Here is a 51,907-nt window from a genome sequence, read left to right as displayed (position 1 = left end):
CAACGCCCTTTGGGCGGCGGCCCTGGCGGCGTCCCAGGCGGCGGCCCAGGCGGCGGCCCAGGCGGCGGCCCTGGCGGCGTCCCAGGCGGCGTCCCAGGCGGCGGCCCTGGCGGCGTCCCAGGCGGCGGCCCTGGCGGCGTCCCTGGCGGCGTCCCAGGCGGCGGCCCTGGCGGCGTCCCAGGCGGCGGCCCAGGCGGCGGCCCTGGCGGCGGCCCTGGCGGCGGCCGCACAACGCGCAGCGTTGTCGAGTGCAGACCTCGCAAGGTCAAGACCTTGCTGGTCTGTGATCGGGGCCATCGCACGCAGGGCCACTGCGTGCTCGGCGAGGTCGGGCGAGAGCTCCAGCCACTGTGGCAGGTGGACGCGGATTGCCCAGTCCAGTGCCATCCAACTGCGCTTCAGGCTCAGCGCCTCGCCGCGATTCGTGCCGGGCAGCAGCGGGATGTACTGCTTGAGCTGGGCGCGCTCTTCGTTGGACCGCATGCCGTCGTTCCAGCTACGGCCGAACTGCGCCAGGACGGGATCAACGCATGCGGGGTGGTCGCTGAAGGGCTCGCCCGCGAAGAGGCTGACCACCTCCAGCAGGCAATGCCCCTGGGACGCGTCGATGTGTTCGCCGCTGTCGAGGCTCAGCTCGGCGAGTTGTTCGGCGGTGAGTGTGGGCTTGATCGGTTCAGTCGTCATGATGGCTTGGTGGTGGTTAGTCGTCCTCGCGCTCGCCGGCGGCGAGGCGCTTGTGATCGAACTGGGGCGGGTGGTGAAGGCGCGTCGTCAGGGCCGGCGCCGGCGGCGGAGAGGGGGCTGCGGGCGGCAAGGGCTGACCCCGTTCGAGGGCCAGCGCGCGGCCGCGCAGCGAGGCGTAGATCGCGTAGTGGCGGCGCAGCTCGGCCAGCGGTGGCCAGTCGGGGCGGCGCGAGTCTGCGTACAGCTGCTCGATGGCATCTGCGGACACGTCGGCGTGAGCGGTCGTGGTGGCCATGGCTGCACCTCCGGTCAGGCGAGGGCTGGATCGGTCAGGTGCTGGGCGTCGGGCCCGCAGCCGCCGCCCCAGGCGCGGACGATCGCCACGGGCTGCGATGCGCCGCGGTCGAGCAGCTCGGGGTGGCGGCAGTAGCGCTCAATGCCGTGGTCGGCACCGTGCGTGCAGCGATAGCAGGCGCGGAAGGCCTGCGGCAGCTCCGCGTGCTGCAGCCAGGCCAGCGGTGCGCGCATAGCGCGTGGCGCCGCGTCGAGCATGTTGAGCTGGGCGGCGTTCATGCCCGCAGCTCCAGCTTTGCCAGCGCGTAGAGACGCTCGTTCAGCTTCGTGGTGACCTTGGCGAGCTGCTGCTTCTCGTCGTGCATGCGGCCGCGCAGGACGGGCGAGCTGCTGAAGTGCTGCTGATGAACGGCGGCTGCGGCCTGGTCGAGCGCGATGCCGTGCCGCAGCTCGCGGTGGCGCTCGGAGAGCCGCAGGATCTCCAGCTCCAGCCACGCGCGGCGCAGGTGGAAGCAGATGGCGGAGATCGCGCTCATGCTGCGGCCGGCACGAAGTACTGGCGGCCGCGGCCGAAGAGCTGGATCGGCTTGCCGCCGAGGCTCTGGTCGCCGCAGAGCCGGACGAACCTCCGCTGTGCAAACCAGCTGACGGCGCGGTGCTGATCGGTCGCCGCCTGTCCGGTGCTGAACTGGCTGACGTCGATCTTCACGAACAGCGATCGGCCGTGCTTCAGCGTGAGCATGTCGGTCGTGCTGTACATGTGGCTGCGCTCGATTTCGCGGAAGCCCAGCTCCAGGAGCGCCTGGTGCAGCGCGTCGTCATTGCGCTGGCCCATAGCGGTCTGAACCCGGATGGTCTTGCCGTCGTCGTACGTGGTGATGTGGCGCTGATTGAGCTTGATGCCCTTGGCTGCCAGCGGTGCGATGAACGCGTCGAGCTGGGTGAGCTTCGTGCCGAGCTTGCGGATCTCGGCGAGTCGCGAGCGGTGCTCGTGGTCGGCGCGGGCGACCGCGAGTTCAGCGAGGGTGCGCGGCTCGCGGCCGGCGAACTTCAGGTGGCTCTGCCAGTCTTCGACCAAGCGGCCGGCGCCTGGCTGGATCGGGGTCTGAGTTGCAGCGTGCATGGTCGCCTCCGTTTGGTGAAGGCGATTATCGGCAAACCGATTTTTGTGTCAATCGGTTTGCCGATATTTATGCGGGAATCACCGAACCTCTGCGCCTGATGCCCTTCCTAGAATTCGGAAAAAGGGAGGTGACATGCGCGCGTTTGGCTATCTGTTCTTCACGCTGGGTCTGTTGGGGATCCTGGCGTCATGCACGCTTGGAGTGGTGATGGGCCAAGCCGGTACGTGGGGATTCGGTGCAGTCGTCATCGGTCTGCTCATGATCATTGCAGGCCGCAAACCTCCACACGACCCCGAGGCACCCACGGCGAAGACGCATGTGCGCTGTCCCGATTGTCGAGAACTGGTTCGGATGGACGCGTCACGTTGCAAGCATTGCCAGGTTGCGCTAGTTCCAGTCGAACCGACGCAAGCCAAATGGTCAATCTTCGACAACCTTCCCTTGCTCGCGCTGGTCAGCCTCGTGTTGATGATCGTGCTGGAATGGTTGCGCAGCCGAATCTGAGGTGGCGAGGGTCGAAAGAGGTCGAATCGCACGACTCAACGCTCGTGATGCGGTCGATGGTCAGATTACCGTCAGGCAAGGGCTAGCGTCGCTTAGGGAACGAATAAATTCGAGCGGGGGCGACTATCGCTGGGCAGACTTTGCTGAGGGTCCGCGACTCATCATCTGCAGCAGCAGGTCGACGTACATAGCGGAGCCGCCCTCAAGAGCGAATCCATTGAGAAGAGCGCCGACTGGTGCCCGTCGTTCAGGCGCTAGGCTGGCAAGCATTTGCCCCAATCTAATCAGCGTGGCCGCGTCGGTGGACTGCTGAGCCGCGATGTGAGTGACGGGGGCTGGCGGGAGCGCGTAGCGGATCATTTCGCCCTCTCCGCTGGATAACCAAGTCGCGTCAACCTTGCATGCAGCGGCGAGCTGCGTTGTGTACGCGGACCCATGGCCGTCGCTCTCCAGCTCGGACAGCGTGCCTTGACCAATGCCGACGGCTGCAGCCAGAGTCTTTTGAGTCATCTTCGCGTGAGCGCGCGCGGCCTTTAGCCGCTTTCCGAATTCGGTCGCCATATCGGCAGGCTACGGCATTCCGATATTGGAAATCCGATTGACCGAAAATCGGTATGCCGATATTCTGCCGACCCTATGGACTATCAACAGCTCGTCGCGGAGTTGACGACGGTGGGCATGACGCAGGCGCAGATCGCGCGGGCGTGCGCCTGCGGGCAGAGCACTATCAGCGACATTCGAAAGGGCAAGACACCGGATCCTCGGGCGAGCACAGCGCTTGCGCTGATAAAGCTGGCTCGCAGGAATGGGGTTCGGGTCGCGATTGACGATCTGGTCGATGTGCATGCCGGAGAGTCTCCAGGCTCGTCACTGTCAGGGCAAAGCACCGACGCCGCCCCCGTGCTTAGGGAGGTGAGCCATGGCGCGTAGCGCAGCTCAAGTCAACGTTGCCCTGCTGAAGGCACTCGGCGTCGAAGACCTCACGAACGTGTTCGGCGCGACGTTGCGGATGGAGCCGCTCGCCTATCCAGTGCTCACGGTCGAACGCCGAATCCTGGATGGGGGCGATGTTGTGGTGCGCCTGGAGCGTCTGCGCCTCGGGGTCATCGATGACGATTCCCAGCGGCCCGCGCCGGAGTCGGCGCATGGATAAGACGCGGGCATTGCAGCGCGCCGTGCGGCGCTACCCGCTGGGCACGAAGGCACTTGCCGCGGCGCTCGACATGAAGGCGCCGACGCTGAACCACAAGGCCAGTCCCACGTACTTGACGCAGTGGTTCAGCCCCGAGGAGGCCATCGAGCTGCAGCTGGTCACCGGCGACCACGGCGGCCTGCAGGTCGAGGCTGCTGCGCTGGGCTACACGCTGCAGCGGCGCCGAGGCGCAGCCAAGGTCAGCGCCTCGCCGGCCAGTGCGCTGAGCACTGCCGTCGGCGAGTTCGGTGGCCTGCTGACCTGCGTGACGAAGGCGCTGGAAGACGACGACATCAACGGTCGCGAGATGGCTGAGGTCGACAGCGAGATCGCCGATCTCCAGGAGGCTCTGCAGGTGCTGCGCGAGCGCATCGCAGAGCGGCACGAAGGCGGCAAGCCGGCGCACCTGCGCAAGGTGGCTCGCCCCAAAGTGGCGAGGGTCAAGTGATGACTCTCGCCACGAATCAAGAGTAGCTGTCCCCGGGTTGGCGCCGCGGGTCGGCGTCAGCCCCATTCTTAGATCAAGTATTCATAGGGGTTGGGTATGAAGGTGATGCTGCAGGCGGCGCTGCCGCGCATTGAGGTGCAGCCGTGAGGCCCGTCGGCGAGATCCGCCAGGCGCTCACGCGGAAGATGCGCGAGCTGGGCAAACCGGTGACGGCGCGCGTGCTGGCCGCGCTGGCCTGCGTGGGCTTCGAGGCCACGCGGCGCACGCTGGGCAACCTGATCCGCGACGGCCTGGTGCGCAAGAGCCCGAAGTCCGCACGCGTGCCGGGCGTGAAGCGGCCGGTGCCGCTCTACGAGCTGCGGATGCCGGAGCAGCTGCCGCTGTTCGCCGAGGCGCTGGCATGAGCGGCGCCTATCTTGGACCCGAGCGTGCGCCGCTCGGGGGCCGTGACACGACGGAACGGCTTGGCGTCGACGACATGGCGACGCTCTGCGAGGAGCAGTCGCGCGAAGCGGCGCTGCGGGAGCAGCAGCTGCGGGCGGAACGAACGCCGCGCAGCCGGCCCGGTGTCTGCACGAACTGTGGCGAGGCGTGCATGCCGCACGTCGTGTACTGCGATGCGGACTGCCGCGCCGATCACCAGAGCCGCGAAAACGCGGCGCGCCGACAGGGGCTTCGCTGATGCCGTCACGCGAGCAGCAGCTGCGCGATCGCGCGCGCCTTGTCCAGAGCCTGGCGCGCATGCCGCAGGCGATGCGGGACCGGCAGCAGTGGCTGCTGTGGCGCTTGATCCCGAAGCCGAAGGGCAAGCCGGCGAAGGTGCCGTTCTACATGTCGGGCGAGCCCCGCGGCTGGCCGAACGGGAAGCCCGCGGACGGCAAGCCCACCGAGACGCAGCCGCAGGTAGAGCAGGGCGACGAGCTGGACCGGGCGGCCCTGGTGACGTTCGGCGAGGTGATGGAGGCCATCGAGCGGAACCTCTACTGGGCCGGCATCGGCTTCGCGTTCCTGCCAGGTGACGGCCTGGTCGGCGTGGACATCGACGGCGCGATCGATGCGGAGAGCGGCGAGGTCAGCGAGATCTGCGCGAAGGTGCTGGCGATGTGCCCGGGCTACGCGGAGCGCAGCGTCTCCGGCACCGGCGTGCACATCATCATGGCCGGCGAGCTGGAGAGCTTCAAGTCCGACGCGATCGGCCTGGAGGTGTACTGCAGCCGGCAGTTCTTCACGTGCACGGGCCAGCATTGGGGCGACTCGGCCGATGAGCCGGTCGCCATCGACGTCGAGGCGATGGCGACGATGCGCACCTGGTGCGAGGAGGCGAACGAGCGCAGCCGCGACGAGAAGCGGGCGTTGCGCGAGGCCGAGCAACTGCGCCAGGCGGCGGCCGACGGGCAGCCGGTGAAGCCGAAGGCCAGCCCGAAGCCTCGGGCGCGGGCGGTGCAGACGGGCGACGCCGGCGACGACTTCAGGCGAATCAACGATGAGGCGCTGACCTGCCTCGATCGCTGGGTGCCCGTCGTCTTCCCGGGCATCAAGCCATGGCGCGATGGCTACCGGATCACCTCGAAAGAGCTGGGCCGCGACCTGCAGGAAGACCTGCAGCTGCTGCCGGCCGGCATCATGGACTTCGGCGAGGAGACCGGGAAGTCGCCCGTAGACGTGGTGATGGAGCGGCGTGGCCTGTCTGCACACGAGGCGCTGCTGTGGCTGGCGTCGTGCATTGGCCAGCCGATCGAGGAGAAGCGCAGACGCAGCGATGCGCCCGCTCCGGCTCGCCGGCCCGAGCCGCCCGACGAAGGCGAGCCTGCGGCTGGACCGGCGCCGCGAGGTAGATCCCCTCTCCCCCCTGCAGGCGCGGCCACCGCGCCTGCGGACACGGGAGGGCAGGAGGACGAAGAAGAAGACGATCCAGCGCCCGCCAGGGGAAAGGGGAGCGCGAAGGCGCGGCCGAAGAAGCTGCCGCCGCACCTGCTTGAGAACCTGAAGGTGCTGCGCGAGCGGTTCGCCTACCAGTACGGCTCGGAGATGGCCTGGGACCTGGAGCGGCGCGAGGCGATCAAGATCGCGCACCTGCGCTACACCTTCGGCAAGGACGCGGTGAACGTGTGGATGGCGTCGCCGGACCGGCGTGTGATCTACCTGGAAGACATCGTCTTTGAGCCCGGGCAGGAGCTGCCGGAGGATCAGCTGAACCTCTTCGCCGGCCTGCCGGTGGAGCCGGTCGAGGGCGACTGCGCGGTGATGGTCGAGCTGCTGACGCACCTGTGCAGCACGAGCCGGGCGCGGGCGACGGGCAGCGTGCCCGAGCTGGGCGTCGAGGAGATCGTCGATTGGGTGCTGAGCTGGTGCGCGCTGCCGCTGCAGCGCATCGGCTCGAAGATGGACACCGCGCTGGTGTTCCATGGCCCGCAGGGCACGGGCAAGAACCTGTTCTTCGACGTGCTGCGCGACCTGTACGGCGCCTACGGCGTGATGGTCGGCCAGACCGAACTGGAGGACAAGTACAACACCTGGCTGTCGCGGCGGATGCTGATCGTCGGCGACGAGGTGGTGAGCCGGCAGGAGATGTACCACGTCAAGAACCGCTTGAAGTGGATCATCACGCAGGAGACCAAGATCCCGATCCGGGCCATGCATATGGACACGCGCTGGGAGAGCAACCACGCGAACCTGGTGTTCCTGTCGAACGAGAGCCAGCCGCTGGCCCTGGAACAGGGTGATCGGCGATTCCTGGTGATCTACACGCCAACGGCCGAGGACGGCGATCTGTATGCACGCGTCCGCGCGTTCCTGAAGGATGGCGGCGCGGCGAAGTTCCTGCACTTCCTGATGCATTACCCGCTCGACGGCTTCAGCCGGCACACGAAGCCGCCGCTGACCGAGGCGAAGGCCTCGCTGATCGAGCGGGGCCTGAAGCCCGGCGAGCGGTTCATGCACGAGTGGATCGCCGGCTACCTGGATCTGCCCATGGGCGTGTGCAGCGTCGAGCAGCTGTACCGCGGCTTCCGCCGCTGGGCCGACTCGACGGGCGAGCGCTTCTGGCCGAAGCAGGCCGAGTTCACGCTGGATGCCGAGCGCTTCGTCGGCGAGCGCATCGAGCGCGACGACGATGGCCGGCGGCTTGACCCGCTGCTGTCGAAGAAGGTGGTCCAGATACCGAACGAGGGCGGCGGCCGCACGTGCGCCCGCATCTGGATTCCGCGAGGGTGCGAGAACCGCGAGCCCGACCTGGTGACGGGACGGATGGTGACCGAGGGCGCGTGGGCTGCGAGCTGCATCGACGCCTTCGAGCAGCGCCTTCGTCGGTTCATGCACCGCGGGCGGTTCGCCGATGGTGCGCCGGAGCCTCCCGATGGGAACTAGCTGTTGCTCGTGTTCCTCACGCCGTTTCGTCGCAAAGGCGCGCCGTTACGCGTGTTGCGCCGTTTCGCGGCCTTCCCCCGTGCGCACGCATGCGTGCCGGCTCGATCGACCGATGGCCTCTTGCTCTTCGTTTTCTCACATGCGAGGCAGGCCCCTCGAAACAGCGCAACACGCGTAACGGCGCGCCTTTGCGGCGCAACACCTCACGTAACTCACGCAACACCTTCACCTTCAAAAGGAAAGAGATGGGGAAAGATGAAAGGATTGAGCGGCTGCTGATCGAATGGGCGCAGTGGCTGCAGGTCGGTGACGGATCAGGGTTCAGCACCATGAGCGTGCTGCACCCCGACTGGAGCCCGCCAAGCCCGGGCCTGACGCCCACGATGAAGACCGGGGTGCACAGCTCGGCCAGGCGCACGCATCGCGCCGTGTCTGCACTGAGCGTGCGCATGGGGAACACGCTGGTCGTGCACTACTGCCTGCGCCTGTCTCTTGCCGACCAGGCCGAGCGTCTGCAGTGCTCGGCGAGCACCGTCACCCAGCGCGTCGCGCGGGCACACCTGCTGCTGCGGCCTGCCTTGCTGACCCACGGTGACGGCACCAGCGCTCGCCCGCAAAAAGGAGTTTGACGCGTTATTGTTTGGTGCTACATTTCAGGCAAATTCGGCGCTCTGTCACTCAGCGCCACATCGAACGCCCGGCCATCGCGCTGGGCGTTCGCGCTTCTGCGCTCCCTTCCATGCCATCCACCTCGCCTCGGCCTTGCACCGTCTGCAAGGCCCTCGTCTCTGACGGGTCGAGCCGCTGCATGGATCACAAGGTGAAGCCGGGCAGCTTCGCCGACAGCCGCCGTGGCTCACGGCATGAGCGAGGCTACGGCACTGCCTGGGACAAGCTGCGCCGTCAGATCCTGCGCCGCGATGCCGGCCTGTGCCAGCCCTGCCTGCGCAACGGTGTCACCACGCCCAGCTGCCGCACCGTCGACCACGTGCTCGCGAAGGCCGCTGGCGGGACCGATGAGCCGTCGAACCTGCAGACCATCTGCACCGACTGCCACGCCTCGAAGACGGCCGCTGAGGCCGTCCAGGCGCGCGCTGGCGGCCTTCCCGTGGCCCCGGCGCCCGAGGCCCAGACCCCCGGGGGGGCTCGAAAGTCTGGGGCGTCGAGTCTCCGGACCGATCGTCTAGTCGAATTTTCGCGTGCGGGATATCAGGGAGGGGGGGTACCCCCTGCCGGCACGAAGGGCGGTTGCTGATGGGGCGCAAAGCGCTCCCCGCCAACGTGCACCTGCTGCGGGGCAACCCCAGCAAGCTGTCCGCTGCGGACCTTACCGATGGCCTACAGCCCGAGGTCGAGATTCCCGGCTGCCCGAAGCACCTGCTGCCCGAGGCTCGCAAGGAATGGCGGCGCATCGCGCCCGAGTTGGAGCGCTACGGACTCATCTCGAAGCTGGATCGGTCAGCGCTTGCGCTGTACTGCCAGGCCTGGGCGCGCCTAGTGTGGTCCGAAGAGCAGCTCGCGCGCGCCATGGGCATTGCCGAGACTCGGCGGGCCGAGGCCGAAGCCCGAGGGGAGGAGTGGAAGGGCGGCGACGGCATGACGATCCCGACGCCCGGCGGGCACATGACGTACTCGCCGCACTGGGTGATCGCGAACAAGGCCGCCCAGCAGGTGCAGACCTTCCTCGCCGAGTTCGGTCTGAGCCCCGCCACGCGCGGCAAGGTGTCGACCAGCGCCGTGCGGCAGCGCGAGCTGTTCACCGAGGGTGAGCCCGAGGGTGATGCCCGCGCCGGCTATGGGGGCCTCTGAGCGATGAAGGACTTCGTCGCCCTCGCGAACCAGTACGCCGCCGACGTCGTCGCTGGCAAGATCCCGGCGTGCCGCTACACGGTGCTCGCTTGCCAGCGTCAAATCAACGACCTCGGCCGTCAGCTGCTGGATCCGTCGTTCCCCTACGTGTTCAATCCGGAGCTGACTGACTCGAAGGGCAAGACGTACTTTCCCGCCGTGCGCATCTGCGTGTTCGCCGAGCTGCAGCCGCACATCAAGGGCGACTGGGCGGCGCAGGGGATGCGCATCCGCCTGGAGGGCTGGCAGTGCTTCTTCCTCACCACGCTGTTCGGCTGGGTGCACCGGGAGACTGGCAAGCGCCGCTTCCGCAGTGCCGACCTGGTCGTGCCGCGGAAGAACGCGAAGAGCACCATCGCCGCGGTGATCGGCCTCTATATGCTGGCCGTGGACGGCGAGCACGGCGCCGAGGTGTACAGCGGCGCCACCTCGCGCGACCAGGCGCAGGAAGTGTTCCGTCCCGCGCGCCTGATGGCCAGCGGCAATGCCGGTGCCGAGTTCCGCGCCCGCTTCGGCGTCGCCGTCAACGCGTCGAACATCAGCGTTCTGACGACGAACAGCAAGTTCGAGCCGATCATCGGCAAGCCCGGCGACGGTGCGTCGCCCAGCTGCGCGATCGTGGACGAATACCACGAGCACAACACCGCCGAGCTGTACGACACGATGAAGACGGGCATGGGCGCACGCTCCCAGCCGCTGCTGCTGATGATCACCACGGCCGGTCCGAACGTGGGCGGGCCATGCTACGTGCACCAGGTCAGCCTGCAGCGCATCCTCGAAGGCGTCATCATCGACGAGCGCCGCTTCGGCGTCATCTACGGTATCGACCCGGAAGACGACTGGACGGACCTGCGTTCGCTGATCAAGGCGAACCCGAACTACGGCATCAGCGTCGATGCGGACTTCCTGAAGGCCCAGCTGCAGGACGCGCTGAACGATCCGCGCAAGCAGTCGGTCTTCAAGACCAAGCACCTGAACATCTGGGTGAACGCCGCCAGCCCCTGGCTCAACCTGCAGAACTTCCAGCGCTGCGGGGACGCCTCGCTGTCGATCGAGCAGTTCCTGAATGACCCAGCCTGGATGGGGCTCGACCTGGCCAGCAAGATCGACATCGCCAGCAAGGCCCTCATCTTCAAGCGCGAGATCGACGGCGAGATGCACTACTACCTGTTCACGCGGAACTACCTGCCGGCTGCTGCCGTCGAGAAGCCGGAGAACGAGCACTACCGAGGCTGGGCCGAGACCGGGCACCTGGTGAAGACGCCGGGAAACATGATCGACCTCAACCAGATCAAGGAAGACGCGATGGAGGATGCCGAGCGCATCCTTGTCGCCGAGATCGCCATGGACCCCTGGGGCTCGCGCGAGATCGCGCCGGCGCTGCAGGCCGACGGCTTCACCGTCGTTGATCTGCCGATGAACGTGCGCAACCTCAGCGAGCCGATGAAGCTGATCCAGGCGCTGGTTGACTCCGGGCGCTTTCACCACGACGACAACCCGGCCACCGTCTGGATGTTCAGCAACGTCGAGGTCTTCCCGGATCGCAACGAGAACATCTTCCCGCGCAAGTCCAGCGCCGAGAAGAAGATCGACGCGGCCGTGGCCACCATCATCGCCGTCGCCCGGGCGATGGCTGGCGTCGTGGCCGAGACCAAGAGCTTCTGGGAGACCGCCGAATGAAGCGCATCGCGCAAGCCCTGGCCCCGCATGTCGTCGACGTGCTCATGCTCGCCGGCGCCGGCCTCGTCTCCTACGGCGCCTGGCTGATCTACGCGCCCGCCGGCTACATCAGCTGCGGCGTGCTGCTGCTGGCGGGCGGCGTGCTCGCTGCGCGGAGGGATGCCTGATGGGCTTCATCGTCGGCGCGCTGTTCCCGCGCAAGGCCGCCGATGACGGCTCGCTGAAGCTATTCCGGGAGATCTTCGGTGGCCGGCTCAGCAAGGCCGGCGAGGCTGTGACGTGGAAATCCGCGCTGCGCTGCGCCACAGCATTGGCTTGCGCGCGCGTGATCGCCCACGGCCTGGCGCAGGTCCCGCTCAAGCTCTTCGAGGAGCGGGCAGACGGCAGCAAGCACCCGGCGCGCGAGCATGCGCTGTATCGCGTCCTGTATCGCAAGCCCAATCCCTGGCAGACCTCGTTCGAGTTCCGGGAGACCATCGGGCTGCACTTGGCGCTGGCCGGCCGTGCCTACTGCTTCAAGACGATCGTCAGCGGCGTCATCCGCGAGCTGATCCCGCTCGAGCCCGGCAGCGTGACGACACGCCTCGCGCCCGATGGCATCGACGTGATCTACACCGTCGTCGGGCACGATGGCAAGACGCGCGAATTCAGTTCGGGCCTGATCTGGCACATCAAGGGCGCCAGCTGGAACGGCTGGGAGGCCCTCGATCCGCTCGACCTGGCGCGTGAGTCCATTGGCCTGTCGATTGCAACCGAGGCGTCTCACGCAGGCCTGCATAGGAATGGCGTCCGCCCGACCGGCGTGTATTCGGTCGAAGGCACGCTGAACCCGCAGCAGTACAAGGACCTGCGCCAGTTCCTGGCCGAGAACTACGCTGGCGAGAAGAACGGCGGCTTGCCGATGATCGTGGATCGCGCAGCCAAGTGGCTGTCCACCGCGATGACGGGAGTGGATGCCCAGCACCTGGAGACGCGCCGCTATCAGGTCGAGGAAGTCTGCCGGAGCATGGGCGTGATGCCGCTCATGGTCTATTCGGGCGACAAGACTCAGGCCTTTGCCAGCGTCGAGGCGCTTTTCCAGGCGCACGTGACATTCACGATGGCGGCCTGGTGGGAACGCCTGGAGCAGAGCATCGACTGCAACGTGCTGACCGAGAAGGATGCGGAGCAGGGCATCTATGCCAAGTTCATCGGCAGCGGCCTGCTGCGCGGCTCCACGAAGGATCGCGGCGACTACTTCTCGAAGGCCCTCGGCGCCGGCGGATCGCCGGCCTGGATGACCCAGGACGAAGTCCGGGGCCTCGAAGAACTCAACCCCATGGGTGGCGACGCCGCCAAGCTGCCTGTGGCCAGCAATCTCCCCAAGCCTCCGGCGCCGGGGCCGAACCCCGATCCCAACGACGACCCTGCAGGAGCCTCCGCATGATCATCAATCCGCAGTGCACACGTCTGCACAAGCTTCCCGAGCGCAAGAGCGCTGCGGCGGTGGACCGTATCGAGTGCGGTCTGATCGAACTGAAGTTCGCCGGCACCGACGCGAACGAGATGCTCTTCGAGGGCTACGGTGCCGTGTTCGGCAACGTCGACAGCCAGGGCGACGTCATCGCCAAGGGCGCCTTCAAGAATGCCATCCGCGAGGCCAAGGCCTCCGGTCAGTGGCCGGCCATGCTGCAGCAGCACGGCGGCTGGCAGATGTCTGCAGACGACATGATGCCCATCGGCGTGTGGACGGACATGAGCGAAGACGACACCGGTCTGCTGCTCAAGGGCAAGCTCGCCCCCACCGTCCGTGGCATCGAGATGTACACGCTGATGAAGATGCAGCCGCGGCCTGCCATCAACGGCCTGAGCATCGGCTACGTGCCGGTGAAATGGCAGATGCAGACGAAACCCGACCAGCCGCGGCGCACCCTGCAGGAGGTGAAGCTGATCGAGATTTCGCCGGTCACCTTCCCGTCGAATCCCAAGGCGCGCATCCAGGCCGCCAAGCACGTTTCCGGAATTCGGCTCGCTGAACAGGCCTTGCGTGACGCAGGGTTCAGCAGCCGCGAAGCCAAGGCCATCGTGTCCAAAGGCTTCAACTCGCAACCGCGCCAGCGTGACGCTGGTGGACTGGGCGAAATCGCCGCCGCACTGCGGCAGAACCTCGCTGACCTCGCCTGAGGCGACGAGCAATCCACCCATCATCGGAGCATTCACATCATGAAGCGAACCCTGTCCCTCGCCGCCTTTGCGGTGATCTGCGCGCTGGCCGCCGTGTCGGCCCACGCAATGCCTGACCCCACCCCGTACATGACGGCCGCGTTCCATGCCCTGACCCAGGACCCGACCGGCCTGATCCTGGCCGCCGGCATGCCTACCGTGCTGCGCAAGCAGAAGCTGAGCCAAGCCCTCGGCAAGATCGAGCGCAAGGACAGCAGCGGTGGCGGCGATGACGACGACGCGGCGCCGGCCATCATCGAGATCAAGAAGCTGATCGAAGACCAGGGCAAGGCCTGGAAGGCGTTCAAGGAAACGAACGACGCCATCGTGAAGGCCAAGGCCGACGGCAAGGCGGTCAGCGATCTCGAAGCCAAGATGGCCAAGCTGACCGAGGACCTCGACAAGATGGCCGAGGTGAAGAAGCAGTTCGACGACCTGATGCTGAAGCTGGCTCGCCCCGGCGGCATGGGCGGTGACGGCAAGGCGCAGGAGGCGCTGGAGGCCGAGTGCAAGACCTGGAACGCCATGCTCCGCGCCGACTTCCAGTCCAAGGGCAAGCCCATTCCCGGCGAGGTCTCGATCGAGCAGTACACGCAGTACAAGGGTGCCTTCTTCGAACTGATCCGCCATGGCGATATCGAGCGCCTGACGCCCGACCAGCGCAAGGCCATGTCCGCCGGCTCCGATCCGGACGGCGGCTACCTGATGCCGGCGCCGACCGTCGGCCGCATGGTCAAGAAGATCTACGAACTGTCGATCATGCGGCAGATCGCGACGGTGGTCCCGCTGAGCGGCGACTCGCTGGAAGGCATCATCGACAACGGCGAGACCGATGCCGGCTGGGTGTCCGAGATGGGCTCGCGCAACGACACGAACACGCCCCAAGTCGGCAAGTACAAGATCGAGGCGGGCGAGATGTACGCGCAGCCCAAGGTCACTCAAAAGCTGATCGACGACGCCGCGACCGACATCGAGGCGTGGCTGGCGGACAAGACGGCGAACAAGTTCGCTCGCGTCGAAGGGCAGGCCTTCTGGACGGGCGACGGCATCGAGAAGCCGCGCGGCCTGGCGACCTACCCGACCGCGGCCACGGGTGACGATACCCGCGCCTGGGGCACCTTCGAGCACATCAAGACCGGCGCCGACGGCGACTTCGGCGCCGGCAAGTTCGATCCGATCCAGGACATCCAGGGCGCGCTGAAAGACGCCTACCTGCAGAACGCCCGCTGGGTGATGCGCCGCGAGGTCCGCACCAAGGCCCGCAAGCTGAAGGAATCGTCGACCGACCGTTACCTGTGGGAGCCGTCCCTGCAGATCGGCCAGCCCGAGCGTCTGAACGGCTACCCCGTCGCGGTCGACCAGTTCATGCCCGCCCTGGCCGCCGGCTCGCTGTCGCTGGCCTTCGGCGACTTCGCCGAGGCCTACACCATCGTCGACCGCATGGGTGTGCGCACGCTGCGCGACCCGTTCACCGCCAAGCCCTACGTGCGCTTCTATTCGACGAAGCGCACCGGCGGTGGCGCGGTGAACTATGAGGCGGTCAAGTTCCTCAAGTTCATGGCCTGAGCCTCCGGGCTCACTTAGCGACGGCCGGCACAACAGCCGGCCGTCGCGCTTCCAACACCTGAAAGGACACCGTCATGAAAGATCTGATGAACCGGATCCACCCGCTCAAGGTGATCACGCCCGTCGTTGTGACCGACAACACTGCCCAGGTCGGCACCATCATCGACCGCCAGGGCTACTCGTCGCTGACCTACCTCATCGTCACCGGCACGCTGGCCGACGCCGATGCGACTTTCACCGTGCTGCTGGAAGAGGGCGACCAGGCCAACCTCTCCGACGCGGCGCCGGTCGACGACGCCTTCCTTCTCGGCACCGAGGCGCTGGCCAGCTTCAACTTCGCCGACGACGCCGAGACCCGCAAGCTCGGTTACGTCGGCGGCAAGCGCTACACGCGGCTGACCATCACGCCCTCCGGCAACACCGGCAACGCGCCGATCGCGGCCATCGCGGTGCTCGGAAGCGCGGCGCTCGTGCCCACCCCGAACCCGCCGGTCTGACGGGAAATCGAAGAAGAGCAGGGCGCCGGGTGACCGGCGCCCTTTGTCTTGGCCAGCCTACCAGCGAGTCCAGCATGAAAGTCCAGATTCTCCGTAAGCCCGATTTCGGGGCCGCCGATCTTCCGGTCGGTACCGTCATCGACCTGCCGCCTCTCATGGCCAAAGATCTTGTCGGGACGGGGGAAGCAGTTGAGGCGCCGCGTTCCACCGCGACGAAGGCGCTGCTGGTGGGCGACCCATCCATGGTGTCAGGGGCTGGGAAAGGACTGCGCACGGTCATCCTCGGCGACAGCCTGGCCGGGTTCAACAACCTGAGCGTGAACATCAGCTCGATCGTCCTCGCCGATGGGGTCCTCACCGTCACCACGGCGACCGTGCACAACATGCGGGACGGTCAGACGTGCAACATCAGCGGGACGAGCAACAACTCGTTCCACGGGCGCCTGCTGCCAATCACGTACGTGAGCGCCGTGGTCTTCACCTGCCCGGCACCGCCTGGGGCGGCAGGCACGGCAACCGGTGGCGTGGTGCTCTGCCAGAACGTGCTCAATGGTGTGGGTACCTGGGTCCAGACGAATGCGCGTCTGGGTGCATCCATGCGGTTCGTCGCCAACCTCGGCGTCGGCGGCCAGCGCACCGATGAAATCCTCGCACGCGTCAATGAGGCTTGGGCGCTCAACCCCGACATCCTCTGGTTCATCGGCGGTACCAACGACAACATTCAAGATCGTGCCTATCTGGCAACGGTGGCTGACATCGAGTCGGTCGTGAAGCAGGCCACCGATCGCGGTGTCATGGTCGTCATCCAGACGCTGCCGCCGTTTGCGAGCGGCGGCCCGTACTACACGGCTGCGCGAAATGCCAACCTGCTGAACATCAACTCGTTCATCCGACGGCTGGCCACGCGATATCGCAATGTCTACGTCCTCGACGCTTACGCTGCACTGATCCAGCCGGCCGATGTCAACGGCTATGGTGCCTCGGCTTACTACCAGACAGCGCCGGCCGACTCGGTGCATTGGAACGCGCGCGGCGCGTCGCGCATCGGCAAGAAGGGGGCGGCGTTGCTCGGGTCGGTCATTCCTATGATCGACAACCACGTCACCAGCGCGACGGACAACTACGGCGCCAACTCTGGCAATCGCGATCTCTTCGACTACGCGCCGTGGACGAACTCCGGCTCCACGCCAACGGCGCCTGCGACAGGAACACTACCTACCGGCTGGGCTATGGACGCGCCGACGGGCACCTGGACTGTCCCGCCCGCGGTGTCGTGCGTGGCACGCTCCGATGGACTCGGCTACGACATCGTCGTCACCGGCACGCCAGGGGGAGCAGGGTGTGCCTTCACCATCCGCACAAGCGCAGCCTCGCAGAACGCGCGCCTGCCGCTCTTCGTGGGCAAGAAGTATCGATGGCTGGCGGAGGTGACGGCGGTCAATGCCCTGTCCTCTGGCATCCGTCAACTTTCCGCGCTCGCCAATATGGCCGTAGGCAGCGCATCAGGGACCATCGCGTCGGCTTTCTCGCCGCCCAATCAGCTCGGGTCGCTCGCCTACGACACGGACGAGTCTGTGACCCTGATGCTTCCAACGCCCGAGTTTGTGATCCCCACCGGCGCGGTGGCGAACAGCGGCTTCGGGGTGACGTGCGTGATGGACGCACTGTCAGCCACGGCGGTCACCGTCAAGGTCGGCAGCGTGCGCACGCAGCCGATGGATGACCAGTAATTCCATCCCCTGCCGGTAGCCATGGTGAAACGTTGTGATCGAGACAAGTCGTTCGAGGACAACCTCGCAGAGTCCTACGCGTGCTTCAAGGTACTCATACCTGTAGCGCTGATAGGCGTTGCAGTGCTCACGGCGCTGGCCTTGTGGCGAACCTGGCACTAACGCGCCGTCCTCAATTTCCAACCTGCCGGTACACACCGAAGCCATCACCATGCTCACCACCATTCGGCTCGAAGGCGTCGAACCCGTCTCCCTCGACGAAGCCAAGGCCGCCGCGCGTGTCGACGGCAACGACCTGGACGGGTTCATCCAGGGCGCGATCGGCACCGCCCGGGAGTGTGCCGAGCACATCACCGGCCGCACCTATCGCCAGCAGGTTCAGCGGCAGAGCTTCGCCGACTGGCCGGCCAGCACAGAGGTTCTCCGCGTTTTCGGTGCCACCGCCGTCAGCGTTCAGTACTGGGATGGCACGCAGTTCGTGCAGCTCGATGATGCGGACGTCGCCTTCTTCGAGGCCGGCATCGGCGGCGCCGGAACCAGCATCGCGCCCGCGCTGGGCTCCAGCTGGCCCGCACTCGGCTCTGTTGCCGGTGGCCCTCGCGTTCGCGTCGACGTCACCAGCGGCCCGACCGGTGATGAAGACGCCATTCGCGTGCCTGAGTCCGTGAAAACGTACATCAAGGCTCAGGTCGCCGCCTGGCTGAAGAATCCCGAGGCCATCGCCGGCGGCACGCTGGTCGAGAACCCGCTCCTCGCCACGCTGCTCGATCGCGAGTGCCTCTGGGTGTAATCGATGGCCACGCGCATCTACTCCGCTGGGCAACTGAACCAGCGTGTGCAGTTCCAGGTCCGCGCTGAAGGCGCGAACGAACTCGATGAACCCACTGGCGGCTGGATCAACGACGGCGATCCCGTCTGGGCCAGCATGCAGCCGCTTCGCGGCAGCGAGCGCCTGCAGGCCGCCGCGATCCAGCAGACCATGGACACCGTGATCGCCGTCCGCTACAGCAGTGCGCGCCCGGCAGAGGCCATCATCGCCCGCGGTCTGCGCCTCATCTGGCTGCGGCCTGGCACCCCGTTCGATATCGGATCGGCCATCGCCGTCGACGGCGGTCTGGACTGGATCGAGATCCTTGCTACCTCGGGCATGCGCGATGGCCGGTGACATCGAGGTCCGCATCAGCGGTCTGGACGAACTGAAGGCACAGCTCCGCGCGCTGCCCGACAAGCTGCGCCGCCAGGCCTTGCGTAACGCGCTCGCGGCCGGTGGCCGCCTGGTGCGGGATGCCATCAAGGCCCGCGCGCCCGTGCTGCGCAGCCCGCACCGCTACCGCAAGGCTGGCACGCTGCGCGATGCGATCCGCGTCCGCACAAGCAAGCAGGCTCGCCAGGCCGGCGACGTTGGTGTGTTCGTCAACGTCAAGCCGCTCAAGGGCCGCGCGATCGCCAAGTTCAAGCAGGCCAGCGGCCTCACCGGCGCGCAGAACCCGGACGATCCGTACTACTGGCAGTGGCAGGAGTTTGGCCGCAAGGGCAGGGCAGCCAGTGGCGCCCCGCCGAAGCGCCGCGGTCTGGTCGGCGGCGTGCTCCGCACGCTTCGCGGCCGCCGCGCGCAGCGGGCCGTGAGCCCCTTGCCGGCCCTCGGCTTCCTGAGGGCCGGAGCCCAGATGCTAGGCGACGCGCTGCGCAAGATCGAGCAAGTGCTCGGCCCGCAAGTGCAACGAATCCTTGATCGCCAGGCGGAGGAATGAGTCGATGAGCAGCTATGAAACTGTCAAAGACGCGCTGAAGGCCGATGCCGGTCTGGTTGCGCTCGTGAGCGACGGCATCTATGCGGACTTCGCTCCGCCCGGTGCGGCGTTGCCCTACGTGGTCTATGCGCGCACCGACCTCGACATCGAGCGGGGCCTCGACAACTCGATCCAGCTCCGCATGGATACCTTCCACGTGCTCAGTTGGGGTGCGACGCGTGTGCAGGCCGTCAACGTCGCTGAACAGGCGCTCGGCGCGCTGGACGCGGCCGGCCTCGCGCCGGAGAAAGGCGAGCCCGACGACGTCGACCCGTCCAACTTCGATCGCGTCGTCGCCTGGCGTGTGCTCGTCACCTACTGATCCTGCCCACCGCTTCCATCACGGCCCGCCTTGCGCGGGCTTTCTTTTGTCTCACTGAAAGGACTGAATCATGGGAACTCCCATCGTCGGCCGCAATGTCAAGGTCGAGGTCAGCAAGACCGAAGGCGCTGCCAAGACCATCGCCGAAGTGACGAACGCGAAGCCGGCGGTCGCCAGTTGCGTCGGCCACGGCCTAGCCGCCAAGAGCTGCGGCTACTTCCGCAACGTCGTCGGCATGGTGAAGCTGGAGGGTCAGGCCGTGCGCATCGCGTCGGTCACCACGGACAGCTTCACGATCGAGGGGCTGGACACGACCACGTGGGGTGATTTCACGGCCGGTGAGTTCGTGCCCATCACCGCCTGGTCGACGCTGGCCGAGGCCACCAGCTACCAGATCCCGGACGGCACCGCCGACCAGCTCGACACCACGACGCTGCTCGACGACGACAAGCAGACGAAGAACGGCCAGGCGAACGCCCGCACCGTCACCTACGCCGTGATTGCCCAGCAGACCAACAGCGAAGCCGGCGACATCGTCGAAGCTGCCGCCGCGAACCAGGCCTACCTGGTGCAGCGCATCACCTTCAATGAGACCGGCGCCACGCGCATCTTCCGCGGCCAGCCCAGCGAGCCCGGTGAAAACGTCGCCAAGAGCGCAGTGGGCACCGGCAGCATCACCAGCAACGTCAAGGGCCGCATCCTGAAGGGGGCGCCCTGATGAAGCCGGACGTCCTGATCAAGCAGCTGCAGGCGCAGCGCGAGACCTGGTGCGAGCTGGAGCCGGCCGAAGGCGGCCGGCCGGCGCTGCGCGTGCTCATCCGCCGGCCTTCGGAAACCGAGCTGCCGAAGCTCTATGGCGGCGTGTCCATCGCGGCGGTGCAGGCCTGCGTCGTCGGCTGGGAAGGGATGAGCACCGAGCGCCTGCTCGGTGCCGCGGTCGGCTCGGCGGACGCGCTTGCCTTCGACGCGGCGCTCTGGGCTGAGATCGCCAGCGACCGGGCCGCCTGGTCGGAGGCATGTGCCGCTCACCTGGTCGGCCAGATCACCGCGCATCTGGATGCGAAGGCAAAGCTGCAGGGAAATTCAAAGCCCTCCTCGACGCAGGCGCAGGCGTAGAGATCGAGGGCGAAGCCCCACCCATCGCGTCCACCGACGAGAACATCGCCATCAAGGTCTGGAACATGCTCGCGACCGACTACGGATCGATCGACTGGAGCGGCTTGCCGCTCGCCGTCGCGATCTATGGCGTCGTGGACATCGAGGGCCTGGTGATGCGTCTGCAGCTGATCAAGTCCCACAAGCCCCCGGAGGCCTGACATGCCATTGGCAGTACTGTCCATCGACATCGAAGCCCGGCTCGCCAAGCTGCAGCAGGACCTCGACCAGGCCGGCCGCCTGGCGGAGAAGAATGCTCAGCAGATCCGGGCGAGCTATACGCGCGTGGCGAGCGTCGTGGCCGGCCTTGGCGGAATGATCGCCGGTGCATTCGCCGGCTTCAGCATCGTTGAGTTCGTCAAGCACAACGCCGAGGCGATCGACGCCTTGAACGACGTGAAGGACGCGACTGGCTCCAGCATCGAGAACATCAGCGCTCTGGAACAGGTTGCCCTGAAGACGGGTGGCAGCCTGGAGGATGTGTCGACAACCCTGATCAAGTTCAACAAGGTCTTGAGCGAGGGGAATGCGAACGGGCCGATGACCCAGACGCTCAAGAGCATCGGTCTGAACGCCGAAGACCTGAAGCGACTAGACCCGGCAGAGGCTGTCCGCCAGGTTGCCATTGCGCTGAGCCGATATGCTGATGACGGCAACAAGGCGCGCCTGATCCAGGAATTGTTCGGCAAGAGCACCAAGGAAGTCGCGCACTTCCTGCACGACCTCGCCGAGGCGGGCGAGCTGAACTCCAAAATCACGACCGAGCAGGCTGATCAGGCGGAGAAGTTCAACAAGCAGCTGTTCGAGCTCAAGACGAACTCGGAGAACTCCGCTCGGGCTATCACATCGAGTCTGATCCCGGCCCTGAACTCCCTCTTCGACGGGTACAAGAAGGGCGGCGCCAAGGGTGCTGTCAATGCCTTCGGCGCGCTGTTCGGTCTCGATGACGCCTACTACGAGATTCGCAACAACATCAAGCCGCTGCAAGCGGCCCTGGAATCGGCGCAGAAGGACTATGCGACCTTCACTGAAGCCATCGCCAAGGATCCGTACAACAGGGCCTATCAGCAGCGCCTGCAGGAGTCGGCGGCCGGCATCGAGGAGTACACCCAGAAACTGGAAGTCGCCCGTGCGAAGTTCCTGAAGCTCACGGACGGGTCTGCCGGGGCGGGCCGTGGATCGATCAACCCGGACAACGTCGAAATGCGGCCCTCGGCGCCTGATGTTCCGGCGAAGCCGGACGCCGCTGCGCTGCAGGAGCAGAAGCGCTATGAGGATCTGAACAAGAAGATCCGCGAGCGGCTTGATCTTGCCAAGCAGGAGCTTTCTACCGGCGAGAAAGTGACCGAGGCGGACAAGCTCCGCATCGACGTCGAATCGGAGCTGGCCAGCGTCAAGCTGAGCGATGCGCACAAGGCAGCGATCAGGGACATCCTGGCACGCACCGTCGCCACGGTGAAGCTCACCGAGCGGCAGCGCGAGGCCATCAAGATGACGACGGAGGAGTCTCGGGCGGTCGCCAACTACTCCCAGTCGCTCGACGATCAGAACCGCGCCCTGCGCGAGCAGCTCGAAGAGATCGGGCTGACGGCGCTGAAGCTCGAAGAGCTGCGCATCACCCGCCTGCAGGACACCCTGGCGAGGAAGCAGGAGCAAGCGGCCACGCTGGAGCAGATGGGCGCCGACGGCGATCTGCTCACGCAGATGCAGATGAACATCGACGCGCTGAAGGAACAGATCCGCTTACGCAAAGAGGTGAGCACCAAGACCAATGCGCCGATCTACGATCCCTATGCCGGTGCGTCGAAGGCGCTGGATGACTACCTGGAGAAGTCAGGCCGTGCCGGCGAAGCCGCGGGCCAGGCCATCACCAGCACGCTGTCTTCGATCGAGGATGGATTGACGGGCGTCTTGATGGGCACGAAGGGCTCGGCACACCAGTTCGTGGAGAACATCCGGGCCGAGCTGCTGCGCCTGGTGGTCGTCAAGCCCTTCATCGATTCACTGGCGGCCTCGATCCGGGGCCTGTTCGGTGGCGGCGATGCAGCCCAAGGAAAGAACGTCGTCGGCCTGTTCGCAAGCTTGTTCGGCGCAACCAACAGTTCCGGCGCGACTGCCTCGGACCTCTTCTCCTCGTTCAGCAGTGCGAATCCGTACTGGGCGAAGGGTGGTGCCTTCGGCGCGGATGGCGTCATCGCCAAGTTCGCCAAGGGCGACATCTTCAACCGTCCAACGGCCTTCGCCTACGGCGCCGGCAACCTCGGCATCATGGGTGAGGCGGGGCCCGAGGCGGTCATGCCGCTGAAGCGCGGCCCTGACGGTCGGCTCGGCGTCAGCGCCGGGCAGGCGGGCGGCAAGATCAACATCATCAACCAGACCACGGGTCGCATCGACAACGTGCGCGAGGTCCAGATGTCGCCGACCGAGCGGGCGCTGATCCTGGAAGAAGCGACTGACCGGGCGAAGGCCAGCTTCACTGCGGATCTCTACGATCCGAACAGCGCGGCCTCCCGGGCGATGAAGAAGAACTTCAAGTCGGAACGGAACCGCTGATGACCACGCCTTCGATGCCCAGGGGCATGCGTCCCCTGGTGGCCGGCTATGGGTTCGGCGCGCCCGGCGGTGCCATGGCCACGCAGGTGGCCGGCGGCTCCTCCCGCTACGGGCTTGAGTTCGATCGCGGCACGCAGCGCCTGACCGTGACGCTGCTGCTGGATCGCGTGCAGTTTTCGGTCTGGACGGCCTTTCACCTGCAGGTGATCAAGAAGGGCACGATCTCGTTCCTGATGCCGCTGGACACGGGCTTCGGCGACGCGCTGCACTTGGTCAACATCGTGCCAGAGACCTACAGCGTCACGCGCGTGGACGCGCTGACGGCCAGCGTCGCCTTCTCCGTCGAGACCGAGAGTCAGGCCTACCTGCTGGACGAAGACGAAGCGCAGAGCCTGGTCGACATGTACGAGATCTACACCAGCGACCTGCAGCCGATGTTCCGCCGGCTCGCCATCTTCGCCAACAGCGACACAAACGTCCTGGACTTCTGATGAGCCTGGATCTCGAAACGCGCCTGCGTAAGTTCTACGCCAGCGCACCGCAGCGCATCCACGAGGTGCCGACGCTGGAGATCTCGCACTCTCAGATGAGCAAGACCTACTACCTCTGGCGCGAGACGCGGCCGGCCACGGCCTGGACCGAGACCGGCCTGCTGATCACGCTGCAGCCGGCGAACTTCGAGGTGAAACTGGCCGGGCAGGGTGGCAACCTCGATCAGCAGTTCACGATCAACCTCGACCTGACCGACGTGCAGGACGAGTTCCGCGAGCAACTGGACCGGATCGACCTGGACAGCGAGGAGCGCGTTCGATCGGTCTTCCGCGTTTACCTGAGCGATGACCTGACCGCCCCACAGGCCGCGCAGAGGCTCCAGCTCGAAAGCGTGAACTACCAGATCGGCTCTGCCACCTTCTCCGCGGCCTCGCCACGCCTGAACCTCACCCGCACCGGCGAGCTGTACACGCCGCGCGACATCCCCATGCTCCGGGGCTTCCTCTGATGGACATCAACGCCTACCTGCCGCGCCAGTATGGCACTCCGCCATGCTGGGATCTCGTCACAGACGTCTGGAAAGCCGAGCGCGGCCTCGGCGTCACCAGGTACAAGACGGTCAACGCCAAAATCCGCAGCATCGCCGCCGCTTTCCGTCTGGCCCTGCACAAAGGTCCGGAAGGCCTTACGCCGATCGCGGAGCCGCAGGATCTGTGCATCGTTCTGCTGGGCAAGAGCGAGCAGGTTGGTCTGCATCACTGCGGCATCTATTGGCAAGGCAGCGTGCTGCACGCGCTGACCGAAGGCAACCTGTATCAGGACATGGCGTCGATCCGTGACGCCTACGCCCTGATCGAGTTCTGGGACCAGGTCGACGCATGACAACCATCCGCCTCTACGCGCACCCGATCGCCGGCGCCGAGCAGGTCTTCGAAGCGCCCAGCATCGGCGAGTGGCTGCTGAGTCATTACGGCGATGCGCCACAGGTTGGTGTGCAGGTCTTCGAGGGCGAGCCGTCGGCAGACACCGAGATCACCGGCGACGTCGCCGCGTTGCTGGCCAATGCCGCGCCCGAGTATGTGGTGCTGCAGAGCCCGGGCGGCCCGTACCTGCCGGCCATCCAGATCATCCTGACGGTGATCAGCGTGGCGACGGCGCTGATGGCCCAGCCATCGGCCATGCCTCCGAACGTCAATCGGACCCAGCAGAGTCCCAACAACGCGCTGGGAGTCCGCGAGAACCAGCAACGCGTTGGACAGCGCAAGGAAGACATCTACGGCACCGTCTTGTCGATCCCGTCCATGATGATGCCGACGTACAACAAGTACATCCAGAACCGGAAGTACGAGTACGGCTACTACTGCGTGAGCCGCGGCTACTGTGAACTCAGCCAGGTGCAGGACGGTCAGTCGCTGATCAAAGCGATCAGCAATGCCAGCGCCGCTGTGTACTGGCCCTTCACCAGCCCGAACAGCGGCGACGCGCCGCACCTGCAGATCGGCCCGGCCATCATCGACAAGGTGCTGACGGTGGCGCGCTCCAACGAGGTGGACGGCCTGATCCTCAAGCCACTGAACCAACTGCAACTCGCGCGCGGCGAGACCTACACCTTCACGCCCGATCCGGGCGGCGACGTCATCACGCAGCAGACGAAGAAGCCGAACATCAATGCCATCGTCGACCCGGGCGACGAGATCATCATCACGATGGCTGATGTCCCGGTCATCTCGACCGCCATCGTGCAGGCCTTCGGCGGCAAGTTCAATGCGACCGGTGTCGGTGGTGAAGGTTGGGAGGATCCGTTCGCCGATTTGCGCGTCGGTGACTCGATCGCCGTGGCGTCGACCGATGACCCGACGAACGACGGCACGTACACCGTCGCGGCCATCGACAACTTGGGTCACCTGACCACGACGCCCGCTCCGGTGGATCGCGGCAGCCCTGCAGAGACCACGTTCACGGTGACCCGGAACTACTCCGGCTCACGGACCGTGATCGGCGTGGCCGACGGATTCATGATCTTGAGCGGCGCGGTCTTCCTGTCCGAGATCGTTGCGGCGGCCACCATCGACGACTTGGCCGACGCGCCGGCGCCGGGCCAGCCGGTGACCGAATACACCGACTGGGTGACGTTGCGCGCAGCCAACCGCACCGAGGTCTGGGTCAACATCGTCGCTCAGAGCGGCCTGTACAAGGATGACGGCGGCCTGTCGGCCGAGACGGTGGACTTCGAGATCTCGATCGAGCGGCTGGATCTGGGCACCTTCGCTCCCACCGGCACCGTCGAGATCATCACCGCCAACCTCAGCGGGTCGGTCTCGGAAGAGCGGGCAGACACGATCGAGCACGCCACGGCATGGACCGGCCCGGCTCGCGTGCGGATGCGCCGCACCAGTCAGCACGACTATGACTTCCAGGGCCGCGTGCAGGATGAGATCGCCTGGGCAGACCTCTACAGCATCACGCCCGAGTCCAAGCCGCACTTCGGCAACCTGACGACGATCCACACGATCACCGAGGCCAACAGCCGCAGCACCGCTGTGAAGACGCGGCAGCTCAACGCGCTGGCCTCGCGCCTGCTGCCCACCTTCAACGGCACCGACTTCAGCGGCGCATTCGACGCGACCGGCCGCTTGGTCAGTGGCACCATCAGCGCTACGTCTCGTCTGGTCGACATCATCGCCGCTGTCGCGCTGGACCCGAAGATCGGCGCCCGTGACCTGGACACCGATCTGGACATGGCGCAGATCTATTCCGTGCAGCAACAACTCGACGCCTGGCACCCGGAAGTCGGCCAGTTCAACTACACCTTCGACAGCGACAACATTGCCTTCGAAGAGACCGTTGAGACGATCGCCAATGCTGGCTTCTGCACCGGTTACCGCCAGAACGGAAGGATTCGCCTCGCGCTGGATCGTCAGCAGAGCGCGAGCACGGCGCTGTTCACGCACCGGAACAAGCAGCCAAACTCCGAGACCATGACGCGCAAGTTCGTGGCCGATGGCGACTATGACGGCATAGAGTTCCAGTACTCCGACCCCGACACGCAACAGACCGAGACCATCAAGCTGCCGCTGGATGGCAGCGCCCGCTCGCCGAAGAAGTTCGAGATCGCCGGCATCCGAAGCTTTGCCCAGGCCTGGTTCCGCGCGAACCGCGAGTTCTTCAAGCTCAAGGGCCAGCGCCTGAGCATCGAGACCAAGACCACGCTGGATGCCCGCGCGCTGCTGCCGAACGCCCGCATCGACATCGTCGACAACACCCGCTTCAAGGCCTATGACGGCGAGGTGATCTCTCAGCAAGGCCTGACCCTGACGCTGAGCCAGCGCGTCGCCTTCGAGGACGGCGAGCCGCACAGCATCGTGTTGATGAAGCGTGATGGCACCCTGGACAGCATCTCGGTGCGCGCCGGCGCCAAGGCGAATCAGGTCATCCTCGCGCGCCCGCCCGCCGAGGCCATCGTGACCGTCCCCGGCCCGGATGGCATCCGCACCATCTTCTCCTTCGCCAGCGATTCCAGACGTCTGGCCATGGCCTGGCTCGTGTCCGAGATCGACCTCGCGGACAACCAGTACCCGACCGTGCGCGCCGTGAACTACAGCGACACCTACTACCAGATGGATCGCCAGCCCGTGCCTGAGTCGGCTGGCGTCATCAACAGCTAGCACCTCCCCACCGAACGTTCCACATCCCTTGCGGGAGGCCTGCGCCTGCCCAGAAAGATCAACATGCCCGCCATCACCATTCAAGACCTGGAAAACGCCAAGTTGGACACCGACCTCATCGCCGAGGTCGCGACGTCATCTCAAATGACCGTCGTTGATCGGCTCGGGCAGACGAAGCAAACGATGGCAGGCGCTGTCGCATCGCTAGCCGCATACACATCACGCGGTGACTGGGTGACCGGTCAGACCTATGCCCTGAAGGACCTCTCCAAGCAGAGCGGTACTTGGTACATGTGCTTGGTTGGACATGTCGCAGGCACTTTCGCGACCGACCTTGCGAACGGCAAGTGGCAGATCTATCAGGGCTTGACAGCTGGCGATATGACGGCGGGGACGCTCAGTCCCTCCGTTGCAACCCAGACGTCTGGAGGCGGAGGTGGCAAGGCCTACTCGCTGATGAGCTACCTGTCCAACAAGCTGATCCAGGTGCATGCCTGGTATGCCTTCTTGGCGAACGACATCATCGAGTACTCGGGTGGGGCGCCGATCTACGGCCATGCCAGCTTCAACGACAACGTCACGATTCAGGGCGCGGTCGACTCCGACCATCACATCAGCTTCCAGAGCCGACCGCATTACAGCGCGACGGCGACGCTCAACGAACTGAATGGTTTCGACAGCCTCATCGAGTCGACGGCCGGAACGATCACAAGTGCTGCCGGCGTGAAGGTCGGCAATCCGTTGGGCACGGGCACGATCACTTCGATGTATGGCGTGCGTGTGGGGTACCTGACGCGAGGCGCGCAGGACAACTACGGTGTCTACGTCGCTGGTGCCGCATCTGGGTCCGGCAAGAACTACGCTTTCTACTCGGCTGGCGAGGGGGTCAGCTCGCACTTTGGTGGCGGCATCGTCCTGGGGTTCGGCACGACGGGGTATGCCACGCTGCGCTATGACCCGGACCTCGGTCACGTCTTGATGTACGCACCGCCCGGTAAGGAGACCAAGTTCTCGGGCGATGCCGGTCACTACAAGATCAGGCTTGGGCCGCCCGACTCCGACGATACCGACGCGACGATCGAGAACGCCTCCGACGGCTTTTTCAAACTAACGCCGCGACCGACCTACGCGATCAAGGCGATGGCCGGAGATTTCCATGTTGCCGAGGCTGGGAAGGGCTTGGTGTTGACCAATGCAAGCGGAACCGTCACACGACGGGTTCGGTTGAACGATGCCGGAACGGCACTGGTCATCGAGCCCCTGTGATCGGCCGGCTCTGCCTCAATAGACCCACTGCCTGTGCTCATTCCCCGCCGGCGGGCCTTTCCTTGGAGCTTCGATGCCTGAACCAATTTCCTCCGGTGCGATGACGATCGTCGCCGGATCTGTCGCCCTGCCGGCGTTGACCGCGTTCGGCGTCCCGCTGGGCCTGCGAGCCGACGTGCTCACGGCGGGCTTCGCCGGCGCGCTCGTGGCGATCGCGCTGCTCAACGCGGTCCCGGCCTCCGGCGACACTTGGCAAGCGATGGTCTGGACGGCCGGCCGCCGAATGATGGTCGCCTGCGCGGGCAGTCTCACCGCTGGATACCTTGCGCCGCTGGTCCTGCTGATTGCGACCTTGCCGGACTCGGTGCTACTGGGCTGCGCGTTCATCACCGGCGGGGGCGCGCAGCAGTTTCTGCGCGGCTTCATCAGGCGGTTCGCGCCAGGGGCGGAGGTGGCTTCGTGATCGCCGCGTCGCTGCTCTACACGCTGGGCGGCCTGGTCGTGCTGGCCGAGGCCCTCAACAAGCTGGAACGGGTCAACCCGCTGGCCACCAGCATGGCGCCGCGCGAGCGCTGCACCGAGACCCTCAAGGCCCTTGCATGGGTGCTGCTGGGCCTTGGCGCCGCCGGCGCCGTTTTCACGCCGCTGCTGGGCCTGGAGCCCCCGACCTGGCAGGACGTCTTCATCGTGGTCGGCTTCGCCGTCCTCATCGTCCGTACCCGCGTCAAGGAGGGCTGACATGCTCATTGTTCAAACACTCATCGCGGCCGGCCTCGGCCCGACCCTGGCCCGCGACTTCGCCGAGCCGCTGCACGTGGCCTGCGATCGCTTCCAGATCTCGACGCCGATCCGCCAGGCGGCCTTCGTCAGCCAGGCCATGCACGAGTCCGCCCGCTTCACGCGACTCGAAGAAGACCTGTTCTACACGACGCCCGAGCGCATCCGCCAGATCTGGCCGACGCGCGTCAGCACGATGGCCGACGCGGCCACCTTGATCCGCAACCCGCAGGGCCTGGCGAACCGGGTCTATGCCAACCGCAATGGCAATGCCGACGAAGGCAGCGGCGACGGCTGGACGTACCGCGGCCGCGGCATCTTCCAGCTCACCGGCCGCGCGAACTATCTGGCCGCCGGCGACGCGCTCGGCGCGCCGCTCAAAGAGCAGCCCGACCTGGTGGCCAGGCCCGTCTATGCCACGCTGACGGCGGCCTGGTACTGGGCCTCCCTGGGCTGCAATGCCGCGGCCGACGCCGGCGACGTGGAGGCCATCACCCGCAAGATCAACGGCCCGGCGATGGTCGGCCTGGCCGAGCGTCGCCAGTTGTTCGAGCAGGCGCGGAAGGCCTTCGCATGAACCCCTACGCGCTCCTCGCCGCCGGCGGCGTCTGGATCGGCTCGATCGCGGCCGCCGGCTGGTGGGCCTACGGCGCCGGGCGTGACGCCGAGCTGGCCACCCAAGCCCGCGAAGACCGCGCCGCCGTGGTCGCCACCGATGCGGCCGCCAGCGCCGCCGCCAATGCCATCAGCCACATCGAGGTCAAGAATGTCCAGATTCGCCAGCCGCTCGAAACCATCGTTCGCACCGAGACCGTCTTTCGTGACTGCCGCTCTGGTCCTGACGCTCTGCGGTTGCTCAACAGCACCCCCGGCATCGCCGCCGCGGCCTCAGCCGCTGACGACGGCCAGCTGCCCGCCTCTGGCCCCGCTCACTGACGACAGCTTCGGCGCCTGGGTCCTGTGGGCCCAGTACGCCGCTGGCCAGTACGGCAAGTGCCGCGCGGCCGCGCTCGCACAGTAGCAGTTTCGGGCCGGCAACGGCGGTCGCTGGCCGGGCGGTGATCAGCGTAAGCCGTCACGCCAGCGTTTCCCGTGCGCGCTAACGCACGCCGGCCCACCCCCGCATGGCGACCTGGCGCTTCTTCCAGGACAACCCAAACCAAGGAGTTCACCATGAGCTATTCATTCGAAGTTCGCGCCGCGAACAAGGCACTCGCAAAGCTGGGCGTGTCTGCCGAGCTGGACAAGGTTGCTGCCGGCCAGCCGAGCCATGCCCGCGATCGCGTGCAGGCCCAGGCGGCCGCCGACACCTTCATCGAACTGCTCGACGAAGACGAGGGCCGCGACGTGAAAGTCGTGATGAGCGGCTCGCTGTCGGGCAACTGGGAGGGCAACAACATCACCAGCTGCAGCGGCGCCAATGTGTCGGTGACGGTCAACCTGGCTCAGCGGCAATAACGCGCAAAGCAGCCTGCAGCTCCGCAGGCTCCCCGATCGGGAGATCGGTAGGCCCAGGGTGGCCACGCGCGCGATGCGCGCCCCCTGGGTCGATTTGCTGCGTCGGGACGACGCAGACCGGCTGGGCCACCAAGAATCGACACCACCAAGCCTGATCCAGTAACCGGCCGTTGATGCGCTGGTCGCCGAAGAGCACCAGGTTCCGGTGGTCGAGGTGGGCGATCTTGACCTTCTGCAGGTCTTCCACCAGGCCGAAGGGCCGCAGAAAGGCTCCCGCCGGCGCGCGGTCGAAGCTATGCCAGGCGAAGTACCTGGACACGGTCAGCTCGCCATGGAAGCGCGGCTGTAGCCGCCAGGCCTCCCGCGGCAGCTTCTTGCCGTCGACGTAGAGTTCGATCAGATCCACCAACATACTGTTTGTTTATACAGCATCAGGCGAGAAAATAGACGACAAGACCAGGCGTAGCTTTTGGCGTCACTTTTCGCGAAAGTGCCGGTTCTCTCATAGTGGGACGTCGGTCTACCATTGAACTACACCCGCGATGCGGCGGATTCTAGCCTTGGCTACAGTGCGGGGATGAGCACCTCACCCTCGCGCCCACCCTCCGTCCTCCACATGGCCTGGCGCCAGCTCCTGCGGGACTGGAGGGCGGGTGAGTTGCGATTGCTGATGCTGGCGGTCAGCCTGGCCGTCGCGGCGTTGTGTGCGGTGAGCTTCCTGTCGGACCGGATGGACCAGGGGCTGCGACGCGATGCCGCGGCGCTGCTGGGCGGCGATGCGCTGGTGGCCAGCGACCAGCCGACGCCGCAGGCGATCGCGGAGCTGGCCACGCGGCTGGGGCTCACGCAGATGCGCAGTGTCACCTTCCCGAGCATGGCGCGGGCGCCCGAGGCGCAGGGCGGGGCGAGCCGGCTGGTGATGCTGAAGGCGGTGGACGCGGCCTATCCGCTGCGCGGAAAGATGCTGCTGGCCGATGGCCGCACGGTCGGCGCGCCCAAGCCCGGTGAGATATGGGTCGACGCGGCCGTGCTCGATGGCCTGGGCCTGAAAGCTGGCGATCCGCTGCTGCTGGGCGACGCCACGCTGCGCGTCGGCGGCGTGATCGCCACCGAGCCCGATCGCGGTGCCGGCTTCGCCAGCTTCGCGCCGCGCGTGATGCTCAACAACGCCGACCTGGCCGCCACCGCGTTGGTCCAGCCGGCCAGCCGCGTGACCTACCGGCTGGCCGTGGCCGCCGCGCCGGGCCGGGCCGCGCAGGCGAGCCAGTTCGTCACCGAGGCCAAGGCGCTGATGGATGCCGAACACGTGCGTGGCGTGCGGCTCGAATCGCTGGAGACCGGCCGGCCTGAAATGCGCCAGACGCTGGACCGCGCGACCAAGTTCCTGCGCCTGGTGGCCATGCTGTCGGCGCTGCTGGCGGCGGTGGCGGTGGCGCTGTCGGCGCGTGACTTCGCCGCGCGCCATCTCGATGCCTGCGCGATGCTGCGCGTGCTCGGCCAGCCGCAGCGGCGCATCGCCTGGGCCTACAGCCTGGAGTTCGGCACCGCCGGCATCACGGCCAGCCTGATCGGCGTGCTGCTGGGCCTGGCGCTGCACCTCGTCTTCCTGCAATTGCTGGCGGGCCTGGTCACGGTCGACCTGCCGGCGCCGAGCCTCTGGCCGGCGCTGCTGGGACTGGCGCTGGGCCTGAGCCTGCTGCTGGGCTTCGGCCTGCCGCCGGTGCTGCAGCTGGCCGCCGTGCCGCCGCTGCGGGTGATCCGGCGCGACATCGGTGGGCTGAAGGCCGGCTCGCTGCTGGTGCTGGGCCTGGGCGTGATCGGCTTCGCGCTGATCCTGCTGGCGCTGGCCGGTGACGTGGCGCTGGGCCTGATCGCCTCGGCCGGCTTCGCCGCGGCGCTGGCCGTGTTCGCGCTGCTGGCCTGGCTGGCCGTGCTGGTGCTGCGCCGGCTGGTGCCGCAGGCCGGCGCCCCGCGCTGGCTGCTGCTGGCGACGCGGCAACTGGCCTCGCGGCCGATCTTCGCCGTCGTGCAGGTCGCCTCGCTGGCCGTGGGTCTGCTGGCGCTGGCGCTGCTGGTGCTGCTGCGCACCGACCTGATCGACAGCTGGCGCAATGCCACGCCGGCCAACGCGCCGAACCGCTTCGTCATCAACATCCAGCCGGACCAGGGCGAGGCCTTCCGTGCGAAGCTCGATGCCGCCGGCGTGAAGGGCTACGACTGGTACCCGATGATCCGCGGCCGGCTGGTGGCGATCAACGGTGCGGAGGTGAAGCCCTCGCAGTACGAGGACCGCGCCCGCCAGCTGATCGACCGTGAGTTCAACCTGAGCCACAGCCGCACGATGCCCGAGCACAACCTGCTCGCCGGCGGCAAATGGACCGAGGAAGACCCGAACGGCATCAGCGTGGAGGAGGGCCTCGCGAACACGCTGAAGCTCAAGCTCGGCGACAGCCTGCGCTTCGACGTCGGCGGCACCACGATCGAGACCAAGATCACCAGCCTGCGCAAGGTCGACTGGGCCTCGATGCGGGTGAACTTCTATGCGCTGTTCCCGCGCGCCGAGATGCCGGAGCTGCCCAGCACCTTCATCACCGCGTTCAAGGCGCCGGTGACTCCCAATTCACTGGATCGTGACTTGAGCCGCGATTTCCCGAACCTGACCGTCGTCGACGTGTCCGCGCAGCTGAATCAGATCCAGGTGGTGGTGGACCAGGTGATTCAGGCGGTGCAGTTCCTGTTCGCCTTCACCTTGGCGACGGGGCTCGTCGTGCTGCTGGCCTCGGTCAGCAGCACGCGCGAGGCGCGCATGCGCGAGTTCGGGCTGATGCGCGCCCTGGGTGCTGGCTCGAAGCTGCTGGCCCAGGTGCAGCGAGCCGAGCTGCTGGGCGTCGGCGCGCTGGCCGGCTTCCTGGCCGGCGCGGTGGCCCTGGCGCTGGGCGGGCTGCTGACGCACTTCGTGTTCGAGTTCAGCTGGCAGCCCAAACCCTGGGTGCCGCTGATGAGCGCCGCGGCCGGCGCGGTGCTGGCGCAGGCGGCCGGCTGGTGGAGCCTGCGCGGCGTGCTGCGCCGGCCGGTGGTGCAGACGCTGCGCGAGGCGAACGTCGAGTGAAAGCGCTCAGGCGCTGACGAAGGGGCGGGTCCGCGCCCACTTCGTTGCCACCCACTTTTCGCCGGCCGTCACCAGCAGGCTGTGGTGCACCGAGACCGGGTACAGCTCGCCCGCCGGATCGCAGGATTCGAAGTAGACCGCGCTGCCCCGCTGCGGCGTGACGTTCCAGCCGAGTTCGGGGAAGGCGGTCTCGCCGCCGGCGGGCACGTCGTTGAGGTAGCTCACCAGGGTGCTGATGCGCTGGCCGCTGCGGGCGATCGAGGCGCGGTTGGCCTCGTTGGACGGCTGAATCCAGTCGTAGTGCGGCGCGCTGCCGGCACCCTCGGGATAGTGCAGGATCTGCAGGCCCTCGCCGTGCTCCACCGGCAGGTGGGTCAGCTCGGCCAGGCGGCGGTCGATGCGGGCGACCAGTTCGTTCTCGCCGGGGCGAAAGAACATGCCCTGGCTCTGGCGCTCGCTGCTGACGAGATCGCGGCCGGTCTTGGGGTCCACCAGCGTCGACGGTCGCAGCCGCGGCCGCGCCATCTCGATCAGCGCCGCGCACTCGTCGGCGCTCAGCACTTCGTTCAGCACGGCCAGCATCGAGATCACACCGGGCAGGTGCAGCCGCGCGGCCACGCGCACCTGGCGGTCGCTCGTAGTGATCGCGGGGCCTTCGCGCAGCAGCGAGACGATGCTCATTTCGCCTCCAGCGTCGTGTCGGCCACCCAGGCCTCGCCGTCAAGGTGGAAGCCCTGCTGCATCTCCATCTTGCCCTGGCCCTGCAGCAGCGTGTCCAGCATCGGGAACACGCGGCGCACATCGTCCGGCGTCACCCAGGGCTCGGCCTTGAAGCGGTACTGGTAGGCGACACTCACATGCGTCGGTGCCTCGGGCGCATTGACGCGCACGATGCGCTCCAGCTCCAGCTGGCCCGCGCACAGGTCGCGGTGGTGGGTGGCGCCGTCGCCGCCGCCGGGTGCGTGCAGGGTCACGTCATGCGCCTTGTAGAAGCGCTCGCCGGCCTCGGTCAGCACGTAGCGCTTGGTCGGCACGCTTTCCTCGCCCTTGTCGTCGCGGTAGACGACGTAGCCGTCGCGCGAGCTCACCAGGCCCTGGCGTTCGAGCACCGGCATCTGGATCGAATCGCGCGTGCGGGACGCGATGTCGCGCGCGCTGACGTCGATCGGCCAGTCGTACTTGGCCACGCAGATCTCGCCGTGCGCGGCGAGGTAGCGGCCCAGTGCCGGGGCGAGTGCTTCGGCGGAGGGGGGCGCCGGCTTCGGCGGCTCGGGCGGCACGTAGCTGTCGGTCAGCGTGTTGAGGAAGGCGAGCAGGTCCTGGATGTCCTGCTCGTTCATCGGCGGCGTGCTGCCGGGCGCGCGGCCGTCCAGCGGCATCTGCGTGTCGATGTTGCCGTGGTACTTCCTGGGCAGGTCGTTGAACTTCTGCACCTTGCCGTTGACGGTGGGGTACCAGCGCTCGGGGTTGCTGTCGCGCGTGGCGTAGAAGCGCACGGCCTCTTCCAGCGAGCGGATCTGGCCGTTGTGGAAGAAGGACTTGCGCGTGGCGACGTTGCGCAGCGTCGGCGTCTTGAACATGCCACAGAACTCGGCGCTGTCCGGGCGCGGATGGTCGGCGCGGCTGCAGATGCCCATGTCGAAGTGCTTGGCATCCTTGTTCGCCGTGATCGCCTTGGTGTTGCGCGGCACGCCGATGGCGGAGAACGAGTAGTCGGTGAACTGCGCGACGCTGCCGCCGACGCCCGCGCCACTGAAGTGGCAGGCGGCGCAGTTGCCGCGGTTCGGGTCCTGGAACACGGCGAAGCCGCGCACTTCGGCCGGCGTCAGATCGCCGCCGACCTTGTTGCTCGAATAGAGGTCGTACTTGCTGCTGTAGGGGTGGAAGCTCGGGTCTTCGAGCTGGTAGGCCTGCAGCGCGTCCATCGCGCGGGCAAAAGCCAGGGCCGGCTTGTCGAAGGCGTGCGGGCCGAAGGCCTGGACGAACAGCGCGGCGTAGCTGGACTTTTTCAGCTTGGCGACGACGTCGGCCACGCTGTGGTTGGCCATCTCCACCGGCGAGAGCAGCGGGATCTTGGCCTGCTCGGCCAGCGTGCCGGCACCGCCGTCCCAGGTGAAGCCGCCGCCGGGGCCGGGGGCGCTCACGCCGTCGGGGTTGTCGGCCAGGTCGGTGTAGGCGGTGGTGTAGTCCTTGTAGGTCAGCGTCGGCACGGCGCGCACGCCTGGCTTGTTCAGCTTCGGGCCGCCGAGCTGCACGGAGAGATCGTTGGCCGGCGCGTAGTGATTGGCCGGATCGTGGCAGGAGGCGCAGGACATGCGGCCCGAGCCGGAGAGGGTCTTGTCGACGAACATCTGCTTGCCCACCTGGGCGGGCAGGCTCAGCGCGGTCTGGGCGCTCTGGGCGCTTTGGGCTTGGGCGGACACCACGAACAGCAGCGTTGCGGCGGAAACGAGGAGGGCGCGGATCATCTTCTTTCCTGAAACGGCAAGGCCGGCCCACGAGGGGCCGGCCGGTCAGTTCAAATAACTAACTATTTACTTCAGCGACCAGAGGTTGATCTGGTTCGCGTCAGGACCGGTCTGCGCCGGCGTGTTGACGTCGTTGGACTGCTTCTGCGTGTAGTTCGACGGGAACACATAGCTGTGGTTCATCGGACGGACCGAGTCGAAGTGACCGTCGGCGCTGCCGGCGTATTCCGGCAGCAGCGTCAGGTTCGAGGCGATGAAGGCCTGCGTGTACTTCGAACGGTTCATGTACGAGAACGGATTCGCCGGATCGGCCAGGCCGAACATGTCCTGCAGCGTGCGCACGAACGAGAAGTGGCTGTAATAGTCGCTGTCGACCAGGCCCTTCGGTGCGGTGACCTGGTTCGTCAGCAGGCCGAAGATCGACTCGCCGTGACCCTTGTTGCCCGAACCGTAGCCGGCCACCGTGCTGTCGCGCGATGCGGCGCCGTTGCTGGAAACCAGCGGGGCGTCGACGTTCGTGCTGACCGGGTTCCAGCCGCAGCAGGAGTTGAAGCCCGAGGTCGCGTTGCCTTCGTCGAACATGATGACGATGGCGGCGCGCTTGTTCGGGTTGCGCCACAGCGGCGAAGCCTCGATCTTCTCGACCAGGTAGCGCACGTAGTTGTCGCCGCGCGTGATGATCGGCGAAACGGCCGTGGCCGACACATTGTTCGAGACGCTGGAGCAGTCGCTGGCCGTGCCGGCCTTCTTCGTCGACAGGTCCGTGCCGCTGACGCTGATGCCGTGCATGTCGTCGCACTGGTCGGGCACGACGAAGTTCAGCTGGCCGACGTCACCGCTTTCCAGGTCGCTGCCGAACTGGTCGGCGTTGAAGCCTGCGGGGATCGCGTAGGCCTTGCTGGCCAGCATCGCGCCATCCCACTGGCCGCCGCCCAGGGTGCGGTTGTTGCCGACGAAGCCGGGTTCGCTGCGCACGTTCTGGTAGGCCATGCCCGGGTGGTGCTTGGTCTTGTACAGGCCGGCGGGCATCGGCAGCTGCAGGTTGGCATTGCCGATCGGCGCGGTGTTCGGGCCGGCGGTGCCGGGCGCGTAGACGTGGTCCATCGCGGTGACGGCGGCGTCGGTGACCGAGTCCGTGCGGAAGTCCTGGCCCGGGTTCATCGACTCGCTGTACGTGCGCCACTTCAGGCCGGCGCTCGTGAGCGCGTTGAAGATGTTCGCGCGGCCGGTGATGTTGTGGTTGGTCGCTTGCGCGCAGGTGGCGGTGAACGGCGAGCTGCCCAGGCCCGGCTGGGTCTTGTCCGGCGTCGGCAGGTCCTGGACCGCGTTGGCGCCGGTGGCACCGCAGTTCCACTGGTTGTCGTCGGTGATGCCCCAGTCGTCAGCGCCGCCCAGTGCCGTGTAGTTCGGCTCGCTCGGGTTGCCGGTGGCGAAGTAGCTGGTGAACTGGTTGCCCTGGTTCAGGTAGCGGTTGATGTTGGGCGCGTAGGCGGAGCCCTTGATCGACAGCGTGGCCTTGTTCTCCAGCATGATCACGAAGACGTGGTCGTAGCGCGGGATGCCTTCGACGTTCATCGCGGTCTGCTCGGCGGCAACGACGCCCGCCACATCGCCACGGTCGGCGATCTTGGAGGCATAGGCCCAGCGGTTCGTCAGCGCGACCGATTCGGTCATCACTGCCGTCTTGGCGTTGCCCGACAGCGTGTTCGGGTCGGCCAGCGTCTCGCTGACGGTCAGGCCCAGGCGGCCTGCCAGCGCGGCGCTTTCGGTCGCGTAGTTCGTGCCGTTCGCTTCGATCATGCGGACGACTTCGGTGGAGACCGGCGTCACGGCGACGCTCACGGGCAGTGCCGGGCTCTTGATGGCGGACGTGATCTGTTCCTGGGCGACGCGCAGCACCAGATGCTGGACGACCGGCTTGCCGCCGTTCGTGGCCTTGGTCGAGATGTCGGCGATCAGCGGCGCGGGAGCGCGGCCGGTGATCAGGAAGCTGCCGTCGGCCTTGCTGACGGTGCTGACTTCACCGGCGTCGCAGACACCGTTGTTGTTGGCGTCGAAGCAGACGGTGGCGCCGGCGTAGACCGAGGCGGCGGTCTGCGCGGCCTTGGCCAGGCTCGGCGTGTCGGAGATCACCGGGGCGGTGAACAGCGTGCCGGCGACGACACCCTTGACGGTGACGGGCGTGGCGATCGTTACGGCCTGGGCGGGCGCGTAGGCGGCGAACAGGGCGGTGCCGATGGCGGCCGACAGAACGCCCAGGGTGGCGGGCTTGCGAAGAGTCTTGTTCATGGCTGGGTCCTGTGGGTTGGGTCAGGCCTGGCGGCGACGGCGCGAGACGAAACCGATGGCGGCGAGACCGCCGGCCATCAGCAGGTAGGTGGCGGGTTCGGGAACGGCGGCGGCGCTCAGGGTCCAGTGCGCGTTCGTGGCGTCTTCGAAGCCGATCGTGCCGTTGTTGTTGGCGTCGAGCAGGTCGTACTTCACGGCGAAGGCCGAGCCGTCGGCAACCCAGAACAGGTTGTTCGGCGAGCTGGTGCTGTCGGTGAAGATGAAGTTCGACTTGCCCAGGTCGGCGGAGATCACCGCGTTGCTGGAGACTTCGCCGGTCGACGAGTTGAATCCGCCGATCGTCAGCGGGCCGCTGAAGGCCGTGCCGTTCACGAACAGGCTGGCGTTCGTGATGCTGGAGATCACGTCGCCGACTTCGACGCCGTCGAAGGAACCGGTGATCGTGACGGCTTCGCCGTTGCCGGTGTTGGCCGGGTCGAAGCTGTAGCTGAAGTTGAAGGTGGTGGCGTGGGCGCTGCCGACGAGAACGGCGAAGGTGCTGCCCAACAGCGCGGCTTTGAGGAAATACATGGAACGACCTTTCTGGGTGTTCGAATCAAGGTTTTTGTGGGGGCCGGATGCCTTGGCACCCGACCGGACCGGAGGCTAGGTTTGGCCCATGTCAACGCCGTGACCGTGAGATACATCACGAATCAAGTGGGCGTCGAGCGAACGCTTGATCATTCAGAAACAAACAGACACGTAGTTGGTCTGGTTCCAGTCAGGAAGTAACTCGACTGATATTTGTCGATTGGGCGCATGGAGCCCAATAGCCCCCGGCGATGGAAGGCCGTTCGAAGGCCCGTCCTCCGTACCCGCGCACGCGCGGGCAAGATGGCGGCCTTTTGTTCCCGCTCATGCGACACGACGACACGCAGCAACGGCAGGCCGAGCGCCACCTGCCGTCCGCGCCCGGCCTCAATCCCCGCGAGCGCAGTGCGCTGATTGCCGTGCTGATGGGCGTGGTGCTGGCCACGCTGGACACGGCGATCGCCAACACCGCGCTGCCGACGATCGCGGCGGACCTGCAATCCCCGGCGGCCGCCGCCATCTGGATCATCAACGCCTACCAGCTGGCGGTCGTGGCGACGATGCTGCCCTTCGCGGCGCTGGGCGACGTGGTCGGCCCGCGGCGCGTCTTCCTCGGCGGCATCGCGCTGTTCACCGTGGCCTCGCTGGTCTGCACGCTGGCCGGCAACGTGCCGCTGCTGGCGGCGGCGCGTGCGCTGCAGGGCATCGGCGCGGGGGCGATGATGAGCGTCAACATCGCGCTGATCCGGCTGATCTATCCGGCCGAGCGGCTGGGGCGTGGCGTGGGCATGAACGCGCTGGTCGTCGGCGTCGCGTTCGCGGTCGGGCCGACGGTGGCCTCGCTGCTGCTGGCCGTGGCCGACTGGCCCTGGCTGTTCGGCATCAACGTGCCGCTGGGCCTGCTGGCGATCGTGTTCGCCTGGCCGGCGATCCCGCGCAGCGTGCCGCGCCCGCATCGTTTCGATCTGGTGACGGCGGGACTCACCGCGGTCAGCTTCGCGGCGCTGATCTTCGCGCTGGGCTCGGTTGCGCAGCTGGCCGGCTGGGGCCAGGTCTTGCCTGCGGCCGTGCTGGCGCTGGTGGCCGGCGCGGCGCTGCTGTGGCGCCAGCGCGGGCATCCGGCGCCGATGCTGCCGGTGGACCTGCTGCGCCGGCCGATGTTCGCGCTGTCCGCCGTGACGGCGGTGACGGCTTTTGCGACCCAAGGCCTGGCCTTCGTCTCGCTGCCTTTCTACTTCGAGCAGGTGCTGCACCGCGATGCCGTGCACACCGGCTTCCTGATGACGGCCTGGCCGGTCGTCGTGGCCATTGCGGCGCCGGTGGCCGGGCGCCTGTCCGACCGCCATCCGCCCGGCCTGCTCGGCGGCCTGGGCCTGGCGCTGCTGAGCGCAGGCATGGTCGCGCTGGCGCTGCTGCCGGCCCAGCCGTCGGTCGTCGACATCGTGTGGCGGATGGCGCTGTGCGGCGCCGGCTTCGGCTTCTTTCAGGCGCCGAACCTGAAGGCGCTGATGTCCAGCGCGCCGCCCGAGCGCAGCGGCGGTGCCAGCGGCGTCGTCGGCGTCGCGCGCCTGCTCGGCCAGACCAGCGGCGCCGCGCTGGTGGCGCTGTGCTTCCACCTGGCCGGCATCGCGGGATCGACCGCGGCGCTGTGGCTCGGCGCGATTTCCGCCGGGCTGGCGGCGGTGGCGAGCTTTGCGCGGCTCTGGGTCTGAGGCCTAGAAGGTCTCCCAGTCGCCTTCAGCCGCCGCGGGCTGGGTGGGGGCCGGCGGCGCCGAGCGGACGGCAGGGGCGGGCCGGCTGGGCGCCTTCGTCGGCGGAGGCGGAGCCGCGGGGCGCTTGACGGCCGGCGCGGCGGTCTTCGGCTTCGGTGACGGCGCTGCGGCGGCCGGTGCCTTCGGCGCCGCGGCGGTGTGTGGGATGGGCAGGACGGGCGCCGCCGCTGCGGCACCGGCTTGCGCCTGCACCCGGAACACGGCCACGGCCTGCACCAGCCGGTGCGCCTGGTCCTTCAGGCTCTCGGCCGCGGCGGCGGACTCTTCGACCAGTGCCGCGTTCTGCTGCGTCATCTGGTCCAGCTTGCCGACCGACTGGTTGACCTGCCCGATGCCATCGCTCTGCTCGCTGGCGGCGCTGCTGATCTCGCCAATGATGTCCTGCACGCGCTGCACGCTGGTGACGATGTCGCTCATCGAGCTGCCGGCCTCCTGCACCAGGCGCGAGCCGGCTTCCACGCGCTCCACGCTGGCGCCGATCAGCGACTTGATCTCGCGCGCCGCCTCGGCCGAGCGGCCGGCGAGGCTGCGCACCTCACCCGCGACGACGGCGAAGCCGCGGCCCTGCTCGCCGGCTCGCGCGGCCTCCACCGCCGCGTTCAGCGCCAGGATGTTGGTCTGGAAGGCGATGCCGTCGATGGTGCCGATGATGTCGTTGATGCGGCGCGAGCTGGCGTTGATCTCGTCCATCGTGCTGACGACCTGGCCCACCACCTCGCCGCCGCGCGCGGCGGCGCTGGACGCGGTGCTGACCAGCTGGTTCGCCGTGTGTGCCGAGTCGGCCGTCTGGCGCACCGTGCCGGTGAGCTGCGTCATCGCCGAGGCGGTGCGCTGCAGGTTCTGCGCGGTCTGTTCGGTGCGCTGGCTGAGGTCCTGGTTGCCGGTGGCGATCTCGCTGCTGGCGGTGCCGATCGAGTCGACCGAGTGCCGCACGGTGCCGATGGTGTCGGCCAGGCGCCGGCGCATCGCCTCGGTCTGGTTGATCAAGGTGCCGATCTCGTCGCGGCGCGGGCTTTCCACCGCGCGGGTCAGGTCGCCATCGGAGATCGAGCCGATCGCCCGGGTCAGCTCGCCCAGCGGCGCGGCGACCCAGCGCCGCATCATCCAGCCGAGGCCCAGGCCCAGGCCTACCGTCGTCAGCGCCAGCATGCCCCAGAAGGGCAGCATCGTCGCCCAGTGCGAGGCCATCGCCTCGCCCTTGGAGACCTGCGCGACGACCCAGTAGCCGGTCTCGTCGTTCTTGCGCACGATCGCGAAATCGTCATTCCTGCCGCCGCCCAGCACGTCGGGCACAGCGGCCACATAACCCCGATCATCAGCGGCAGCCAGCGCCTTCAGCAGGTCTGGCGCGGCCTCCTTCAACAGCTTGCCCTTGAGCGTCGGGTGGGCCGAGAAGAAGGCCTTCTCCGGGTCCTTGGCGGCGCCGATGACGTAGGTGCCGCCGGTTTCGAAGAACTTCGCGTCGGCGGCCATCTTGTCCATCGCCTTGTCGAAGGCGTCGAGGTCGAAGCCGACGAACAGCAGGCCGATCTGCTTGCCGGCGTCGTTCTTGATCGGCTCGTAGTAGGTCATGTAGGGCCGGCCGAACAGCACGGCGCGCCCGGCGTAGGGCTTGCCGGCGGAGACGGTGGCGAAGGCCGGGTGGCTGGTGCCCAGCTTGGTTCCGAGCACCCGCTCGCCCTTGGCGTTCTTCAGCGAGGTGGTGATGCGCTCGAAGTCGCCGTCCTTGGCGGCGAACACCGTGGCGACGCCGCCGGTCACGGCGGCGAACTTGTCAACCTGCGTGAAGTTGCCGTTGAGCTTGGGGCCCCAGTCGCGCAGGTCGCCGGTGGCTTCATCGAGCGTGAAGACCGGGCCGAACTCCTGGCGGAAGGAGCCGAAATTGCGTTCGACGAGCACCCGCGAGGTGTCGTCCATCGCATGCATGGCGTCGACCATGGACTGCGACTTGTCTTCCACCCAGGTGCGCACGCGCTGGTCGGCGCTGCGGGTCAGCATCAGGCTGACGATGCCGGTGACGACGAAGAGCACGAGTGCCAGGGCGATGACGCCGGTCAGCGAGACGCGGCGGGCGATCGATTCGGTGCGCATGGCGTGACCCTTCAAAAGTGAAAAGAGCTCACCGGAGCGTATTGCGCCGGTGAGCTCTTGTGATGAGTGTGTGGCGTCTTTTTGTCGCTCAAGCTGCGATGGTGTCCATCAAGCCCATGTCGGCGCTGCTCATCAGCCCCTCGATGTCCATCAGGATCAGCATCCGGTCGCTGACGGCGCCGATGCCGGTGATGAAGCTGGTGTCTACCGTGGCCGAGCTGAGCTCGGGGGCAGGGCGGATGGAGTCGCGGTTCAGTTCCAGCACGTCGGAGACCGAATCGACCACCGCGCCGACGACGCGGTTGCGCACATTCAACACGATGACGACGGTGAAGCTGTTGTACTCGATCGTCGGGCAGCCGAGCTTCACGCGCAGGTCGACGATGGGCACGATCACGCCGCGCAGGTTGACCACGCCCTTGATGAACTCGGGCGCATTGGCGATGCGCGTGGGCGGTTCGTAGGAGCGGATCTCCTGGACCTTCAGGATGTCGATGCCGTATTCCTCGGCACCGAGGCGGAAGGTCAGGTACTCGCCGCCGGCCGGGCCGGTGGCCGCGACGGCATTGCCCTGGCCCTGGACCTGCAACTGACCCGCGGGACGGACGGCTGGCACTTGGGTGGATTCCATGGTGGATGTTTTCCTTGGGTTAGCGGGACAGGGAAAAGTGAGTTCAGTGGCGCGAGCGGCGCACCAGGCTGCCGACGTCCAGGATCAGTGCCACGCGGCCATCGCCCATGATGGTGGCGCCGGACACGTCGTTGACCTTGCGGTAATTGGCTTCCAGGTTCTTGACGACGACCTGCTGCTGGCCGAGCAGTTCGTCCACCAGCAGCGCCACGCGGCCGCCCTCGGCCTCGATGACGACCATGATGTTGCTGCTCTTCTCGAAATCGAAGCGCGGCACGTGGAAGATGTCCTCCAGCGAGATCACCGGCATGTACTCGTCGCGCACCTCGACGACGCGGCCCGAGCCGGCGACCGTCTTGACCGTGTCCTTCTGCACCTGGAACGATTCCACGACCGAGGACAGCGGGAGGATGTAGCACTCCTCGCCGACGCCCACGCTCATGCCGTCCATGATGGCCAGGGTCAGCGGCAGGCGTACCGAGACCTTCATGCCGTAGCCTTCGGCCGAGTCGATCTCGACGGTGCCGCCCAGCGAGGTGATGTTCTTCTTGACCACGTCCATGCCCACGCCGCGGCCGGACACGTCCGTGACCTGGTCGGCGGTGGAGAAGCCGGGCGCGAAGATCAGGTTCCAGGCCTCGACGTCGGTCATCGAGTCGGGCGCGTCGATGCCTTTCTCGCGGGCCTTCTTGATCAGCTTGTCGCGGTTCAGGCCGCGGCCGTCGTCGCGCACCTCGATGACGATGGAGCCGCCCTGGTGGGAGGCGACCAGCGTGATCGTGCCGTGCTCGGGCTTGCCCTTGGCGACGCGCTCGGCGCCGGTCTCGATGCCGTGGTCGCAGCTGTTGCGCACCAGGTGGGTCAGCGGGTCGGTGATCTTCTCGACCAGGCTCTTGTCCAGCTCGGTCGCCTCGCCCTGCGTCACCAGCTCCACCTTCTTGCCCAGCTTGGCGGCGAGGTCGCGCAGCATGCGCGGGAAGCGGTTGAAGACGATCGACATCGGAATCATCCGGATCGACATCACCGATTCCTGCAGGTCGCGCGTGTTGCGCTCCAGGTCGGCCAGGCCCGAACTGAGCTGCTGGTAGATGGCGGGGTCGAGGTCGCGGCTGTTCTGCGCCAGCATCGCCTGCGTGATGACGAGCTCGCCGACCAGGTTGATCAGCTGGTCGACCTTCTCGATGGAGACGCGCAGCGTGGACTGGTCCATCGCTGCGGCGGGCTTGGAGGCGGCATCGGTGCGGGCGACCGGCTTGGCGCTGGTCGTGGCGACCGGCGTGGCCGTGGCCTCGGCCGGGGCGGCAATGACGTTGCTGCCGGCGGTGTTCTCCGGCACGCCGGGGGCGTTGTCGAAGAAGCCGTAGCCCGGGTCGTCGGACACGGGTTCGGGCTCCGGCGCACCGGGCGCGCCCTCGTGGAAGCCGAAGCCGGGTCCGTAGGGCAGCAGCTTGACCTGTTCGCGAGCGACGTGGAAGGTGAACAGGTCCAGCAGGTCGTTGTCGGTGCTGCTGGTCAGCACCTTGAAGCGGCGGAAGCCGTCGGCGGCCGAGCCGGCGTCCAGCGGTTCGATCGTGCCGAGATCGGTGATCTCCTTGAACAGCTCGACCAGGTTGTCCGCCAGGCTCAGGTCCGCCAGCGGGCCGACCTGCAGCTCCAGCAGGCGGGCGGCCGGATTGCTCGACTTGGGCGCGGCGGCCGCAGGGGCGGGCGGCGGCGGGGCGGCGACGGCCACCTTGGGCGCGGGCTTGGGGGCTTCCTGGCCGTTGACGAAGGCGCCGATTGTGGCGATCAGGTCGGTGGCGTCGACCACCTCGCCGGACGAGCCCTGGTGGCGCGCCAGCAGCGAGCGCAGCGCATCGCCCGACTGCAGGAGCACGTCCACCATCGCGGAGGTGGGCTGCAGCTCGTGGCGGCGCAGCTTGTCCAGCAGCGTCTCCATGATGTGGGTCAGCTCGGCCACGTCGCCGAAGCCGAACGTCGCCGCGCCGCCCTTGATCGAGTGCGCGCAGCGGAAGATGGCGTTCAGCTCCTCGTCGTCCGCCGTCTCGACGTTCAGGTTCAGCAGCAGCTGCTCCATGCTGTCCAGGTTCTCACCGGCTTCCTCGAAGAAGACCTGGTAGAACTGGCTCAGATCGATGCCCGCGCTCAGGCTCGCGCCTTCGGAGGTCATTTCACCCATGCTTTCAATCTCCCGCCTTGCGGCGCAACGTCACGTTCAAACAACTGGCCAGCTCAGCGGATTACTTTTCCGATCACTTCGATCAGCTTGGCCGGGTCGAAGGGCTTGACCAGCCAGCCGGTGGCGCCGGCGGCGCGGCCGGCCTGCTTCATCTGGTCGCTGGACTCGGTGGTCAGGATCAGGATCGGCGTGGTCTTGAATTTCGGGTTGTCGCGCAGTTTCTTGGTTAGGCTGATGCCGTCCATGCGCGGCATGTTCTGGTCCGTCAGCACCAGGTCGAAATCCCGGCTCGACGATTTTTCCCAGGCGTCCTGCCCATCCACCGCTTCCACGACGTTGAATCCTGCGTTCTTCAGGGTGAAGGAGACCATCTGGCGCATCGAGGCCGAATCGTCCACGGCAAGAATTGAGTGCATTTGTCTTTTCTCCGGGTATCAGGGGTATTCGGTGGATTGGAACTTTTCTTGATGGGACTTCGATCAGAACAACTCGACGGAACCAGCGTCCATTTCGTCCTGCGTGACCGGGTTGGGGCGCATCGGCGCGATTTCCACGACCGCTTCGCCGTCCTCGTCATCGCCGAAGGCGTCCCGCGCGAGCTGGTCCTGGCAGTTGCGCAGGCGCTGGCTCGTGTGGGCGATCAGCTGCGTGGCCATGTCCTGGAACTGCAGCGCGGTGACGGCGCCGGCGATGTCCTCATTGACCTGGCGCAGCGCGTCGCTGCAGCCCTCGGGCAACTGGCCCGTCTGCTGCAACAGGCCGCTGACCAGGCCGGCGGCGCTGTAGAAATGCATGGACAGCGCCTCGCCGGCGTCGTCCAGCAGGCGCTGCAGGCGCTCCAGATCGTTGGAGACCGTCATCAAATGGTCTTGCAGCTCTGCCGCCGCCAGCAGCGGCGACATTCCCGTTTCCTCATCAGGGGCTGGCGTGATTTCGTCTTCTGTTTGCATGTCCGCTCACCCTCATCCAGGCGTCCTGCGCGCATTGTGGGCGCAATGCCCACGGCTATGGTCTTGACAAAAGGCCAGTTGCACGATGGGGCCTAATTCCGGTTGGCATCTTCGGTAATTCTTGCTTCGCTGTCGACAACACATTTCACAGAGTGCGGGCGTATTTCTCCTAATTTCTGTCCTCGGCGCATACTCTGTGGCGGAAATCAGTCCGTCCGCCCGATGACGGCATACTGCGCCCCCATGTCGATCTCCTCCGCCGATCGCCCGCTGCGCATCCTTCATGTCGAAGATTCCGAACCGGATCACGAATTGATCCTGGCCGAATTGCGGCGCGCCCACATCATTCCCGATGTGTTGCGTGTCGACACCCTGCCTGGCGTCGAGCAGGCGCTGCGGCAGGACTGGGACGCGGTGATTTCCGATTTCAACCTGCCCGGTTTCTCGGGCCTGGTCGTGCTGGACATGGTCAAGGCCCTGGCGCAGCCAATCCCTTTCATCCTGGTTTCCGGCCAGATCGGCGAGGACACGGCGGTGGCCGCGATGCGTACCGGCGCCTCCGACTACCTGCTGAAGAACAACCTCGCGCGGCTGGCGCCGGCGCTGGTGCATGCGATCGAGGCCCACCAGTCCGAGCGCGCCCGGCAGGACGCCAACCGCGCGCTGCTCAAATCCAAACAGCAACTGCACGAACTGGCCGGCCACCTGCAGACCAGCATCGAGATGGAACGCGCCGCGATCGCGCGCGAGATCCATGACGACGTCGGCGGCTCGCTGACGGCGCTGAAGTTCGACCTGGCCTGGATCGCCCGCCACGCGCAGGACGAGGACGTGCGCCAGCGCACGCAGTCGGCGCTGGAGACGGTCAGCTCCGCGATCGAGGCCAGCCAGCGGATCATGCACAACCTGCGGCCCGCCATCCTGGAGCAGGGCCTGGTGGCGGCGCTGCAGTGGATGGCCGCCCGCTTCGAGCGCCGCACCGGCATCGCCACGACCGTGCGCACCAGCCACGAGCAGATGCAACTGCCCGCCGGCGTGCCACTGGTGGCCTACCGCACCGCGCAGGAGGCGCTGACCAATGTCTCCAAGCACGCCCACGCAACGCGGGTGGAGATCGAGCTTTCGATCGACTCGGGCGTCCTGACCCTGGAGCTCAGTGACAATGGGCAGGGTATTCCTCCGGGTGCGCTCGCCAAGGCGCGCAGCTTCGGCATCCGCGGCCTGCACGAACGGGCCGCCACGGTGGGAGGATGGGTGGACTTGAGCAGCAGCAACAAGGGCGTGAGCTTGATACTTTCGGTGCCCCTGGAGGCGAATACGGACGATGGACTGGGCCTGGAGGGCCTGTTCACGGCCATGCATGACCCCTCGATCTGGAGCGGCGAATCGTGATCAGAGTGATCCTCTGCGACGACCACGCATTGATCCGCCGCGGCATCCGCGACACGCTGTCCGACGCGTCCGACATCGAGGTGGTGGGCGAGGCTGGCGACTACGGCGAGCTGCGCGAACTGCTGCGCCGCCTGGGCGCCGACCCCTGCGACGTGCTGGTGCTGGACATCAGCATGCCCGGCCGCAGCGGCCTGGATGTGTTGCACGTCCTGAAGGACGAGGCCGCCCCGATCCGCACCTTGATCGTCTCGATGTACCCCGAGGACCAGTACGCGATCCGCGCGCTGCGCGCGGGCGCCTTCGGCTACGTCAACAAGGGCGGCGACCCGGCGGTGCTGGTGCAGGCCGTGCGCACGGTGGCCCAGGGCCGCAAGTACGTGACGCCCGAGATCGCGCAGATGCTGGTCGAGAGCCTGACCGCGCCGGTCACCGAACAGGCGCACCAGAAGCTCTCGGACCGGGAACTGCAGACCCTGGTGATGATCGCCAGCGGCAAGCGCCTGTCCGACATCGCCGAGGAGCTGATGCTGAGCCCCAAGACCGTCAGCGTCTACCGAGCCCGCGTGCTGGAGAAGCTGGGCCTGGCGAACAACTCCGAACTCACCGTCTACGCGATCCGTAATGGGCTTGTCGCGAGCTGATGGCATAACGCATTACCTGTACTCACCCCTTCCATGAGCGATCAACACACGACCCCCATCAAGCTGGGCCCGCTGCCGGCCTTGATCTTTGCCAGCCGCTGGCTGCAGCTGCCGCTGTACCTGGGCCTGATCCTGGCGCAGTGCGTGTACGTCTATCACTTCGGCGTGGAGCTGTTTCACCTGATCGAGGCGGCGATGGGCAGCGAGCACGCGCTGGAGCTGCTCACCCAGGGCATGGGCTACAAGTTCGACCCCGGCACCGAGCCCAAGCTGACCGAAGCCATCATCATGCTGGCGGTGCTGTCGCTGATCGACGTGGTGATGATCTCCAACCTGCTGATCATGGTGATCGTGGGTGGCTACGAGACCTTCGTCAGCCGCATGCACCTGCGCGGCCACCCGGACGAGCCGGAATGGCTGGGCCACGTGAACGCTTCGGTGCTGAAGGTCAAGCTCGGCACGGCGATCATCGGCATCAGCTCGATCCATTTGCTGCGCAGCTTCATCAACGCGCCCAATCTCCAAGATCGGGTGCTGATCGCCCAGACGGTGATCCACGTCGCTTTCCTGCTGTCTGCCATCGCCATCGCCTACTGCGACAAGCTGATCAACAGCACCTATCCCTCCGAAGGACATTAAGAACATGCAATACCGCGAATTCGGCCGCACCGGCTGGCAGGTCTCCAGCGTCAGCTTCGGCGCCTGGGCCATCGGCGGCACCTGGGGCACGGTCAACGACGATGATTCGATGGCCGCGCTGCACAAGGCGCTCGACATGGGCGTGAACTTCATCGACACGGCCGACGTCTACGGCGATGGCCGTAGCGAGCGCCTGATCGCCCGCCTGCGCAAGGAGCGCCCGTCGGACAAGTTCTACGTCGCCACCAAGCTCGGCCGCCGCGTGGACCCGCACGTGGCCGAAGGCTTCACCCGCGAGACCCTGACCGGCTTCGTCGAGCGCAGCCTGAAGAACCTGGACACCGACACGCTGGACCTGATCCAGCTGCACTGCCCGCCAGCGCAGGTCTACTACATGCCCGAGGTGTTCGGCATCATGGACGACCTGGTCAAGGCCGGCAAGCTGCGCCACTACGGCGTCAGCGTGGAGAAGGTCGAAGAGGCGATCAAGGCGATCGAGTACCCGAACGTGCAGTCGGTGCAGATCATCTACAACATCTTCCGCCAGCGCCCGGCGGACCTGCTATTCCGCGAGACCCTGGCCCGCAAGGTCGCGATCCTCGCGCGGCTACCGCTGTCCTCGGGCCTGCTGTCGGGCAAGCTCACCGCGCAGAGCAGCTTCGAGCCGGACGACCACCGCGCCGGCAACCGCGACGGCCAGTGGTTCGACAAGGGCGAGACCTTCTCGGGCCTGAACTACGACACCGGCCTCGCCGCCGTCGAGCAGCTGAAGCCGCTGGTGCCGGCCGGCCAGACGCTGGCCCAGTTCGCGCTGCGCTGGATCCTCTCGAACCCCGCCGTCACCTGCGCGATCCCCGGCGGCAAGCGCCCCTCGCAGATCGAGGAGAACATGGTGGCGGGCGACCTGCCGGCCCTGTCGTCCGACGAGCTGGCGAAGGTGAGGGCGGTCTACGAGAAGTTCGCCTACGACCAGGTCCACCACCGCTGGTGATCAGGCATCGGGCGTGTCGGGCGTATTGGGTGTCAGGCGGCACTGCGCCTGCAACTGCTCGATGAATTCCCGCTGCGGTTGGGTCGGCAGCCAGTCGGCCCGCGTGGTGTAGCCCACCGTGCGTCCGCCCTGCGGTGAGGGCACGTCGAGCGCGACGACCTCGTTACGGTAGTTGCCGTAGAGGATGTGCGAGCGCGACAGCAGCGAGATGCAGTCGTTCTCGTCCAGCATGGCGATCATCATCGCCAGCGAGCTGGTTTCCACCAGCACCTGGGGCGGCTGCGGCAGGGTGGCCAGCATCATGTCCACCACCGCGCGCCGCGGCATGTCCTGCTGCGGCACGACCCAGCCGTGGGCGGCCAGTTCCTTCAGGCTCACGCGCCGGCGCTCCGCCAGCGGATGGCCGCGCCGCACGACGACCACGTAGGGGTCGGTGAACAGCTCTCGCTCGATGACGTTGCCCTCCAGCCGCGGCTCGCGCAGCGCGCCGACGATGACGTCCAGCCGGCCGAAGCGCAGGTCTTCCAGCAGGCGGGCGTGAGTGCTCTCGCGGATCGTCACCGCCACGTTCGGATAGCGCTCGCGCAGGCGCCCGATCGTGCGCGCCAGCAGGCGCTGCGGCATCAGCGGCAGCATGCCCACGGCGATGCGGCCCGCCGCCAAGCCCCGGGCCGAGACCAGGTCCACCCGCGCCTGCTCGATCTCGCCCAGGGCCACGACCAGCCGCCGTGCCAGCTCCTGCCCCGCCGCATTGGCCGACACGCTGTGCACGCGCCGCCGGTAGAGCGGGTGGCCGATCGTGTCTTCCAGGTCACGGGCGGCGCGGTGCACCGCCGGCTGCGAGATGCCCAGCCGGCGCGCGGCCTCGGCGGCCGAGCCCGCATCGGCGATCGCCACGTGGCAGCGGATCTGCGAATCGGTCAGGCGGCGGCACACGCCGCCTGCGTTCGATTGGCGGGCACGCGCGCCGGCCGGCATGGCCGCGACGGCCGACTCGATCTGCTCCAGCATGCGCACGACGCGCCGCTGCAGCAGCGCGCCCTCGCGGGTCAGCTCGCTGCCGCCGTAGCCCCGCTCGAACAGCACGGCACCCACCGTCTCCTCCAGCTTCTTGATCGCCAGGCTCACCGCCGGCTGGCTCAGGCCCACGGCCTCGGCCGCCTGGCTGATGCCGCATTCACGGCAGACCGCGTCGAACAGCACGAGGCGGCGCAGGTTGATGCTGTCGTCGATCATCGGGTTTGAAATTCAGCTTCACCAGAATTTATGGATCGGGTGGCAGTTTAAATTAGCAATTGACGAGGTGCTTCCCTAAAGTCTGGATCATGTTCTCGCCCCGGATCGAATCCAGCTTAACCATGTACGTCGATACCCACACGCATGCCATCTCGTCCGACCATGAGCGCTATCCGCTCGCGCCGGTGGGCGGCAAGCAATCGGACTGGTCGGCGCACCGGCCGGCGGACTTCGAGAGCCTGCTGGCCTCGCTGGATGAGGCGGGCATCCGTCACGCGATGGTGGTGCAGGCCTCGACCGCCTACGGCAACGACAACCGCTACGTGCTCGACGCCG

59 protein-coding genes (1 of these 59 cut by a window edge) are annotated in these 51,907 nt (G+C 66.9%); 42 read left to right on the top strand and 17 right to left on the bottom strand.

Features of this window, described 5'->3' with window-relative positions:
- The 5 genes from SNE35_RS28780 to SNE35_RS28760 all read right to left on the bottom strand — a co-directional run.
- Positions 1–684 (bottom strand): hypothetical protein (locus SNE35_RS28780; RefSeq protein WP_320426495.1); only part of this gene is annotated, 684 nt, incomplete at its 3' end.
- 16 nt (positions 685–700) lie between these two features.
- Positions 701–979 (bottom strand): hypothetical protein, encoded by a 279-nt coding sequence (locus SNE35_RS28775; protein WP_320426494.1) that lies wholly within the window; start codon positions 977–979, stop codon positions 701–703.
- 14 nt (positions 980–993) lie between these two features.
- Positions 994–1,257: a hypothetical protein gene (locus SNE35_RS28770; protein WP_320426493.1), complete on the bottom strand. Its 264-nt coding sequence runs from the start codon at positions 1,255–1,257 to the stop codon at positions 994–996.
- A complete protein-coding gene (locus SNE35_RS28765) occupies positions 1,254–1,514 on the bottom strand; it encodes a hypothetical protein (protein WP_320426492.1) in 261 nt (86 codons plus the stop codon). Before SNE35_RS28765 ends, SNE35_RS28770 begins: the two co-directional genes overlap by 4 nt.
- Positions 1,511–2,101 (bottom strand): hypothetical protein, encoded by a 591-nt coding sequence (locus tag SNE35_RS28760; RefSeq protein WP_320426491.1) that lies wholly within the window; start codon positions 2,099–2,101, stop codon positions 1,511–1,513. The genes SNE35_RS28765 and SNE35_RS28760 overlap by 4 nt, the downstream gene beginning before the upstream one ends.
- 133 nt (positions 2,102–2,234) lie before the next feature.
- On the opposite strand from SNE35_RS28760, the gene SNE35_RS28755 reads away from it, so the two are divergent.
- The gene (locus tag SNE35_RS28755; protein ID WP_320426490.1) at positions 2,235–2,606 is read left to right on the top strand and encodes a hypothetical protein; all 372 of its coding nucleotides are present in this window, start codon (positions 2,235–2,237) and stop codon (positions 2,604–2,606) included.
- Positions 2,607–2,729: 123 nt separating this feature from the next.
- Here the strand turns inward: SNE35_RS28755 and SNE35_RS28750 are convergent, their stop codons facing one another.
- Positions 2,730–3,167: a helix-turn-helix domain-containing protein gene (locus tag SNE35_RS28750; RefSeq protein ID WP_320426489.1), complete on the bottom strand. Its 438-nt coding sequence runs from the start codon at positions 3,165–3,167 to the stop codon at positions 2,730–2,732.
- Here SNE35_RS28750 and SNE35_RS28745 point away from each other — a divergent pair, their 5' ends adjacent.
- From SNE35_RS28745 to SNE35_RS28580, 34 genes are all read left to right on the top strand, one after another.
- Positions 3,168–3,536: a helix-turn-helix domain-containing protein gene (locus SNE35_RS28745; protein WP_348539331.1), complete on the top strand. Its 369-nt coding sequence runs from the start codon at positions 3,168–3,170 to the stop codon at positions 3,534–3,536.
- Positions 3,526–3,759, top strand: a complete 234-nt coding sequence (locus SNE35_RS28740) for a hypothetical protein (RefSeq protein ID WP_320426487.1) — start codon at positions 3,526–3,528, stop codon at positions 3,757–3,759. Before SNE35_RS28745 ends, SNE35_RS28740 begins: the two co-directional genes overlap by 11 nt.
- Positions 3,752–4,246 carry a phage regulatory CII family protein gene (locus SNE35_RS28735; RefSeq protein WP_320426486.1) on the top strand — a complete coding sequence of 165 codons (495 nt, stop codon included), beginning with the start codon at positions 3,752–3,754 and terminating at the stop codon, positions 4,244–4,246. The genes SNE35_RS28740 and SNE35_RS28735 overlap by 8 nt, the downstream gene beginning before the upstream one ends.
- Before the next feature lie 143 nt (positions 4,247–4,389).
- Entirely contained in the window at positions 4,390–4,650 is a 261-nt protein-coding gene (locus SNE35_RS28730) for a hypothetical protein (RefSeq protein WP_320426485.1), read from the top strand.
- On the top strand, positions 4,647–4,928 hold the full coding sequence (locus SNE35_RS28725; RefSeq protein ID WP_320426484.1) for a hypothetical protein: 282 nt from the start codon (positions 4,647–4,649) through the stop codon (positions 4,926–4,928). The genes SNE35_RS28730 and SNE35_RS28725 overlap by 4 nt, the downstream gene beginning before the upstream one ends.
- Positions 4,928–7,612: a DUF5906 domain-containing protein gene (locus tag SNE35_RS28720; RefSeq protein WP_320426483.1), complete on the top strand. Its 2,685-nt coding sequence runs from the start codon at positions 4,928–4,930 to the stop codon at positions 7,610–7,612. Before SNE35_RS28725 ends, SNE35_RS28720 begins: the two co-directional genes overlap by 1 nt.
- A 245-nt stretch (positions 7,613–7,857) precedes the next feature.
- The gene (locus SNE35_RS28715; RefSeq protein ID WP_320426482.1) at positions 7,858–8,241 is read left to right on the top strand and encodes an RNA polymerase sigma factor; all 384 of its coding nucleotides are present in this window, start codon (positions 7,858–7,860) and stop codon (positions 8,239–8,241) included.
- Positions 8,242–8,420: 179 nt separating this feature from the next.
- Positions 8,421–8,867 carry an HNH endonuclease gene (locus SNE35_RS28710; RefSeq protein ID WP_320426481.1) on the top strand — a complete coding sequence of 149 codons (447 nt, stop codon included), beginning with the start codon at positions 8,421–8,423 and terminating at the stop codon, positions 8,865–8,867.
- Positions 8,867–9,421, top strand: a complete 555-nt coding sequence (locus SNE35_RS28705) for a phage terminase small subunit P27 family (RefSeq protein WP_320426480.1) — start codon at positions 8,867–8,869, stop codon at positions 9,419–9,421. Before SNE35_RS28710 ends, SNE35_RS28705 begins: the two co-directional genes overlap by 1 nt.
- A gap of 3 nt (positions 9,422–9,424) precedes the next feature.
- Positions 9,425–11,140 (top strand): terminase large subunit, encoded by a 1,716-nt coding sequence (locus SNE35_RS28700; RefSeq protein WP_320426479.1) that lies wholly within the window; start codon positions 9,425–9,427, stop codon positions 11,138–11,140.
- Positions 11,137–11,307 (top strand): hypothetical protein, encoded by a 171-nt coding sequence (locus SNE35_RS28695; protein ID WP_320426478.1) that lies wholly within the window; start codon positions 11,137–11,139, stop codon positions 11,305–11,307. The genes SNE35_RS28700 and SNE35_RS28695 overlap by 4 nt, the downstream gene beginning before the upstream one ends.
- Positions 11,307–12,566, top strand: coding sequence for a phage portal protein (locus SNE35_RS28690; protein ID WP_320426477.1), 1,260 nt, complete (start codon positions 11,307–11,309; stop codon positions 12,564–12,566). Before SNE35_RS28695 ends, SNE35_RS28690 begins: the two co-directional genes overlap by 1 nt.
- The gene (locus SNE35_RS28685) at positions 12,563–13,303 is read left to right on the top strand and encodes an HK97 family phage prohead protease (RefSeq protein WP_320426476.1); all 741 of its coding nucleotides are present in this window, start codon (positions 12,563–12,565) and stop codon (positions 13,301–13,303) included. The genes SNE35_RS28690 and SNE35_RS28685 overlap by 4 nt, the downstream gene beginning before the upstream one ends.
- A gap of 39 nt (positions 13,304–13,342) precedes the next feature.
- A complete protein-coding gene (locus SNE35_RS28680; protein ID WP_320426475.1) occupies positions 13,343–14,908 on the top strand; it encodes a phage major capsid protein in 1,566 nt (521 codons plus the stop codon).
- A 74-nt stretch (positions 14,909–14,982) separates the two neighbouring features.
- The gene (locus SNE35_RS28675; RefSeq protein WP_320426474.1) at positions 14,983–15,405 is read left to right on the top strand and encodes a hypothetical protein; all 423 of its coding nucleotides are present in this window, start codon (positions 14,983–14,985) and stop codon (positions 15,403–15,405) included.
- 74 nt (positions 15,406–15,479) lie between these two features.
- On the top strand, positions 15,480–17,135 hold the full coding sequence (locus SNE35_RS28670) for an SGNH/GDSL hydrolase family protein (RefSeq protein ID WP_320426473.1): 1,656 nt from the start codon (positions 15,480–15,482) through the stop codon (positions 17,133–17,135).
- Positions 17,136–17,346: 211 nt separating this feature from the next.
- On the top strand, positions 17,347–17,925 hold the full coding sequence (locus SNE35_RS28665; RefSeq protein WP_320426472.1) for a head-tail connector protein: 579 nt from the start codon (positions 17,347–17,349) through the stop codon (positions 17,923–17,925).
- Positions 17,926–17,928: 3 nt separating this feature from the next.
- The gene (locus SNE35_RS28660; protein ID WP_320426471.1) at positions 17,929–18,300 is read left to right on the top strand and encodes a phage head closure protein; all 372 of its coding nucleotides are present in this window, start codon (positions 17,929–17,931) and stop codon (positions 18,298–18,300) included.
- Entirely contained in the window at positions 18,290–18,886 is a 597-nt protein-coding gene (locus SNE35_RS28655) for an HK97-gp10 family putative phage morphogenesis protein (RefSeq protein WP_320426470.1), read from the top strand. Before SNE35_RS28660 ends, SNE35_RS28655 begins: the two co-directional genes overlap by 11 nt.
- Positions 18,887–18,890: 4 nt before the next feature.
- Positions 18,891–19,247 (top strand): DUF3168 domain-containing protein, encoded by a 357-nt coding sequence (gene gp17 / locus SNE35_RS28650; RefSeq protein WP_320426469.1) that lies wholly within the window; start codon positions 18,891–18,893, stop codon positions 19,245–19,247.
- A gap of 70 nt (positions 19,248–19,317) precedes the next feature.
- Complete coding sequence (locus tag SNE35_RS28645; RefSeq protein ID WP_320426468.1) at positions 19,318–19,965, top strand: phage tail tube protein; 648 nt, start codon at positions 19,318–19,320, stop codon at positions 19,963–19,965.
- Complete coding sequence (locus SNE35_RS28640; protein WP_320426467.1) at positions 19,965–20,363, top strand: hypothetical protein; 399 nt, start codon at positions 19,965–19,967, stop codon at positions 20,361–20,363. Before SNE35_RS28645 ends, SNE35_RS28640 begins: the two co-directional genes overlap by 1 nt.
- A 65-nt stretch (positions 20,364–20,428) precedes the next feature.
- Positions 20,429–20,563, top strand: a complete 135-nt coding sequence (locus SNE35_RS28635; protein ID WP_320426466.1) for a hypothetical protein — start codon at positions 20,429–20,431, stop codon at positions 20,561–20,563.
- A gap of 1 nt (position 20,564) precedes the next feature.
- Entirely contained in the window at positions 20,565–22,955 is a 2,391-nt protein-coding gene (locus SNE35_RS28630; RefSeq protein ID WP_320426465.1) for a phage tail tape measure C-terminal domain-containing protein, read from the top strand.
- Complete coding sequence (locus tag SNE35_RS28625; protein WP_320426464.1) at positions 22,955–23,446, top strand: hypothetical protein; 492 nt, start codon at positions 22,955–22,957, stop codon at positions 23,444–23,446. Before SNE35_RS28630 ends, SNE35_RS28625 begins: the two co-directional genes overlap by 1 nt.
- On the top strand, positions 23,446–23,955 hold the full coding sequence (locus SNE35_RS28620; RefSeq protein WP_320426463.1) for a DUF1833 family protein: 510 nt from the start codon (positions 23,446–23,448) through the stop codon (positions 23,953–23,955). The genes SNE35_RS28625 and SNE35_RS28620 overlap by 1 nt, the downstream gene beginning before the upstream one ends.
- Complete coding sequence (locus SNE35_RS28615; protein WP_320426462.1) at positions 23,955–24,329, top strand: hypothetical protein; 375 nt, start codon at positions 23,955–23,957, stop codon at positions 24,327–24,329. Before SNE35_RS28620 ends, SNE35_RS28615 begins: the two co-directional genes overlap by 1 nt.
- Positions 24,326–27,112 (top strand): host specificity factor TipJ family phage tail protein, encoded by a 2,787-nt coding sequence (locus SNE35_RS28610; RefSeq protein WP_320426461.1) that lies wholly within the window; start codon positions 24,326–24,328, stop codon positions 27,110–27,112. The genes SNE35_RS28615 and SNE35_RS28610 overlap by 4 nt, the downstream gene beginning before the upstream one ends.
- Before the next feature lie 63 nt (positions 27,113–27,175).
- Positions 27,176–28,378, top strand: coding sequence for a hypothetical protein (locus tag SNE35_RS28605; protein ID WP_320426460.1), 1,203 nt, complete (start codon positions 27,176–27,178; stop codon positions 28,376–28,378).
- Positions 28,379–28,478: 100 nt separating this feature from the next.
- Positions 28,479–28,841, top strand: coding sequence for a hypothetical protein (locus SNE35_RS28600; protein WP_320426459.1), 363 nt, complete (start codon positions 28,479–28,481; stop codon positions 28,839–28,841).
- A complete protein-coding gene (locus SNE35_RS28595) occupies positions 28,838–29,116 on the top strand; it encodes a hypothetical protein (protein ID WP_320426458.1) in 279 nt (92 codons plus the stop codon). The genes SNE35_RS28600 and SNE35_RS28595 overlap by 4 nt, the downstream gene beginning before the upstream one ends.
- Position 29,117: 1 nt before the next feature.
- Positions 29,118–29,732, top strand: a complete 615-nt coding sequence (locus SNE35_RS28590; RefSeq protein WP_320426457.1) for a glycoside hydrolase family 19 protein — start codon at positions 29,118–29,120, stop codon at positions 29,730–29,732.
- Positions 29,729–30,091 (top strand): hypothetical protein, encoded by a 363-nt coding sequence (locus tag SNE35_RS28585; RefSeq protein WP_320426456.1) that lies wholly within the window; start codon positions 29,729–29,731, stop codon positions 30,089–30,091. The genes SNE35_RS28590 and SNE35_RS28585 overlap by 4 nt, the downstream gene beginning before the upstream one ends.
- A 237-nt stretch (positions 30,092–30,328) precedes the next feature.
- Positions 30,329–30,613: a hypothetical protein gene (locus SNE35_RS28580; protein WP_320426455.1), complete on the top strand. Its 285-nt coding sequence runs from the start codon at positions 30,329–30,331 to the stop codon at positions 30,611–30,613.
- Here SNE35_RS28580 and SNE35_RS28575 read toward each other — a convergent pair.
- Positions 30,591–31,019 carry a hypothetical protein gene (locus SNE35_RS28575; RefSeq protein ID WP_320426454.1) on the bottom strand — a complete coding sequence of 143 codons (429 nt, stop codon included), beginning with the start codon at positions 31,017–31,019 and terminating at the stop codon, positions 30,591–30,593. The two genes, SNE35_RS28580 and SNE35_RS28575, sit on opposite strands and share 23 nt — an antisense overlap.
- A gap of 171 nt (positions 31,020–31,190) precedes the next feature.
- Between SNE35_RS28575 and SNE35_RS28570 the strand changes: the two genes are divergently transcribed.
- Entirely contained in the window at positions 31,191–33,722 is a 2,532-nt protein-coding gene (locus tag SNE35_RS28570) for an ABC transporter permease (protein WP_320426453.1), read from the top strand.
- Positions 33,723–33,728: 6 nt separating this feature from the next.
- Here SNE35_RS28570 and SNE35_RS28565 read toward each other — a convergent pair whose 3' ends face one another.
- The 4 genes from SNE35_RS28565 to SNE35_RS28550 all read right to left on the bottom strand — a co-directional run bounded on the left by SNE35_RS28565 (position 33,729) and on the right by SNE35_RS28550 (position 39,049).
- Entirely contained in the window at positions 33,729–34,403 is a 675-nt protein-coding gene (locus SNE35_RS28565; RefSeq protein WP_320426452.1) for a 2OG-Fe(II) oxygenase, read from the bottom strand.
- A complete protein-coding gene (locus tag SNE35_RS28560) occupies positions 34,400–36,190 on the bottom strand; it encodes a cytochrome-c peroxidase (protein ID WP_320426451.1) in 1,791 nt (596 codons plus the stop codon). The genes SNE35_RS28565 and SNE35_RS28560 overlap by 4 nt, the downstream gene beginning before the upstream one ends.
- A gap of 66 nt (positions 36,191–36,256) precedes the next feature.
- Positions 36,257–38,479, bottom strand: coding sequence for a phosphoesterase (locus SNE35_RS28555; protein ID WP_320426450.1), 2,223 nt, complete (start codon positions 38,477–38,479; stop codon positions 36,257–36,259).
- A 21-nt stretch (positions 38,480–38,500) separates the two neighbouring features.
- On the bottom strand, positions 38,501–39,049 hold the full coding sequence (locus tag SNE35_RS28550) for a PEP-CTERM sorting domain-containing protein (protein WP_320426449.1): 549 nt from the start codon (positions 39,047–39,049) through the stop codon (positions 38,501–38,503).
- A 326-nt stretch (positions 39,050–39,375) separates the two neighbouring features.
- Here SNE35_RS28550 and SNE35_RS28545 point away from each other — a divergent pair, with 326 nt between their 5' ends.
- A complete protein-coding gene (locus SNE35_RS28545) occupies positions 39,376–40,761 on the top strand; it encodes an MFS transporter (RefSeq protein ID WP_431312801.1) in 1,386 nt (461 codons plus the stop codon).
- 3 nt (positions 40,762–40,764) lie between these two features.
- On the opposite strand, the gene SNE35_RS28540 is transcribed toward SNE35_RS28545, so the two are convergent.
- The 5 genes from SNE35_RS28540 to SNE35_RS28520 form a co-directional block, all read right to left on the bottom strand.
- Positions 40,765–42,912, bottom strand: a complete 2,148-nt coding sequence (locus tag SNE35_RS28540) for a methyl-accepting chemotaxis protein (protein WP_320426448.1) — start codon at positions 42,910–42,912, stop codon at positions 40,765–40,767.
- A gap of 88 nt (positions 42,913–43,000) precedes the next feature.
- The gene (locus tag SNE35_RS28535) at positions 43,001–43,543 is read right to left on the bottom strand and encodes a chemotaxis protein CheW (protein ID WP_320426447.1); all 543 of its coding nucleotides are present in this window, start codon (positions 43,541–43,543) and stop codon (positions 43,001–43,003) included.
- A 43-nt stretch (positions 43,544–43,586) separates the two neighbouring features.
- Entirely contained in the window at positions 43,587–45,722 is a 2,136-nt protein-coding gene (locus SNE35_RS28530) for a chemotaxis protein CheA (RefSeq protein WP_320426446.1), read from the bottom strand.
- A gap of 53 nt (positions 45,723–45,775) precedes the next feature.
- On the bottom strand, positions 45,776–46,138 hold the full coding sequence (locus tag SNE35_RS28525) for a response regulator (RefSeq protein WP_077038091.1): 363 nt from the start codon (positions 46,136–46,138) through the stop codon (positions 45,776–45,778).
- Between the two features lie 63 nt (positions 46,139–46,201).
- Positions 46,202–46,624, bottom strand: a complete 423-nt coding sequence (locus tag SNE35_RS28520) for a hypothetical protein (protein WP_320426445.1) — start codon at positions 46,622–46,624, stop codon at positions 46,202–46,204.
- Positions 46,625–46,915: 291 nt separating this feature from the next.
- Between SNE35_RS28520 and SNE35_RS28515 the strand changes: the two genes are divergently transcribed.
- The 4 genes from SNE35_RS28515 to SNE35_RS28500 are packed head-to-tail and all read left to right on the top strand — an operon-like array spanning position 46,916 to position 50,335.
- Positions 46,916–48,064 carry a hybrid sensor histidine kinase/response regulator gene (locus tag SNE35_RS28515; RefSeq protein WP_320426444.1) on the top strand — a complete coding sequence of 383 codons (1,149 nt, stop codon included), beginning with the start codon at positions 46,916–46,918 and terminating at the stop codon, positions 48,062–48,064.
- Positions 48,061–48,705: a response regulator transcription factor gene (locus tag SNE35_RS28510; RefSeq protein ID WP_320426443.1), complete on the top strand. Its 645-nt coding sequence runs from the start codon at positions 48,061–48,063 to the stop codon at positions 48,703–48,705. Before SNE35_RS28515 ends, SNE35_RS28510 begins: the two co-directional genes overlap by 4 nt.
- Positions 48,706–48,738: 33 nt before the next feature.
- Positions 48,739–49,344: a YqhA family protein gene (locus tag SNE35_RS28505; RefSeq protein WP_320426442.1), complete on the top strand. Its 606-nt coding sequence runs from the start codon at positions 48,739–48,741 to the stop codon at positions 49,342–49,344.
- A gap of 4 nt (positions 49,345–49,348) precedes the next feature.
- The gene (locus SNE35_RS28500; protein ID WP_320426441.1) at positions 49,349–50,335 is read left to right on the top strand and encodes an aldo/keto reductase; all 987 of its coding nucleotides are present in this window, start codon (positions 49,349–49,351) and stop codon (positions 50,333–50,335) included.
- On the opposite strand, the gene SNE35_RS28495 is transcribed toward SNE35_RS28500, so the two are convergent.
- Positions 50,336–51,571, bottom strand: a complete 1,236-nt coding sequence (locus SNE35_RS28495) for a LysR family transcriptional regulator (protein WP_320426440.1) — start codon at positions 51,569–51,571, stop codon at positions 50,336–50,338.
- Between the two features lie 122 nt (positions 51,572–51,693).
- On the opposite strand from SNE35_RS28495, the gene SNE35_RS28490 reads away from it, so the two are divergent.
- Positions 51,694–51,907 carry the 5' end (the start) of an amidohydrolase family protein gene (locus SNE35_RS28490; protein WP_320426439.1) on the top strand. Its footprint extends 647 nt past the window's final position, so 214 of the gene's 861 nt are visible here — the first part of the coding sequence; it begins with the start codon at positions 51,694–51,696; its stop codon lies beyond the right edge, outside the window.

The organism is Roseateles agri (assembly GCF_034043675.1).
Classification (GTDB): Bacteria; Pseudomonadota; Gammaproteobacteria; order Burkholderiales; family Burkholderiaceae_C; genus KK5.
This window is presented reverse-complemented; position numbering and strand designations above follow the sequence as displayed.

What these genes read in the sequence shown, in the direction of transcription:
- SNE35_RS28715 (WP_320426482.1), top strand. Translation starts at nt 7,858, where the DNA reads ATGGGGAAAGATGAAAGGATTGAGCGGCTGCTGATCGAATGGGCGCAG.
- SNE35_RS28545 (WP_431312801.1), top strand. Translation starts at nt 39,376, where the DNA reads ATGCGACACGACGACACGCAGCAACGGCAGGCCGAGCGCCACCTGCCG.
- SNE35_RS28605 (WP_320426460.1), top strand. Translation starts at nt 27,176, where the DNA reads ATGCCCGCCATCACCATTCAAGACCTGGAAAACGCCAAGTTGGACACC.
- SNE35_RS28755 (WP_320426490.1), top strand. Translation starts at nt 2,235, where the DNA reads ATGCGCGCGTTTGGCTATCTGTTCTTCACGCTGGGTCTGTTGGGGATC.
- SNE35_RS28530 (WP_320426446.1), bottom strand. Translation starts at nt 45,722, where the DNA reads ATGGGTGAAATGACCTCCGAAGGCGCGAGCCTGAGCGCGGGCATCGAT.
- SNE35_RS28665 (WP_320426472.1), top strand. Translation starts at nt 17,347, where the DNA reads ATGCTCACCACCATTCGGCTCGAAGGCGTCGAACCCGTCTCCCTCGAC.
- SNE35_RS28660 (WP_320426471.1), top strand. Translation starts at nt 17,929, where the DNA reads ATGGCCACGCGCATCTACTCCGCTGGGCAACTGAACCAGCGTGTGCAG.
- SNE35_RS28655 (WP_320426470.1), top strand. Translation starts at nt 18,290, where the DNA reads ATGGCCGGTGACATCGAGGTCCGCATCAGCGGTCTGGACGAACTGAAG.
- SNE35_RS28765 (WP_320426492.1), bottom strand. Translation starts at nt 1,514, where the DNA reads ATGAGCGCGATCTCCGCCATCTGCTTCCACCTGCGCCGCGCGTGGCTG.
- SNE35_RS28700 (WP_320426479.1), top strand. Translation starts at nt 9,425, where the DNA reads ATGAAGGACTTCGTCGCCCTCGCGAACCAGTACGCCGCCGACGTCGTC.
- SNE35_RS28560 (WP_320426451.1), bottom strand. Translation starts at nt 36,190, where the DNA reads ATGATCCGCGCCCTCCTCGTTTCCGCCGCAACGCTGCTGTTCGTGGTG.
- SNE35_RS28500 (WP_320426441.1), top strand. Translation starts at nt 49,349, where the DNA reads ATGCAATACCGCGAATTCGGCCGCACCGGCTGGCAGGTCTCCAGCGTC.
- SNE35_RS28585 (WP_320426456.1), top strand. Translation starts at nt 29,729, where the DNA reads ATGAACCCCTACGCGCTCCTCGCCGCCGGCGGCGTCTGGATCGGCTCG.
- SNE35_RS28610 (WP_320426461.1), top strand. Translation starts at nt 24,326, where the DNA reads ATGACAACCATCCGCCTCTACGCGCACCCGATCGCCGGCGCCGAGCAG.
- SNE35_RS28525 (WP_077038091.1), bottom strand. Translation starts at nt 46,138, where the DNA reads ATGCACTCAATTCTTGCCGTGGACGATTCGGCCTCGATGCGCCAGATG.
- SNE35_RS28495 (WP_320426440.1), bottom strand. Translation starts at nt 51,571, where the DNA reads ATGATCGACGACAGCATCAACCTGCGCCGCCTCGTGCTGTTCGACGCG.
- SNE35_RS28675 (WP_320426474.1), top strand. Translation starts at nt 14,983, where the DNA reads ATGAAAGATCTGATGAACCGGATCCACCCGCTCAAGGTGATCACGCCC.
- SNE35_RS28505 (WP_320426442.1), top strand. Translation starts at nt 48,739, where the DNA reads ATGAGCGATCAACACACGACCCCCATCAAGCTGGGCCCGCTGCCGGCC.
- SNE35_RS28720 (WP_320426483.1), top strand. Translation starts at nt 4,928, where the DNA reads ATGCCGTCACGCGAGCAGCAGCTGCGCGATCGCGCGCGCCTTGTCCAG.
- SNE35_RS28565 (WP_320426452.1), bottom strand. Translation starts at nt 34,403, where the DNA reads ATGAGCATCGTCTCGCTGCTGCGCGAAGGCCCCGCGATCACTACGAGC.
- SNE35_RS28620 (WP_320426463.1), top strand. Translation starts at nt 23,446, where the DNA reads ATGAGCCTGGATCTCGAAACGCGCCTGCGTAAGTTCTACGCCAGCGCA.
- SNE35_RS28625 (WP_320426464.1), top strand. Translation starts at nt 22,955, where the DNA reads ATGACCACGCCTTCGATGCCCAGGGGCATGCGTCCCCTGGTGGCCGGC.
- SNE35_RS28615 (WP_320426462.1), top strand. Translation starts at nt 23,955, where the DNA reads ATGGACATCAACGCCTACCTGCCGCGCCAGTATGGCACTCCGCCATGC.
- SNE35_RS28710 (WP_320426481.1), top strand. Translation starts at nt 8,421, where the DNA reads ATGGATCACAAGGTGAAGCCGGGCAGCTTCGCCGACAGCCGCCGTGGC.
- SNE35_RS28515 (WP_320426444.1), top strand. Translation starts at nt 46,916, where the DNA reads ATGTCGATCTCCTCCGCCGATCGCCCGCTGCGCATCCTTCATGTCGAA.
- gp17 (WP_320426469.1), top strand. Translation starts at nt 18,891, where the DNA reads ATGAGCAGCTATGAAACTGTCAAAGACGCGCTGAAGGCCGATGCCGGT.
- SNE35_RS28645 (WP_320426468.1), top strand. Translation starts at nt 19,318, where the DNA reads ATGGGAACTCCCATCGTCGGCCGCAATGTCAAGGTCGAGGTCAGCAAG.
- SNE35_RS28770 (WP_320426493.1), bottom strand. Translation starts at nt 1,257, where the DNA reads ATGAACGCCGCCCAGCTCAACATGCTCGACGCGGCGCCACGCGCTATG.
- SNE35_RS28725 (WP_320426484.1), top strand. Translation starts at nt 4,647, where the DNA reads ATGAGCGGCGCCTATCTTGGACCCGAGCGTGCGCCGCTCGGGGGCCGT.
- SNE35_RS28570 (WP_320426453.1), top strand. Translation starts at nt 31,191, where the DNA reads ATGAGCACCTCACCCTCGCGCCCACCCTCCGTCCTCCACATGGCCTGG.
- SNE35_RS28540 (WP_320426448.1), bottom strand. Translation starts at nt 42,912, where the DNA reads ATGCGCACCGAATCGATCGCCCGCCGCGTCTCGCTGACCGGCGTCATC.
- SNE35_RS28695 (WP_320426478.1), top strand. Translation starts at nt 11,137, where the DNA reads ATGAAGCGCATCGCGCAAGCCCTGGCCCCGCATGTCGTCGACGTGCTC.
- SNE35_RS28680 (WP_320426475.1), top strand. Translation starts at nt 13,343, where the DNA reads ATGAAGCGAACCCTGTCCCTCGCCGCCTTTGCGGTGATCTGCGCGCTG.
- SNE35_RS28635 (WP_320426466.1), top strand. Translation starts at nt 20,429, where the DNA reads ATGCTCGCGACCGACTACGGATCGATCGACTGGAGCGGCTTGCCGCTC.
- SNE35_RS28690 (WP_320426477.1), top strand. Translation starts at nt 11,307, where the DNA reads ATGGGCTTCATCGTCGGCGCGCTGTTCCCGCGCAAGGCCGCCGATGAC.
- SNE35_RS28685 (WP_320426476.1), top strand. Translation starts at nt 12,563, where the DNA reads ATGATCATCAATCCGCAGTGCACACGTCTGCACAAGCTTCCCGAGCGC.
- SNE35_RS28630 (WP_320426465.1), top strand. Translation starts at nt 20,565, where the DNA reads ATGCCATTGGCAGTACTGTCCATCGACATCGAAGCCCGGCTCGCCAAG.
- SNE35_RS28535 (WP_320426447.1), bottom strand. Translation starts at nt 43,543, where the DNA reads ATGGAATCCACCCAAGTGCCAGCCGTCCGTCCCGCGGGTCAGTTGCAG.
- SNE35_RS28520 (WP_320426445.1), bottom strand. Translation starts at nt 46,624, where the DNA reads ATGTCGCCGCTGCTGGCGGCGGCAGAGCTGCAAGACCATTTGATGACG.
- SNE35_RS28760 (WP_320426491.1), bottom strand. Translation starts at nt 2,101, where the DNA reads ATGCACGCTGCAACTCAGACCCCGATCCAGCCAGGCGCCGGCCGCTTG.
- SNE35_RS28740 (WP_320426487.1), top strand. Translation starts at nt 3,526, where the DNA reads ATGGCGCGTAGCGCAGCTCAAGTCAACGTTGCCCTGCTGAAGGCACTC.
- SNE35_RS28640 (WP_320426467.1), top strand. Translation starts at nt 19,965, where the DNA reads ATGAAGCCGGACGTCCTGATCAAGCAGCTGCAGGCGCAGCGCGAGACC.
- SNE35_RS28590 (WP_320426457.1), top strand. Translation starts at nt 29,118, where the DNA reads ATGCTCATTGTTCAAACACTCATCGCGGCCGGCCTCGGCCCGACCCTG.
- SNE35_RS28555 (WP_320426450.1), bottom strand. Translation starts at nt 38,479, where the DNA reads ATGAACAAGACTCTTCGCAAGCCCGCCACCCTGGGCGTTCTGTCGGCC.
- SNE35_RS28775 (WP_320426494.1), bottom strand. Translation starts at nt 979, where the DNA reads ATGGCCACCACGACCGCTCACGCCGACGTGTCCGCAGATGCCATCGAG.
- SNE35_RS28705 (WP_320426480.1), top strand. Translation starts at nt 8,867, where the DNA reads ATGGGGCGCAAAGCGCTCCCCGCCAACGTGCACCTGCTGCGGGGCAAC.
- SNE35_RS28550 (WP_320426449.1), bottom strand. Translation starts at nt 39,049, where the DNA reads ATGTATTTCCTCAAAGCCGCGCTGTTGGGCAGCACCTTCGCCGTTCTC.
- SNE35_RS28735 (WP_320426486.1), top strand. Translation starts at nt 3,752, where the DNA reads ATGGATAAGACGCGGGCATTGCAGCGCGCCGTGCGGCGCTACCCGCTG.
- SNE35_RS28670 (WP_320426473.1), top strand. Translation starts at nt 15,480, where the DNA reads ATGAAAGTCCAGATTCTCCGTAAGCCCGATTTCGGGGCCGCCGATCTT.
- SNE35_RS28750 (WP_320426489.1), bottom strand. Translation starts at nt 3,167, where the DNA reads ATGGCGACCGAATTCGGAAAGCGGCTAAAGGCCGCGCGCGCTCACGCG.
- SNE35_RS28580 (WP_320426455.1), top strand. Translation starts at nt 30,329, where the DNA reads ATGAGCTATTCATTCGAAGTTCGCGCCGCGAACAAGGCACTCGCAAAG.
- SNE35_RS28600 (WP_320426459.1), top strand. Translation starts at nt 28,479, where the DNA reads ATGACGATCGTCGCCGGATCTGTCGCCCTGCCGGCGTTGACCGCGTTC.